The 53,318-nt window shown below is 64.7% G+C and carries 59 protein-coding genes and 1 tRNA gene; 22 read left to right on the plus strand and 38 right to left on the minus strand.

Features of this window, described 5'->3' with window-relative positions:
- Positions 1 to 314 precede the first annotated feature (314 nt).
- The 3 genes from msrQ to ACSR1C_RS11710 form a co-directional block, all read right to left on the minus strand.
- Entirely contained in the window at positions 315 to 920 is a 606-nt protein-coding gene (gene msrQ / locus ACSR1C_RS11700; protein WP_460259561.1) for a protein-methionine-sulfoxide reductase heme-binding subunit MsrQ, read from the minus strand.
- A complete protein-coding gene (msrP, locus tag ACSR1C_RS11705) occupies positions 920 to 1,843 on the minus strand; it encodes a protein-methionine-sulfoxide reductase catalytic subunit MsrP (RefSeq protein WP_460259562.1) in 924 nt (307 codons plus the stop codon). Before msrP ends, msrQ begins: the two co-directional genes overlap by 1 nt.
- Before the next feature lie 70 nt (positions 1,844 to 1,913).
- Complete coding sequence (locus ACSR1C_RS11710) at positions 1,914 to 3,410, minus strand: FMN-binding glutamate synthase family protein (RefSeq protein WP_460259563.1); 1,497 nt, start codon at positions 3,408 to 3,410, stop codon at positions 1,914 to 1,916.
- 125 nt (positions 3,411 to 3,535) lie between these two features.
- Here ACSR1C_RS11710 and ACSR1C_RS11715 point away from each other — a divergent pair, with 125 nt between their 5' ends.
- Positions 3,536 to 3,982, plus strand: coding sequence for a DUF302 domain-containing protein (locus ACSR1C_RS11715; protein WP_460259564.1), 447 nt, complete (start codon positions 3,536 to 3,538; stop codon positions 3,980 to 3,982).
- Between the two features lie 165 nt (positions 3,983 to 4,147).
- On the plus strand, positions 4,148 to 4,669 hold the full coding sequence (locus ACSR1C_RS11720; RefSeq protein ID WP_460259565.1) for an O-methyltransferase: 522 nt from the start codon (positions 4,148 to 4,150) through the stop codon (positions 4,667 to 4,669).
- Positions 4,670 to 4,724: 55 nt separating this feature from the next.
- Here the strand turns inward: ACSR1C_RS11720 and clpB are convergent, their stop codons facing one another.
- Positions 4,725 to 7,340 (minus strand): ATP-dependent chaperone ClpB, encoded by a 2,616-nt coding sequence (gene clpB / locus ACSR1C_RS11725; protein WP_460259566.1) that lies wholly within the window; start codon positions 7,338 to 7,340, stop codon positions 4,725 to 4,727.
- Positions 7,341 to 7,532: 192 nt separating this feature from the next.
- Between clpB and pyrF the strand changes: the two genes are divergently transcribed.
- Positions 7,533 to 8,258 carry an orotidine-5'-phosphate decarboxylase gene (gene pyrF, locus ACSR1C_RS11730; protein WP_460259567.1) on the plus strand — a complete coding sequence of 242 codons (726 nt, stop codon included), beginning with the start codon at positions 7,533 to 7,535 and terminating at the stop codon, positions 8,256 to 8,258.
- A 3-nt stretch (positions 8,259 to 8,261) separates the two neighbouring features.
- Here the strand turns inward: pyrF and ACSR1C_RS11735 are convergent, their stop codons facing one another.
- Entirely contained in the window at positions 8,262 to 8,888 is a 627-nt protein-coding gene (locus ACSR1C_RS11735) for an NAD(P)-dependent oxidoreductase (RefSeq protein ID WP_460259568.1), read from the minus strand.
- A 105-nt stretch (positions 8,889 to 8,993) separates the two neighbouring features.
- On the opposite strand from ACSR1C_RS11735, the gene ACSR1C_RS11740 reads away from it, so the two are divergent.
- Entirely contained in the window at positions 8,994 to 9,371 is a 378-nt protein-coding gene (locus ACSR1C_RS11740; protein ID WP_460259569.1) for a winged helix-turn-helix transcriptional regulator, read from the plus strand.
- A gap of 4 nt (positions 9,372 to 9,375) precedes the next feature.
- Here the strand turns inward: ACSR1C_RS11740 and ACSR1C_RS11745 are convergent, their stop codons facing one another.
- Positions 9,376 to 9,645: an NfeD family protein gene (locus ACSR1C_RS11745; RefSeq protein WP_460259738.1), complete on the minus strand. Its 270-nt coding sequence runs from the start codon at positions 9,643 to 9,645 to the stop codon at positions 9,376 to 9,378.
- Positions 9,642 to 10,535, minus strand: coding sequence for an SPFH domain-containing protein (locus ACSR1C_RS11750; RefSeq protein ID WP_460259570.1), 894 nt, complete (start codon positions 10,533 to 10,535; stop codon positions 9,642 to 9,644). The genes ACSR1C_RS11745 and ACSR1C_RS11750 overlap by 4 nt, the downstream gene beginning before the upstream one ends.
- A gap of 139 nt (positions 10,536 to 10,674) precedes the next feature.
- Here ACSR1C_RS11750 and ACSR1C_RS11755 point away from each other — a divergent pair, with 139 nt between their 5' ends.
- The gene (locus ACSR1C_RS11755; protein ID WP_460259571.1) at positions 10,675 to 11,928 is read left to right on the plus strand and encodes a DNA polymerase IV; all 1,254 of its coding nucleotides are present in this window, start codon (positions 10,675 to 10,677) and stop codon (positions 11,926 to 11,928) included.
- Positions 11,929 to 11,932: 4 nt separating this feature from the next.
- Here ACSR1C_RS11755 and ACSR1C_RS11760 read toward each other — a convergent pair whose 3' ends face one another.
- Positions 11,933 to 12,793 carry an N-formylglutamate amidohydrolase gene (locus tag ACSR1C_RS11760; RefSeq protein WP_460259572.1) on the minus strand — a complete coding sequence of 287 codons (861 nt, stop codon included), beginning with the start codon at positions 12,791 to 12,793 and terminating at the stop codon, positions 11,933 to 11,935.
- A 149-nt stretch (positions 12,794 to 12,942) separates the two neighbouring features.
- On the opposite strand from ACSR1C_RS11760, the gene ACSR1C_RS11765 reads away from it, so the two are divergent.
- Positions 12,943 to 13,017, plus strand: a tRNA-Val gene (locus tag ACSR1C_RS11765).
- Between the two features lie 69 nt (positions 13,018 to 13,086).
- Positions 13,087 to 13,212, plus strand: a complete 126-nt coding sequence (ykgO, locus tag ACSR1C_RS11770; protein ID WP_037210500.1) for a type B 50S ribosomal protein L36 — start codon at positions 13,087 to 13,089, stop codon at positions 13,210 to 13,212.
- Between the two features lie 171 nt (positions 13,213 to 13,383).
- On the opposite strand, the gene mscL is transcribed toward ykgO, so the two are convergent.
- Complete coding sequence (gene mscL / locus ACSR1C_RS11775; protein ID WP_460259573.1) at positions 13,384 to 13,815, minus strand: large conductance mechanosensitive channel protein MscL; 432 nt, start codon at positions 13,813 to 13,815, stop codon at positions 13,384 to 13,386.
- A 150-nt stretch (positions 13,816 to 13,965) separates the two neighbouring features.
- On the opposite strand from mscL, the gene ACSR1C_RS11780 reads away from it, so the two are divergent.
- The gene (locus ACSR1C_RS11780) at positions 13,966 to 14,667 is read left to right on the plus strand and encodes a glutathione S-transferase N-terminal domain-containing protein (RefSeq protein ID WP_460259739.1); all 702 of its coding nucleotides are present in this window, start codon (positions 13,966 to 13,968) and stop codon (positions 14,665 to 14,667) included.
- Here the strand turns inward: ACSR1C_RS11780 and ACSR1C_RS11785 are convergent.
- From ACSR1C_RS11785 to pyk, 9 genes are all read right to left on the minus strand, one after another.
- Positions 14,664 to 15,113: a YtoQ family protein gene (locus ACSR1C_RS11785; protein WP_460259574.1), complete on the minus strand. Its 450-nt coding sequence runs from the start codon at positions 15,111 to 15,113 to the stop codon at positions 14,664 to 14,666. The two genes, ACSR1C_RS11780 and ACSR1C_RS11785, sit on opposite strands and share 4 nt — an antisense overlap.
- Positions 15,114 to 15,137: 24 nt before the next feature.
- Complete coding sequence (locus ACSR1C_RS11790; protein ID WP_460259575.1) at positions 15,138 to 15,791, minus strand: phosphoribosyltransferase; 654 nt, start codon at positions 15,789 to 15,791, stop codon at positions 15,138 to 15,140.
- A gap of 78 nt (positions 15,792 to 15,869) precedes the next feature.
- Positions 15,870 to 18,269, minus strand: coding sequence for a phenylalanine--tRNA ligase subunit beta (gene pheT, locus ACSR1C_RS11795; RefSeq protein ID WP_460259576.1), 2,400 nt, complete (start codon positions 18,267 to 18,269; stop codon positions 15,870 to 15,872).
- Positions 18,266 to 18,652, minus strand: coding sequence for a DUF2513 domain-containing protein (locus ACSR1C_RS11800; protein ID WP_460259577.1), 387 nt, complete (start codon positions 18,650 to 18,652; stop codon positions 18,266 to 18,268). Before ACSR1C_RS11800 ends, pheT begins: the two co-directional genes overlap by 4 nt.
- Positions 18,649 to 19,722 carry a phenylalanine--tRNA ligase subunit alpha gene (gene pheS / locus ACSR1C_RS11805; RefSeq protein ID WP_460259578.1) on the minus strand — a complete coding sequence of 358 codons (1,074 nt, stop codon included), beginning with the start codon at positions 19,720 to 19,722 and terminating at the stop codon, positions 18,649 to 18,651. The genes ACSR1C_RS11800 and pheS overlap by 4 nt, the downstream gene beginning before the upstream one ends.
- A 176-nt stretch (positions 19,723 to 19,898) precedes the next feature.
- Positions 19,899 to 20,261: a 50S ribosomal protein L20 gene (gene rplT / locus ACSR1C_RS11810; RefSeq protein ID WP_460259579.1), complete on the minus strand. Its 363-nt coding sequence runs from the start codon at positions 20,259 to 20,261 to the stop codon at positions 19,899 to 19,901.
- 13 nt (positions 20,262 to 20,274) lie between these two features.
- Positions 20,275 to 20,475 (minus strand): 50S ribosomal protein L35, encoded by a 201-nt coding sequence (rpmI, locus tag ACSR1C_RS11815; RefSeq protein WP_037207844.1) that lies wholly within the window; start codon positions 20,473 to 20,475, stop codon positions 20,275 to 20,277.
- A 108-nt stretch (positions 20,476 to 20,583) separates the two neighbouring features.
- Positions 20,584 to 20,808, minus strand: coding sequence for a hypothetical protein (locus tag ACSR1C_RS11820; protein WP_460259580.1), 225 nt, complete (start codon positions 20,806 to 20,808; stop codon positions 20,584 to 20,586).
- Between the two features lie 28 nt (positions 20,809 to 20,836).
- Positions 20,837 to 22,282, minus strand: coding sequence for a pyruvate kinase (gene pyk / locus ACSR1C_RS11825; protein WP_460259581.1), 1,446 nt, complete (start codon positions 22,280 to 22,282; stop codon positions 20,837 to 20,839).
- Between the two features lie 149 nt (positions 22,283 to 22,431).
- On the opposite strand from pyk, the gene ACSR1C_RS11830 reads away from it, so the two are divergent.
- The 4 genes from ACSR1C_RS11830 to ACSR1C_RS11845 all read left to right on the plus strand — a co-directional run bounded on the left by ACSR1C_RS11830 (position 22,432) and on the right by ACSR1C_RS11845 (position 24,990).
- Positions 22,432 to 23,172, plus strand: coding sequence for an N-formylglutamate amidohydrolase (locus ACSR1C_RS11830; protein ID WP_460259582.1), 741 nt, complete (start codon positions 22,432 to 22,434; stop codon positions 23,170 to 23,172).
- Positions 23,173 to 23,191: 19 nt separating this feature from the next.
- A complete protein-coding gene (locus tag ACSR1C_RS11835; RefSeq protein WP_460259583.1) occupies positions 23,192 to 23,536 on the plus strand; it encodes a 5-carboxymethyl-2-hydroxymuconate Delta-isomerase in 345 nt (114 codons plus the stop codon).
- Positions 23,537 to 23,552: 16 nt separating this feature from the next.
- On the plus strand, positions 23,553 to 23,867 hold the full coding sequence (locus ACSR1C_RS11840) for a DUF1244 domain-containing protein (RefSeq protein ID WP_460259584.1): 315 nt from the start codon (positions 23,553 to 23,555) through the stop codon (positions 23,865 to 23,867).
- A 97-nt stretch (positions 23,868 to 23,964) separates the two neighbouring features.
- Positions 23,965 to 24,990, plus strand: coding sequence for an endonuclease/exonuclease/phosphatase family protein (locus tag ACSR1C_RS11845; RefSeq protein WP_460259585.1), 1,026 nt, complete (start codon positions 23,965 to 23,967; stop codon positions 24,988 to 24,990).
- 149 nt (positions 24,991 to 25,139) lie between these two features.
- Here ACSR1C_RS11845 and ACSR1C_RS11850 read toward each other — a convergent pair whose 3' ends face one another.
- The 3 genes from ACSR1C_RS11850 to dgcN form a co-directional block, all read right to left on the minus strand.
- Entirely contained in the window at positions 25,140 to 26,003 is an 864-nt protein-coding gene (locus tag ACSR1C_RS11850) for a D-amino-acid transaminase (protein WP_460259586.1), read from the minus strand.
- Positions 26,004 to 26,013: 10 nt separating this feature from the next.
- A complete protein-coding gene (gene dgcA / locus ACSR1C_RS11855) occupies positions 26,014 to 26,979 on the minus strand; it encodes an N-acetyl-D-Glu racemase DgcA (protein WP_460259587.1) in 966 nt (321 codons plus the stop codon).
- Between the two features lie 69 nt (positions 26,980 to 27,048).
- A complete protein-coding gene (dgcN, locus tag ACSR1C_RS11860) occupies positions 27,049 to 28,050 on the minus strand; it encodes an N-acetyltransferase DgcN (protein WP_460259588.1) in 1,002 nt (333 codons plus the stop codon).
- 271 nt (positions 28,051 to 28,321) lie between these two features.
- On the opposite strand from dgcN, the gene ACSR1C_RS11865 reads away from it, so the two are divergent.
- Positions 28,322 to 29,278, plus strand: coding sequence for an L-malyl-CoA/beta-methylmalyl-CoA lyase (locus ACSR1C_RS11865; RefSeq protein ID WP_460259589.1), 957 nt, complete (start codon positions 28,322 to 28,324; stop codon positions 29,276 to 29,278).
- 221 nt (positions 29,279 to 29,499) lie between these two features.
- Positions 29,500 to 30,459 carry an acetyl-CoA carboxylase carboxyltransferase subunit alpha gene (locus ACSR1C_RS11870; RefSeq protein WP_460259590.1) on the plus strand — a complete coding sequence of 320 codons (960 nt, stop codon included), beginning with the start codon at positions 29,500 to 29,502 and terminating at the stop codon, positions 30,457 to 30,459.
- 236 nt (positions 30,460 to 30,695) lie between these two features.
- Here the strand turns inward: ACSR1C_RS11870 and ACSR1C_RS11875 are convergent, their stop codons facing one another.
- Genes ACSR1C_RS11875 through ACSR1C_RS11890 form a run of 4 tightly spaced genes read right to left on the minus strand, consistent with a single transcriptional unit; the run spans position 30,696 to position 33,628 of the window.
- On the minus strand, positions 30,696 to 31,301 hold the full coding sequence (locus ACSR1C_RS11875; RefSeq protein WP_460259591.1) for a pyridoxamine 5'-phosphate oxidase family protein: 606 nt from the start codon (positions 31,299 to 31,301) through the stop codon (positions 30,696 to 30,698).
- 4 nt (positions 31,302 to 31,305) lie between these two features.
- Positions 31,306 to 32,049 (minus strand): lysophospholipid acyltransferase family protein, encoded by a 744-nt coding sequence (locus ACSR1C_RS11880; RefSeq protein ID WP_460259592.1) that lies wholly within the window; start codon positions 32,047 to 32,049, stop codon positions 31,306 to 31,308.
- On the minus strand, positions 32,049 to 32,954 hold the full coding sequence (locus ACSR1C_RS11885) for a cell division protein FtsX (protein ID WP_460259593.1): 906 nt from the start codon (positions 32,952 to 32,954) through the stop codon (positions 32,049 to 32,051). The genes ACSR1C_RS11880 and ACSR1C_RS11885 overlap by 1 nt, the downstream gene beginning before the upstream one ends.
- On the minus strand, positions 32,951 to 33,628 hold the full coding sequence (locus ACSR1C_RS11890; protein WP_460259594.1) for a cell division ATP-binding protein FtsE: 678 nt from the start codon (positions 33,626 to 33,628) through the stop codon (positions 32,951 to 32,953). The genes ACSR1C_RS11885 and ACSR1C_RS11890 overlap by 4 nt, the downstream gene beginning before the upstream one ends.
- Before the next feature lie 160 nt (positions 33,629 to 33,788).
- On the opposite strand from ACSR1C_RS11890, the gene ACSR1C_RS11895 reads away from it, so the two are divergent.
- On the plus strand, positions 33,789 to 34,598 hold the full coding sequence (locus tag ACSR1C_RS11895; protein WP_460259595.1) for a zinc-ribbon domain-containing protein: 810 nt from the start codon (positions 33,789 to 33,791) through the stop codon (positions 34,596 to 34,598).
- Between the two features lie 18 nt (positions 34,599 to 34,616).
- On the opposite strand, the gene ACSR1C_RS11900 is transcribed toward ACSR1C_RS11895, so the two are convergent.
- From ACSR1C_RS11900 to argH, 6 genes are all read right to left on the minus strand, one after another.
- Complete coding sequence (locus ACSR1C_RS11900) at positions 34,617 to 37,181, minus strand: TIGR02302 family protein (RefSeq protein ID WP_460259596.1); 2,565 nt, start codon at positions 37,179 to 37,181, stop codon at positions 34,617 to 34,619.
- Between the two features lie 114 nt (positions 37,182 to 37,295).
- On the minus strand, positions 37,296 to 38,561 hold the full coding sequence (lysA, locus tag ACSR1C_RS11905) for a diaminopimelate decarboxylase (protein WP_460259597.1): 1,266 nt from the start codon (positions 38,559 to 38,561) through the stop codon (positions 37,296 to 37,298).
- Positions 38,561 to 38,878, minus strand: coding sequence for a DUF2834 domain-containing protein (locus tag ACSR1C_RS11910; RefSeq protein WP_460259598.1), 318 nt, complete (start codon positions 38,876 to 38,878; stop codon positions 38,561 to 38,563). The genes lysA and ACSR1C_RS11910 overlap by 1 nt, the downstream gene beginning before the upstream one ends.
- Before the next feature lie 72 nt (positions 38,879 to 38,950).
- Positions 38,951 to 39,091, minus strand: coding sequence for a hypothetical protein (locus ACSR1C_RS11915; protein ID WP_460259599.1), 141 nt, complete (start codon positions 39,089 to 39,091; stop codon positions 38,951 to 38,953).
- Positions 39,088 to 39,261, minus strand: a complete 174-nt coding sequence (locus ACSR1C_RS11920) for a hypothetical protein (RefSeq protein WP_460259600.1) — start codon at positions 39,259 to 39,261, stop codon at positions 39,088 to 39,090. Before ACSR1C_RS11920 ends, ACSR1C_RS11915 begins: the two co-directional genes overlap by 4 nt.
- The gene (gene argH, locus ACSR1C_RS11925; protein WP_460259601.1) at positions 39,258 to 40,649 is read right to left on the minus strand and encodes an argininosuccinate lyase; all 1,392 of its coding nucleotides are present in this window, start codon (positions 40,647 to 40,649) and stop codon (positions 39,258 to 39,260) included. The genes ACSR1C_RS11920 and argH overlap by 4 nt, the downstream gene beginning before the upstream one ends.
- 21 nt (positions 40,650 to 40,670) lie before the next feature.
- Between argH and ACSR1C_RS11930 the strand changes: the two genes are divergently transcribed.
- The gene (locus ACSR1C_RS11930; protein WP_460259602.1) at positions 40,671 to 41,240 is read left to right on the plus strand and encodes a TlpA family protein disulfide reductase; all 570 of its coding nucleotides are present in this window, start codon (positions 40,671 to 40,673) and stop codon (positions 41,238 to 41,240) included.
- A gap of 64 nt (positions 41,241 to 41,304) precedes the next feature.
- On the opposite strand, the gene ACSR1C_RS11935 is transcribed toward ACSR1C_RS11930, so the two are convergent.
- A complete protein-coding gene (locus ACSR1C_RS11935) occupies positions 41,305 to 41,874 on the minus strand; it encodes a DNA-3-methyladenine glycosylase I (RefSeq protein WP_460259603.1) in 570 nt (189 codons plus the stop codon).
- Positions 41,875 to 42,003: 129 nt separating this feature from the next.
- On the opposite strand from ACSR1C_RS11935, the gene ACSR1C_RS11940 reads away from it, so the two are divergent.
- The 4 genes from ACSR1C_RS11940 (at position 42,004) to yddG (ending at position 45,958) form a co-directional block, all read left to right on the plus strand.
- Positions 42,004 to 42,846 carry an EAL domain-containing protein gene (locus tag ACSR1C_RS11940; RefSeq protein WP_460259604.1) on the plus strand — a complete coding sequence of 281 codons (843 nt, stop codon included), beginning with the start codon at positions 42,004 to 42,006 and terminating at the stop codon, positions 42,844 to 42,846.
- 153 nt (positions 42,847 to 42,999) lie between these two features.
- Positions 43,000 to 44,175 carry an acetyl-CoA C-acetyltransferase gene (locus ACSR1C_RS11945; protein ID WP_460259605.1) on the plus strand — a complete coding sequence of 392 codons (1,176 nt, stop codon included), beginning with the start codon at positions 43,000 to 43,002 and terminating at the stop codon, positions 44,173 to 44,175.
- 99 nt (positions 44,176 to 44,274) lie between these two features.
- Entirely contained in the window at positions 44,275 to 44,997 is a 723-nt protein-coding gene (phbB, locus tag ACSR1C_RS11950; protein WP_460259606.1) for an acetoacetyl-CoA reductase, read from the plus strand.
- 94 nt (positions 44,998 to 45,091) lie between these two features.
- A complete protein-coding gene (gene yddG / locus ACSR1C_RS11955) occupies positions 45,092 to 45,958 on the plus strand; it encodes an aromatic amino acid exporter YddG (protein WP_460259607.1) in 867 nt (288 codons plus the stop codon).
- Here yddG and ACSR1C_RS11960 read toward each other — a convergent pair.
- The 3 genes from ACSR1C_RS11960 to ACSR1C_RS11970 form a co-directional block, all read right to left on the minus strand.
- Entirely contained in the window at positions 45,955 to 46,122 is a 168-nt protein-coding gene (locus ACSR1C_RS11960) for a YdcH family protein (protein ID WP_460259608.1), read from the minus strand. The two genes, yddG and ACSR1C_RS11960, sit on opposite strands and share 4 nt — an antisense overlap.
- Before the next feature lie 122 nt (positions 46,123 to 46,244).
- Positions 46,245 to 47,012 (minus strand): tRNA1(Val) (adenine(37)-N6)-methyltransferase, encoded by a 768-nt coding sequence (locus tag ACSR1C_RS11965; protein WP_460259609.1) that lies wholly within the window; start codon positions 47,010 to 47,012, stop codon positions 46,245 to 46,247.
- Positions 47,013 to 47,234, minus strand: a complete 222-nt coding sequence (locus ACSR1C_RS11970; protein WP_460259610.1) for a putative signal transducing protein — start codon at positions 47,232 to 47,234, stop codon at positions 47,013 to 47,015.
- A 56-nt stretch (positions 47,235 to 47,290) separates the two neighbouring features.
- Between ACSR1C_RS11970 and ACSR1C_RS11975 the strand changes: the two genes are divergently transcribed.
- Positions 47,291 to 48,289 (plus strand): polyprenyl synthetase family protein, encoded by a 999-nt coding sequence (locus ACSR1C_RS11975; protein ID WP_460259611.1) that lies wholly within the window; start codon positions 47,291 to 47,293, stop codon positions 48,287 to 48,289.
- Here the strand turns inward: ACSR1C_RS11975 and ACSR1C_RS11980 are convergent.
- From ACSR1C_RS11980 to ACSR1C_RS11990, 3 genes are all read right to left on the minus strand, one after another.
- Positions 48,282 to 49,115 (minus strand): 4-(cytidine 5'-diphospho)-2-C-methyl-D-erythritol kinase, encoded by an 834-nt coding sequence (locus ACSR1C_RS11980; RefSeq protein WP_460259612.1) that lies wholly within the window; start codon positions 49,113 to 49,115, stop codon positions 48,282 to 48,284. The two genes, ACSR1C_RS11975 and ACSR1C_RS11980, sit on opposite strands and share 8 nt — an antisense overlap.
- On the minus strand, positions 49,105 to 50,829 hold the full coding sequence (locus tag ACSR1C_RS11985) for a tetratricopeptide repeat protein (protein WP_460259613.1): 1,725 nt from the start codon (positions 50,827 to 50,829) through the stop codon (positions 49,105 to 49,107). The genes ACSR1C_RS11980 and ACSR1C_RS11985 overlap by 11 nt, the downstream gene beginning before the upstream one ends.
- A gap of 96 nt (positions 50,830 to 50,925) precedes the next feature.
- On the minus strand, positions 50,926 to 52,578 hold the full coding sequence (locus ACSR1C_RS11990; RefSeq protein ID WP_460259614.1) for an electron transfer flavoprotein-ubiquinone oxidoreductase: 1,653 nt from the start codon (positions 52,576 to 52,578) through the stop codon (positions 50,926 to 50,928).
- Positions 52,579 to 52,824: 246 nt separating this feature from the next.
- On the opposite strand from ACSR1C_RS11990, the gene greA reads away from it, so the two are divergent.
- Positions 52,825 to 53,295: a transcription elongation factor GreA gene (gene greA, locus ACSR1C_RS11995; protein WP_460259615.1), complete on the plus strand. Its 471-nt coding sequence runs from the start codon at positions 52,825 to 52,827 to the stop codon at positions 53,293 to 53,295.
- The last annotated feature ends 23 nt before the right edge of the window (positions 53,296 to 53,318 follow it).

Genomic DNA, 53,318 nt, shown 5'->3' on the forward strand with positions numbered 1-53,318 from the left:
AGTCTCAACTTCCGGGCCACTCCGTCTCCGTCAGGCCCGTCCGCCGCCCCGCCGCCGCGTCTCTGCGCCGCCGGTGAAGGGGGTTCTACGGATACTCGAACAAACCCGCAAGAGCTTTTTTGAAGAAACATGACAGTTTTTTGGCAAAAAATGAAAAATGGTTGAAAAACAGATAATTAGATGGAAAACTCTTCTGCATCCAGGCCGAAACCCGGGCTTTGGACGGCGGCAGGCCGGTCAAAAAAGCGGCGCAGTTGAGTTATCCACAGACTCGCCCACAAACCTGCCCCAGCGGCACCCCGAAATTCACCCTGTCAGGCGGCGACTCGACGTCGTGCAGGCCGGAATCGCAGCGCCAGAAGTGCACCGATCGCCAGCAGATAGATCAGCGGCGCGATCTGCCAGCCTTTGACCAGCATCACGAAATGCAGCGCCCCCAGCACGGCCGCGGGATAGGTCAGCCGGTGTAACTGGCGCCATTTCAGCCCCAACCGGCGCACCGACCAGGTGTTCGAGGTCAGCGCCAGCGGCAGCATCAGCACGAACCCGGCCATGCCGATGGTGATATAGGGGCGTTTGACGATATCGGCCCAGATACGGCCCCAGTCCTGCACGTCCAGGAACAGCCACACAGCCAGGTGCAACAGGATATAGAAGAAGGCCAGAAGGCCCAGCGCCCGGCGGAACCGCAGCAGGCTGACGCCCGTGAACCGGCGCAGCGGTGTGACCGCCAGCACCGCCACCAACAGTTTCAGCCCGGTTTTGCCCAGCGCATGTTCCAGCCCGCGGATCGGTTCAACCCCCAGCCCGCCGGTCAGGCCCAACCACAGGAACCACGCAGCGGGCAGCATTCCGACGATATAAAGCGGCCAGGCCGGAAAACGGCGCAGCCGGGCATTCAGAAAATCGGCAAGGCGCATCAGAAGAATTTGCCCAGATCCATGCCGGCATAAAGCCCGGCAACCTCTTCGCCATAACCGTTGAACATCAGCGTGTCCTGACGCGCGTTGAACAGCCCGCCGCCGATCCGCCGTTCGCTGGCCTGGCTCCAGCGCGGATGGTTCACCTGCGGGTTCACGTTTGCATAGAACCCGTATTCGCGCTTGTTGGTCTGGTTCCAGGTGGCATAGGGCTCTTCTTCGGTCAGGGTAATGCGCACGATCGACTTGATCGACTTGAACCCGTATTTCCACGGCACCACCAACCGCAGCGGCGCGCCGCATTGATTGGGCAGCGGTTCGTCATAGACGCCGGTGGCCAGAATCGTCAGCGGGTGCATCGCCTCGTCCAGGCGCAGCCCTTCGCGGTAAGGCCAGTCCAGAAGGCGGGTGCGCTGGCCCGGCATTTCCTCTGGGCGCGTCAGGGTCTCGAACGCCACATATTTAGCCGATGGCTGAACGCCGACGCGGGCCAGCAGCGTGGCCAGTTCGAACCCGGCCCAGGGGATGACCATCGACCAGGCCTCGACACAGCGGAAGCGATAAATGCGCTCCTCGATCGTGACGCCCGACAGGATGTCGCCCAGATCATAGGCGCCGGGCCTGTCCACCAGCCCGTCGATCTGTACGCTCCAGGGATCGGTGGTCAACTGGCCGGCGTGGCGGGCCGGATCGTCCTTGCCGGTGCCGAATTCGTAGAAATTGTTGTAGTGGCTGATCTCGTCCAGCGTGTTGGCGGCCGCATCAGTGGAAAAGCGGCTTGGCGCCGCGTTCAGACCGGCCAGCGCCGGGCCGGCCAGCGCACCGGTCGCCAGCGCGCCCGCGATCAGTTGCCGGCGGCTCAGGAAGGCCGCTTTCGGCGTCACATCCGACCAGTTCAGGTTTGCCTTGAAACGCGGTGCCATTCTGTCCCTCCGTTATGGTCCCTGCCCGTGGGCCTAACCGACCGGCGGGCCGCCGCCAAAACAACTTACCTCACGAGTCCGTTGGGATCGGGTCAGAGCGCGGGTAAATCTCGTTCATCGGCCTGGACGAGCCATCGGGCTGCACGATCCGCACATGGCGCCGGCGCATCAGCCGCGGTTCTGCCACACCGACCGAATGGGCGATCATCTCGACCTCGTCGATCACCGAGCGGGCATAGCGCCCGACACGCTGATACTTTCGCTCGACCACCAGACCCTTTTGCAGGCGCGGATCATGGGTGGTGATCCCCGTGGGGCAGGTGTTCTTGTTGCATTTCAGCGCCTGGATACAGCCCAGCGCGAACATGAAACCGCGCGCAGAGGTCACGAAATCCGCCCCCGCCGCGATGGCCCAGGCCACATCGCCGGGGTTGACCAGCTTGCCGCTGGCGATCAGCCGGATGCGTTCGTGAAAGCCGTAAGTGTCGCGCAGGTCCGACACCATCAGCATTGCTTCGCGGATCGGCATCCCCACAAGGTCGATCAGCGGCATGGGCGAGGCGCCGGTCCCCCCCTCGCCGCCATCGATGGTGATGAAATCCGGCGCGCTGGCCGCGCCACGCTTGCGGATCAGGCGAAACAGGTCGTGAAACGGCTCGGGCGCGCCGACCACGGTCTTGAAACCGACCGGCTTGCCGGTGACCTCGCGGATGCGCCCGACAAGGTCCAGCAGATCCTCCCAGCTGTCGACATCGGTGTGGCGGTTCGGCGAATAGCTGTCCTTGCCGATGGGAATGCCGCGGATCTGCGCGATCTCGTCATTCACCTTGGCGCCCGGCAGGATGCCGCCCTTGCCGGGCTTGGCGCCCTGGGCCAGCTTCAGCTCGAACATCTTGACCTCGGGATGGGCCGCGATATCGCGCAGCCGCTCGTCCGAGATTTGGCCGAATTCGTCGCGCACCCCGTATTTGGCGGTGCCGATCTGATAGACGATGTCGCAACCACCGATCAGGTGATAGGGCGACAGCCCGCCTTCGCCGGTGTTCAGCCAGATCCCGGCCTGGCCCGCGCCCCGGCTCAACGCCTCGACCGCGGGTTTCGAAATCGCACCATAGCTCATGCCCGAGATGTTGAAAATCGAGGGGGCGTTATAAGGCACCCGCGCGTGCGGGCCGATCAGCATCGGCTCGGTCGAAGCGAACTGATTGTCCAGCGGCGGAAAAGCCGCGTTCACGAAAATCGGCGTGGTGGGGATGTTCAGGTTGCGGGTGGACCCGAAGGCCACCGTGTTGCCCGCCCCCTGCGAGGCACGATAGACCCAATCGCGCTGCGCCCGGTTGAACGGCATTTCCTCGCGGTCCATGGCAAAGAAATACTGCCGGAAAAATTCACCGAGTGAGGTGAACAAATGCCGGAACCGGCCAATTACCGGATAGTTGCGCCGGATCGCATCACCGGTCTGGGCGCGGTCGATGATGAACAGGACCAGCGCGATCAGCGCCATCACCCCGAGCACCAGAACAAATAACAGCGCCAGCCACTCCAATGCCCGTCCGGCCCAATCCATCGCGTCTCTCCCGCTGCTTCAATTTGACCCTGATCATGGCCCTGCGCCCGCTTGAGGCTACCTTGCGCATGGTGAGAGTATTGAGCAACCCTCTGTAACACCACAGAGACGCATGGGAGGAACAGATGAAAAAGACTTTTGCACTTGTCGCCGCGATCGCGCTGATCGCTGCACCAGCGCTGGCCGAGGATGCCGTGACCTATACCACGTCGGACAGTTTCGATGACGTTGTGTTCGCGCTGGAAAACGCGGTCACCGGCCAGGGGCTGGTGATCGACAGCGTCAGCCATACCGGCGACATGCTGGAACGCACCAAGGCCGATGTCGGCTCGGACGTGACGATCTTCACCAAGGCCGATATCTTCAGCTTCTGCTCGGCCGCGCTGTCGCGCAAGGTGATGGAGGCGGATTTCATGAATGTCCGCTTCTGCCCTTATGATGTCTTCGTCTATGTCCGTCCGGACATGCCGGACGAAACCGTTGTGGGCTACCGCACCTTCCCCGAAGGTCCGATGCAGGAGGTTCAGGCCCTGCTGGACACCATCGCGCGCGAAGCGGCCGGGCTCGATTAATAGGCGTTCCGCGTAAAACCGCCGGAAACCATCGCCAAAGACCTGCGCCGGGCTTCGCACCCGGCGCAAGATCCGCTACCGTGCCTTTATAAAAGTCAGAGCAGACCAAAAACATCCGGCCCAAAAGCCCCCGAAACGGGACGCAGCGGCCGCGAGGCAGGCCGAATGAAATCGAATGGGGCAGCGCAACCGCGCACCGATACCGCGTCCGTGCTGCGGCTCGGGCTTCCCGCCGATGCGGTGCAAACCAGCATGGCCGGGGTCGGATCGGCCTATCGCAACCTGTTCCAGATGTTCGCACTGATCCCCACCGACGAAGAGCCACAGGCCGGTCCCCCCGACGGCACCCCCGCGCAGGGCGCGATCCTGCAGCTTCTGGTCGAACGCGCGCGGCGGCTGCTGGCGCTTGCACCCGAAAAATCGGGTGAACTGACCGATATTCTGGACGAATTCATCTTCGGTCTCGAACGGATCGATCCTCAGCACGCACGGCGCGCGAAGGCCCATCTGACCCGGGCCGGGGTCCTGATCGCGCCGCATGGCGATGACTTCATCTTTGTCAACGCCGGCGATCAGACCGGCCCCTACCGCCTGAGCGCGGCACAGCGCGTCGATGTCGGTCCGCCGCGCAGGACCAAGGCGAAATCCAAACGCCCGTCGATCTGGGTGTCCCGGCGCCTCGGATAGCCAAAGGAAACGGGCGCGGAAAGCTCCGCGCCCGCCCGTCTTTACCAGTCCGGCGTCAATGTACGACCGCATTCCCCGGCGCGGCACGATGCGAGGTGCCGACCCGGTCGCCGATGATCAGCCCATCGGCCCCGGCGCTGACATGGATGGTATCACCATCCTTCACATCGCCCGCCAGGATCAGTTCGGCCAGACGATCCTGCAGGCTGCGCTGGATCACCCGCTTCAGCGGACGCGCACCGAATACCGGATCATAGCCTTCGTCGGCCAGCCAGGTCTTGGCACCTGCATCCAGATCCAGCGTGATCTTGCGCGCGACCAGACGTTTGGTCAGACGGCGCAGCTGGATTTCCACGATGCCGTCCATGTCGCTGCGCGACAGCCGGTCGAAGATGATCGTCTCGTCCAGACGGTTCAGGAATTCGGGGCGGAAATGGGCCCGCACTGCATCCATCACATCACGCTTGGCCTGCGCCGCATCGGCGCCGTCCGGCATCTGGCTCAGGGCCTGCGACCCGAGGTTCGAGGTCAGCACGATCAGCGTCTGCTTGAAATCGACCGTGCGGCCCTGACCGTCGGTCAGCACCCCGTCATCCAGAACCTGCAACAACACGTTGAACACGTCCGGGTGCGCCTTTTCGACCTCGTCGAACAGCACGACCTGATAGGGCCGGCGCCGCACCGCTTCGGTCAGCACACCACCTTCGTCATAGCCGACATAGCCCGGCGGTGCGCCGATCAGACGGCTGACGGCGTGTTTCTCCATGAATTCGCTCATGTCGATCCGCACCATCGCATTGTCGTCGTCGAACAGGTACTCGGCCACGGCCTTGGTCAGCTCGGTCTTGCCGACGCCGGTGGGGCCAAGGAACAGGAACGACCCAAGCGGCCGGTTCTCGTCGTTCAGCCCGGCGCGCGCCCGGCGCACCGCGTTGGCCACCGCCGTAACGGCCTGTTTCTGGCCGATCACACGCTTGCCAAGCTCCTCTTCCATCTTCAGCAGCTTCTCGCGCTCGCCCTCCAGCATCTTGGAGGTCGGGATGCCGGTCCAGCGTTCCACCACCTGGGCGATCTGCTCGGGGCGCACGGCCTCTTCGACCATCATGTCGTCCTCGGCGCTTTCGGCCTCGGCCAGCTTGCGTTCCAACTCGGGGATCACGCCATAGGACAGCTCGCCGGCCTTGGCCAGATTACCCTCGCGCTTGGCATGGTCCAATTCGGCACGGGCCTTGTCGAGCTTCTCTTTCAGATCGCGCGCGCCTTCCAGCTTGTCGCGTTCGGCCTGCCATTGCGCGGTCATCTCGCTCGAACGTTCCTGCAGGTTGGACAGCTCTTTCAACAGCGTTTCCAGCCGGTCTTTCGACGCCGCGTCATCCTCTTTCTTCAGCGCCTCCCCCTCGATCTGAAGCTGCAGGATCTGGCGATCCAGCGCGTCCAGCTCTTCGGGCTTGCTGTCCACTTCCATCCGCAGACGGCTGGCGGCCTCGTCCATCAGGTCGATGGCCTTGTCGGGCAGAAAACGGTCGGTGATATAGCGGTGCGACAGCGTCGCCGCCGCCACAAGGGCGCTGTCAGAAATCCGCACGCCGTGGTGCAGCTCATACTTTTCCTTGATGCCGCGCAGGATGCTGATCGTGTCTTCCACGGTCGGCTCGTCCACCATCACCGGCTGGAACCGGCGGGCAAGGGCCGCATCCTTTTCCACATGCTTGCGGTATTCATCCAGCGTGGTCGCCCCGACGCAGTGCAATTCGCCCCGCGCAAGCGCAGGCTTGATCAGGTTGGCCGCGTCCATCGCGCCGTCGGTCTTGCCCGCACCGACCAGCGTGTGCATCTCGTCGATGAACAGAATGATTTCACCGGCGGCGGCCTCGATTTCCTTGAGGATGGATTTCAGCCGCTCTTCGAACTCGCCCCGGTATTTCGCGCCGGCAATCAGCGCGCCCATGTCCAGCGCCATCAGGCGCTTGTTCTTCAGGCTTTCGGGCACGTCGCCATTGACGATGCGCAGGGCCAGCCCCTCGGCGATCGCGGTCTTGCCGACCCCAGGCTCGCCGATCAGAACCGGGTTGTTCTTGGTCCGGCGCGACAGCACCTGCATGGCGCGGCGGATTTCCTCGTCGCGGCCGATGATCGGGTCGATCTTGCCCTCTTCGGCGGCCTCAGTCAGGTCGCGCGCGTATTTCTTCAGCGCGTCATAGCCTTCCTCGGCGCTTGCCGTATCGGCGGTGCGGCCCTTGCGGATGTCGTTGATGGCACTGTTAAGGGCCATGGGCGTGACGCCCCCCCCGTCCAGCGCGTCCTTGGCCTTGGACTTCACCACGGCCAGCGCGGTCAGAATGCGTTCGACCGGCACGAAACTGTCACCGGCCTTGGTCGCCAGCTTTTCGGCCTCGTCCAGCACCTTGGCGGTGGACTGGTCCAGATAGACCTGCGCCGCGTCACCAGACACCTTGGGCAACTTCGCCATGGTCAGCGCCAGCGCCTCGTTCACCCGCTCGGGCGCGCCGCCCGACCGTTTGATGAGGTTGGAGGCCAGCCCCTGATCATCGTCCATCAATGCTTTCAAAAGGTGCTCGGGCAGCAGCCGCTGGTGGCTTTCCCGCATCGCAATGGTCTGGGCGGCCTGAATAAAGCCGCGCGACCGCTCCGTGAACTTTTCCAGGTTCATCGGTCATTCTCCTTTTCGCTAAGCCCCCGGCCCCTCGACCGCCCGCTTCGCGGCACGGCCCTGCCGGGTCTTCGTGATCCGAGGTGGCAATCGCGGCCGCCGTTTTCAAGCATTGCAAATTCGAAATCCCGCCGCTTGCCCCACAGCCCGCCCGCCGGTAAGAGATCGCAACCCCCAAAGGCAGGAGCCCCCATGACCCAAGCCGATGAGCGCCTGATCGTAGCCCTTGACGTGCCCAACGCCCATGCCGGGCTGGAACTGGCCTCGCGGATCGGCGACGCGGTTTCGTTCTACAAGATCGGGCTGGGGATGCTGACCGGCGGCGGACTGGCGCTGGCGCGCGAGTTGAAGGACGAGCACGGCAAGCGCATCTTTCTGGACATGAAGCTTTTTGACATCGGCGCCACGGTCGAGGCCGCGGTGCGCGGGCTGGCGCAGTTCGATCTGGATTTTCTGACCGTACACGGCGACCCGCATGTGGTGCGCGCGGCGGCAGAGGGCAAGGGCGGATCAGCCACCAAAATTCTGGCGGTGACGATCCTGACTTCGCTGGATCGGGCCGATCTGGACGCAAGCTGCATCAAGCCCGGCACGGTGCGCGACATCGTTCTGGAACGCGCCGCCACCGCGCTGGAGGCCGGGGCCGACGGGCTGATCGCCTCGCCGCACGAGGCCGGGCTGATCCGCGCCCTGCCCCAGGCCGCAGGCAAGCTGATCGTCACCCCCGGCGTACGCCCCGCCGGCGCCGAGCTGGGCGATCAGAAACGGGTGGCGACCCCGGCGCAGGCGATCCGCGACGGGGCCGATCATATCGTTGTGGGCCGCCCGGTCTGGCGCGCCGAAGACCCGCGCGCGGCCGCAGTGGCCATTCAGGCTGAACTTGCCTCGCCCCAGGCGGTGCGGCCCAATCGCGGCTGAACCTCAGTAGGCCACCGTGAAGACCTGACCGCTATGGGCCGGGCTTTCGACCTCGTCCATCAGGGCCACGGCGTAATCTTCAGCGCTGATTGCGCTGTTGCCCTTGGCATCCGACAGCAGAACCGTACCGCCCAGACGGAAGGTGCCGGTCTTTTCACCCGGCTGGATCATCGCGGCGGGCGCGAGAAAGGTCCAGTCCAGCCCGCTTTCGGCCAACATGTCGCGCACGCCGCGCATACCGGTGGCTTCCGGCACGATTTCGGGCGGCAGCACGTTCATCACCGGGCTGCCGTCGGGCAGGTTCAGCGTCCCCGCGCCGCCCACGACGACCACGCGCTTGCCCGCCTCGGTCGCCGCCGCGATCAGCGCCTTGCCCAATGCCGTGCCATCGGCCACCGCATCACCACTGAAACGCGGCGAGGTCGCCGATACGATCACGTCCGCCTCGGCCGCATAAGGGGCCAGCGTCGCGGCATCGGTGGCGTCCAGCTGGACCGGCGTGACACCGGGACCCGCCACAATCTTGTCGGGGCTGCGCGCACCGGCGATCACGTCATGGCCGCGCGACACCGCCTCTGTCAGAATGCGCGATCCGATCATCCCGCTGGCGCCGATCAGAAAAAGCTTCATTCTCGTGTCCTTCCACATTAAGTTACGATAAGTAACCAGATACGAATATAGAGAGACCGGCGGAATACGCATTCTTCGGTCATATAGTTACCCGAAAGGAACCCCATGCCCCCCGTGCGCCGAAGCGAAAACCTGGACTGTCCGATCCGCGATGTGCTGGACCGCATGGGCGACGCCTGGAGCCTGCTTGTCATGCTGGAATTGTCGCGCGGCCCCTGCCGGTTCAACGCGCTGCGCCGGGTGATCGGCAGTATTTCGCAGCGGATGCTGTCGGTCACGCTGCGCCATCTGGAACGTGACGGACTGGTACAGCGCGAGGTGCTGCCGCTGGCGCCGCCGCAGGTCGAATATACGCTGACCGATCTGGGGTTCAGCCTGATCGAACGGGTCGAAGTCATGCGCCGCTGGGCGGTGGAAAATCAGACCCGGGTGCGTGCGGCCCGCGCCGCGTATGATGCCCGCACAAATGCGGATGCGGCCTGATCGCTCATTCCTCGTTGATGTCGCGATCCCAGATTTTCACCTGCCCCTTACGTATGCCGAACACCGCCCGCATGGCGATCCACGCCCCCAGCGACACCAGTGCAAAGATCACCAGCAACAGCGGCAAACCCGGCACCCATCCCAGCGCCAGGATGATGCCGATCACCGCCGCCCCGGCGGCAAACCCCAGAAACACGAAACCGGGCGCGAAGACCTCCAGAATGCCCAGGGCCACCGCGCAGGCCAGCCAGACCCACCACAGCGCCCACATCAGCCGCGCCCCTTCAGCATTCCGAACGCGTCACCGAAGGCTTCCAGCGCACTGGCGGGCACAATGATCATCTGCTTGCCCGCGCCCTGCCCCACGGTGGTCAGCGCCTCGACCTGTTTCAGCGCCACCTGATACTGGGCCGCCTCGATCCCGTGTTCGGCGATCGCCGCGGCGACCACCTGTGTGGCATAGGCCTCGGCCTCGGCCGAAACGCGCCGCGCCTTGGCGGCCTGTTCGGCGGCGTAAAGTTCGGCATCGGCGTTCAGCTCGACCGCGCGCTTGCTGCCTTCGGCCTCGGTCACCTGGGCGCGGCGGGCGCGCTCGGCATTCAGCTGCTGCAGCATCGCGTCGCGGGTCGCCTGATCAAGGTTCACGTCCAGAATTTCGGCCCGGGTCACCTCGATCCCCCAATTGTCCACCGCATCCTCGACCGATTCCTTGATCGTCAAAATCAGTTGCGAGCGGTTCGACTGAACCTCGTCCAGATCCATCTTGCCGATCTCGGCGCGCACGATACCGGCCACGGTGGTGGAAATCGCCGCATCCACATCGCGAATGCGATAAACCGTCTTTTCCGGCTCGGTGATGCGATAAAATACGCTGGTATCGACCTGCACCAGCACGTTGTCCTTGGTGATCGCATCCTGACTGGCGGTCGGCAACTGGCGTTCCAGAATGGAAATCCGGTGCGCCACCCGGTCAAAAAACGGCACGATGAAATTGATGCCGGGGCCCAGAACCGCGCGCAGCCGGCCAAACCGCTCGACCACATGCTTTTCCGACTGGGGCACGATCCGAACCCCCAGAATAATGCAGATGACGATGAAAGCCGCCAGCAGCAACAGCACCAGATTGCCACCCAAAACCTCGCCCAGAACCGCGTTCGAATTCATGCCTGAAATCCTTTTGTCAGATGGCGGAACTATGCCCCCAACCCGGCCCGAATTCCACCCCAGACTGATCACGTGATGCGTGGAGTTCGTGGGCGGGATCGCTTATAAAGGCCGCCTCATCCCTTGGCCCGAGGCCCCGATGCCCGCCCTTTGCCGCGATTGCCTGACTGCATTCGACAGCGGCCCGCGCTGCCCGCGCTGCCGCTCGCCCCGCGTCGTCGCCCACCCGGAACTCTTTGGCCTGTCGATCGCGCATATGGATTGCGACGCGTTCTATGCCAGCGTGGAAAAACGCGACAATCCCGATCTGCGCGACAAGCCGGTGATTATCGGCGGCGGGCGGCGCGGGGTGGTGTCCACCGCCTGTTATATCGCGCGAATCCGGGGCGTTCGGTCGGCCATGCCGATGTTTCAGGCCCTGAAACTGTGCCCCGAGGCGGTGGTAATCGCGCCGCGCGGCGCCGCCTATGTCGAGGCGTCGAAACAGATCCGCGCGATGATGGAGGAAATGACCCCGGCGATCGAACCGCTGTCGCTGGACGAGGCGTTTCTGGATCTGACCGGCACCGAAAAGCTGCACGGCGTCCCGCCCGCCGCGATGCTGGCCCGGCTGATCAAGCGGATGCAGGACGAGTTGGGCCTGTCCGGCTCGATCGGGCTGAGCCATAACAAGTTTCTGGCGAAGCTCGCCTCGGACCTAGACAAGCCGCGCGGCTTTTCGGTGATCGGACGGGCCGAGACGCTGGGCTTCCTCGAACAAAAGCCGGTGCGGATGATCTGGGGCGTGGGCGCTGCGGGACAGGCCGCGCTGGAACGTGCCGGCATCCGCAGCTTCGCCGATCTGCGCCGCTGGGACCGGGCGGATCTGCATGCGCGGTTCGGCACGATGGGCGACCGGCTGTGGCATCTGGCGCGGGGCGAGGACCGGCGCCCGGTTTCGGCCAATGCGCCAATGAAAAGCATTTCGAACGAAACCACCTTTTACGAGGATACCGCCGACCCCGACATTCTGGACGGTCATCTGTGGCGCATGGCCGAAAAGGTGGCCGACCGCGCCAAGGCCAAGGGCCGCGCCGGGCGTGTCGTGGTACTGAAGCTGAAGCGCGCCAATCACACGCTGATCACCCGGCGCATTTCCCTGCGCGACGCCACCCAGATGGCCGACCGGCTGTACCGCACCGCGCGCGAGCTGTTCGATCAGGTCGACGATCCGGGCCCCTATCGCCTGTTGGGGGTGGGTCTGTCCGATCTGGTTCGGGCCGATGCGGCCGATCTGTCGGGCGATCTGCTGGACCCCGATGCAGGAAAACGCGCCGGGGCCGAACGTGCCACGGACGAGATCAGGCGCAAATTCGGAAAGGACGCGATCCGCAAGGGGCGCGCGCTGCGCTAGCCGGTTATTCGGCGGCCATGGGCATCTCGCCCCGACCGATATCCGCGATCTCCGCGATGATCTGGTCCAGCATGGCGCGGAACGACTGGAAATTGCCGTTCGGGCAAATCATCTGCTCGTCCATGTAAAGCGCGCGGTCGATTTCGACCTGAATCGCGTGCTGCCCCTTCGAGGGGCGACCGTAATGCTGGGTGATGTAGGCGCCCGCGAAAGGCGCGTTGCGCGCCACTTTCAGCCCGGCACCGGCAAAGGCCGCCTCGATCCGGTCCATGATATCACCGCGCGCGGAGACGCCGAACCGGTCGCCCAGCACCACCTCGGGGCGCGCATGGCCCGAGCGGGTCATGCTGTCGATCGCCTCATGCGGCATCGAATGACAGTCGACCAGGATCGCCTCATCGAACAGATCCAGACTTTCGTTCAGCAGGCTTTGCAGCCGGGCGTGATAGGGCTCCCAATAGTTGGCCAGCCGGTCCTGCGCTTCGTCCAGCCGAATCTTGCCGGGCCGAATCACCCGCCCGTTCGACACCACGCGCGGAATCACCCCCAGCCCCGAGCTGATACGCGGGTTGTGGCTGGTTCGGCGCACGCCTTCGATCAGCGCGGGGTCCAACTCGTCGGCGGCCCGGTTGAGATCGACAAAGGCGCGCGGCGCTGTGGCCGCCAGCAACGGCGCCCCCATGCCGGGCGCGCCGGAAAACAGAAGATCGACAAAGGCATCCTCGGAAGATCGTACCGCGCGCTCGTCCAGGGCCGAATTGCGCAGGAAAGACCCCGGATAGTCCCGTCCGCTATGCGGCGAGGAAAACACGACACTTGTCGTGCGCTGCTCTGGCAAAAGCAGGCGGAAGGGGGCCTTCGTCATGCGCGCTCCTTTGACAGGAGATGTTATAGCGGTATTTATTCTCCTGCCAAAAGCCCTTGAACCATTTTCCGACTCCTTTTATAGACCTGCGAACCGACGCGGGCCCGCCGCGTTCCTTTTGTTTGGGGCAGACGGGTTCGGACGGTCATGGGCGGTTAGCTCAGCGGTAGAGCACTACGTTGACATCGTAGTGGCCACTGGTTCGATCCCAGTACCGCCCACCATGAATTCTCTGCCACTCTGGCAGCAATGTAACCCAGGCGCCTGCCGCGCCGCGAATGAGGAGAAGACCCATGAAGGTCAGGAACTCGCTCCGCTCGCTGAAGCAGCGTCACCGCGACTGCCGCATCGTGCGCCGCAAAGGCCGTGTCTATGTGATCAACAAGACACAGCCCCGTTTCAAAGCCCGCCAGGGCTGAGCGACAAAAAGATCAGACGAAAAATGGCCGCTCCCGACACCGGGGCGGCCTTTTCTCATGTGCGGTTCCGTCATGCGGATAGCCCCGGTCCACCCCAAGCATGGGCGGCAATCCCAGCGCGCAGGATGACCCATCGCAAGGATGGGCCATCCATAACCGTTACCGGCGCGATTACTTCTTCAGAAGATCGCGGATCTCGGCCAGAAGCTCCTCTTGCGAGGGACCCTTGGGGGCCTCGGCGACGGGTGCCGCTTCTTCCTTCTTCATGGCCGCGTCCTTCACCTTGTTGACATAGCGCACCAGCATGAACACCACGAACGCGATGATCAGGAAGTTGATGATTGCCGTGATGAACGAGCCATAGGCAAAGACCGCCGCGCCCGCATCCCGTGCTTCGGTCAGCGAGGTATAAGTCCCCTCGCCCTTCAGCACCCAGAACATGTTGGTGAAATCGATACCGCCGATGATCAGCCCGATGATCGGATTGATCAGATCGGCCACCAGCGAACTGACGATTGCCGTGAAGGCCGCGCCGATGATGATACCGACCGCCATGTCCATGACATTGCCCTTGGCAATGAAATCCTTGAACTCTTTGAGCATAACTGCCCCCGTTTTATGTTGCGTCTGAGATGCGTCCGCGTTCTTTTGCGCGGTCGCGCACAGGCAATCTATCATGTAAAGGCATGGAAAATGCGGTCTTTTTAGCGAATTATTTCCCCGCACGACTCCTCCATGAAGACAGGAATCCCGATGACCGCGCTCAGCGACTTTCCGATTACCCGCCACTGGCCCCCGCGCAACCCGCACGCGATTCAGCTTTATTCCTTCCCGACGCCCAACGGCGTGAAGGTCTCGATCGCGCTGGAGGAGCTGGGCCTGCCCTATGACGCGCACAAGGTGTCGATCCTGCAGGACGATCAGTTCACCCAGGCGTTTATCTCGCTCAACCCGAACTCTAAAATTCCCGCGATCATTGATCCGGACGGGCCGGGTGGCGAACCGCTGCCGCTGTTCGAAAGCGGGGCGATCCTGATCTATCTGGCCGAAAAAACCGGCCAACTGATGCCCACCGATCCCGCCGGGCGCTATCAGGTTCTGCAATGGCTGATGTTCCAGATGGGGGGCGTCGGGCCAATGTTCGGGCAGATGGGCTTTTTCGTCAAAGGCGGGGGCAAGGACGTGGCCGACTCCACCGCGCGCACCCGTTATGTGAAAGAGGCCGCGCGCCTTCTGGCGGTGCTCGACACCGCGCTGGACGGGCAGGACTGGATCTGCGGCAGCTATTCCATTGCCGATATCGCGATCTGCCCCTGGCTGCGCACAGTGATCGGATTTTACGAGGCCGGGCCGCTGATCGGTTGGGACGATCTGAAGAACGTGCCGGCCTATCTGGACCGATTCCTGGCCCGCCCCGCCGTGCAGCGCGGCCTAGTGCAGCCGCCGCGCGACTAACCGGGCAACGCGCCGGTCAGAACATAGCGCAGAATATCCACCACCTGCCGCGGCTCTTCGGCCACCGCCAGCGCCGCGGCATCGACCTCTTTCAACGCGTGCTGATGATCCGGCCCGTGCAGCACGATCAGCGATTTGCCCAGCGCGGCGGCATAGCCCGCATCGAACGCCGCGTTCCATTGCTTGTATTGATCGCCAAAGCGCACAACCACCACATCCGCCCCCGCGATGCCCTTGCGGGTGCGGATCGCATTCAGCCTGGCGCCCTTGTGATCGTGCCAGACCTTGTCGGGCTCCGCCCCCAGAATGGCCACGCCGCAATCGTCGCTGGCGGCGTGATCGGTCACCGGGCTGTGGAAACTTACATCCAGCCCCTTCGCACCGTCGATGATCTGGTCGCGCCAGTCGGTATGGATTTCCCCTGACAGATACACGTTCAGCGTCATCTTTGGCCCCCTTTGGGTCTGGAACTACGTTTCGCTCTCTTGGTCCCACGCCGCGCGCAGGGTCGCAACAACCTGATCGTCGTCAACCTGTTCAAACCGTCGGTAATGTGCGCCGACCGCATAAAACGGGCGCGGAGTGTCCAGGCAGATGACCCGATCGACCAGTTCTTCGATCTCGGCCAGCGTGTTGGCGGGCGCCACCGGAACCGCCAGCCAGATCGCCGCCGGGCCGCGCTTGCGCAATGCCGTCAATGCCGCCTTGACCGTGGCCCCGGTGGCGACGCCGTCATCGACAACAATCGCCGTGCGCCCCGCCACCGGCTGCGCCGGTCGGTCGCCTAGATAGCGGCGGTGGCGCGCTTCGATCTCCGTCAGCTTTTGCTGTATGGTATCGGCAAAGTCATCCTCGGTCAGGCGCAGATTCCGCAGCAGGCTGTGGTTGAACACAACCTCATAGCCCGCGCCATCGACCACCGCACCGGCGGCCAGTTCGGACTGGCCCGGCACACCGATCTTGCGCACCAAAAGCAGATCAAGCGGCGCGCCCAGCCGCTGCGCCACCGGCAGCGCCACCGGAACGCCGCCGCGCGGCAGGGCCAGCACGACCGGGTCTTTCGGCGCCGCCGCCGCGACCGCATCGGCAAGAAGCCCGGCGGCCTGCTCTCTGTCTTGAAACATGGCGCATCCTGTTGCTGACCCGAAAAAAAGCGGGCGGCACAACTATGCCGCCCGCAGCAGGATTCGCAAAGCGGACGCTTAGCCGCGCAGGGTGCCGCCGGTGGCCTTGCCGACCTTTTCGACGATCTTCGCGGCCACGGCCTCGATATCCTTTTCGGTCAGCGTGGCGCTGGTGGGCTGCATCCGCACGGTGATCGCCAGCGATTTCTTGCCCTCGCCCAGCGCGCCGCCGATGAATTCATCGAATACGCGCACCTCTTCGATCAGCGTCTTGTCGGCGCCGGCAGCGGCATTGACCAGGGTCAGCGCCTCGATCCCCGCATCGACCACGAAGGCAAAGTCGCGCTCGACCGCCTGCAGATCGCTGGCCACCAGCGCGGGCCTTGTGGTGGCCTTGCTGCGCGGAAAGGGCGGCTCTTCGACAAACACGCTGAAGCCCACGGCGGGGCCCTTGACGTCCATCGCGGCCAGAACCCTGGGGTGCAATTCGCCGAACACGGCCAGCACCTTTTTCGGCCCAAGACAGATCTTGCCCGACCGGCCCGGATGCCACCAATCCTGCACCCCGCGCAGAATCTGCGCCTTTGCAGGCGCGCCGATGGCCGACAGAACCGCCTCGGCATCGGCCTTGGCGTCATAGACATCGACCGCACGGCGCGCGCCATGCACATCCTTCGGGCCGGTGTGACCGATCAGAAGGCCGGTCGCCAGCAGATGCTGTTCCTCGGGCTCGGCGCCATGAAAGGCCGGGCCCACCTCAAAGAGGGCCAGATCGGCGAAACCGCGTGCCTGATTGCGCGCCGCGGCCTGCAGCAGACCGGGCAGCAGCGCCGGGCGCATATGGCTCATCTCCGACGAAATCGGATTTTCCAGCATCGTCGCGTCATCACCGCCATCGAACAACGCCGCGCTGGCCTGATCGATGAAGGAATAGGTCACGCATTCATTATAGCCCAGCGCCGCGATGGTGCGTCGCGCGATCTGTTCGCGCTTTTGCATCGGGGTCAGGATCGCGCGCGGCACGCCGACCTGGGCACGGGCCATCGGGCGACCGACCAGCTTGGTCAGCGACGCGATGCGCGCCACCTCCTCGACCAGATCGGCGGCACCCTGAACGTCGGGCCGCCAGCTGGGCGGGGTCGCCATGTCGCCGTCCAGCGCGAAGCCCAGCGCCGTCAGCGTCGCACGCTGTTCGGCGGCGGGGATGTCCATGCCGACCAGCGATTGCACCCGGTCGGTATCCAGCTTGTAGGCGCGCGCGGTGTCGGGGATCGCACCGGCCACGACCAGATCGGACGCTTCGCCGCCACACAGATCAAGGATCATGCGCGTGGCCTGCTCGATGCCCATCGGCGTCCAGTCCGGGTCGATCCCGCGTTCGAACCGATAGCGCGCGTCCGAGTTGATCTTCAGCGCGCGGCCGGTGATCGCTGTGCGGATCGGGTCGAAATAGGCGGCCTCCAGGAACACGTTCACCGTGTCTTCGGTACAGCCGGTCGCGGCCCCGCCCATCACACCGCCCAGGGATTCCACACCGCTGTCGTCGGAAATGACGGTCATCCCCGGTTCCAGCGTGTATTCCTTGTCATCCAGCGCCGCGAAGCTTTCGCCGCCCTGTGCCGCATGTACCCGCAGCCCGCCCTGCACCTTGTCGGCGTCGAACACATGCAGCGGGCGGTTCATGTCATAGGTGAAGAAGTTGGTCACATCGACCAGTGCGGAAATCGGGCGCAACCCGATGGCGCGCAGCATGTCCTGCAACCACGCGGGGCTGGGGCCGTTTTTCACGCCCCGGATCACGCGGCCATAGAAGACCGGGCAGGCCCCGGCCTGCACATCCGCGTCAATCGCCACCGGAATCGGGCACGGGAATGTGCCGGGCACCGGAACCGCGTCGGGGGATTTCAGCGTACCAAGACCCCGCGCCGCCAGATCGCGCGCGATACCGTGTACGCCCAGCGCATCGGGGCGGTTGGGGGTGATCGCGATCTCGATCACCGGGTCTACCTTGGCGGGGTCGTTTTGCGCCAGCCAGTCGGCAAAGCTTTGACCGACCTCGCCCGAGGGCAGCTCGATAATGCCGTCATGTTCGTCGCTAAGTTCCAGCTCGCGCTCGGACGCCATCATGCCGTGGCTTTCGACGCCGCGGATATTGCCCACCGACAGGGTCACGTCGATGCCGGGCACGTAATCGCCGGGCTTGGCCAGCACCACGGTGATGCCCGCCCGCGCGTTGGGCGCGCCGCAGACGATCTGACGCTCGCCCTCGTCGGTTTCCACCACGCAGACGCGCAGCCGGTCGGCATCGGGGTGTTGTTCGGCCGATTTCACCTTGGCGAGGGTGAACTTCGCCAGCTTCGCGCCGGGGTTTTCCACGCCTTCGACCTCCAGCCCGAGGTCGGTCAGGGCATAGAGGATGTCATCAAGGCTTGCCTCGGTCTCGAGGTGCTGTTTCAGCCAGGAGAGGGTGAATTTCATGCCAGTGGCACTCCGCTTTCTTGCAACTTCGCTCGAATGAAACTTTTCGCAACTTCACCCAAAAATTGGAGGGTCACCCCGCCGACTGCCGTCGCTTTCTGTTTCGTTTGCGCCCAGATATCCTCGTTTCGAACCGCTTCCAGAAAATCGCATCCTTTTGCGGTTACCCGTACATAGCTTTCAGCACCGGGAACCGGCCCAAGGAAACCATCATCGATCATCCAGCGGATATGTTCTGCACGCACATGGTTTATCTGGCCGCGATCAGTTTCTATCCCCTTTTCGAGAAGACCACTCACCGCCAACCGTTCCTTAAAATGATTGAGCGGACTATTTTCGTATTCAATGAGAATATCTCTCACCAACTGGGGATCTCGCTTCACCTACTCAACCCCCCATGCAGCGTCGGCATGTCCAGCGCGCTGAACCCGTAATGCCGCAGCCAGCGCAGGTCTGAATCGAAGAACGCCCGCAGATCGGGAATGCCGTATTTCAGCATCGCGATCCGGTCGATGCCCAGGCCAAAGGCAAAGCCCTGCCATGCGTCGGGGTCCACGCCCGCCGCGGCCAGCACCTTGGGGTGCACCATGCCGGAGCCAAGGATTTCCATCCAGTCGTCGCCCTCGCCCAGTTTCAGGCTGCCACCTTCCCACGAACAGCGGATATCGACCTCGGCCGAGGGTTCGGTGAACGGGAAATGCGAGGCGCGGAAGCGCAGCTCGACCTCGTCCACCTCGAAAAACGCGCGGCAGAATTCCTCCAGCACCCATTTCAGGTTGGCCATGGAAATGTCGCGGTCGATGGCCAATCCCTCGACCTGATGGAACATCGGCGTGTGGGTCTGGTCGTAATCGGCGCGGTATACCCGGCCCGGCGCGATCACCCGAATGGGCGCGCCGTGCTTTTGCAGCGCGCGGATCTGTACCGGGCTGGTATGGGTGCGCAGCACATGCGGCGGGCGGGTATCGCCCGCCGCCCGGTTCAGATAGAACGTGTCCATCTCGGTCCGCGTCGGATGCTCGGGCGGGATGTTCAGCGCGTCGAAATTGTGCCAGTCGGATTCGATCTGCGGCCCCTCGGCCACGGCGAAGCCCATATCGGCGAAGATCGCGGAAACCTCTTCGGTGACCTGGCTGATGGGGTGGATGGTGCCGGCGCGGCGGCCCCGGCCCGGCAGGGTGACATCCAGCCATTCACTGCGCAGGCGGGCGTCCAGCGCGGCATCGCCCAGCGCGGATTTCTTGGCGGCCAGCGCGCTGTTGATCTCGTCCTTCAGGGCGTTCAGCGCGGGGCCGGCGATCTGGCGCTCCTCGGGGCTCATGCGGCCCAGTTCGCGCATTTTCAGGCTGACCTCGCCTTTTTTGCCGACGGCCTGAACCCGCAGATCCTCCAGGCTGGCCTCGTCAGCGGCGCCTGCGATGGCATCCAGATATTTCTGTCTCAGATCGTCCATGCGGACCCCCCTGAATTTGTCCGGGTTCCTGCTATCACAGGCCCCCCTGAATGCAAGCCGCTCATCCGCCCTGACGGGCGTCTTCGCCGCCCCGCGCGAGATGCGCCGCTGAAACGAAAAAGCCGCGAGACCCGTCTCCGGGCTCGCGGCTTTCAAACTGACCCTCTGGAAGAGGTTTACGCGAGCGCGGCCTTCGCCTTATCGACGATGGCCCCGAATGCGTCGGGTTCGTTCACGGCCAGATCGGCCAGCACCTTGCGGTCAACCTCGACACCGGCCAGCGACAGACCGTTGATGAAACGCGAATAGGTCAGCGCCTCGTCATGGTTGCGCACGGCGGCGTTGATCCGCTGAATCCACAGGGCGCGGAAGTTGCGCTTGCGGTTCTTGCGGTCGCGCGTGGCGTACTGGTTAGCCTTGTCGACGGCCTGGGTGGCGGTCTTGAAGGCCGTGCTGCGGCGGCCATAGTAACCTTTGGCGGCCTTGATGACCTTCTTGTGACGGGCGTGGGTGGTGGTTCCGCCTTTGACTCGGGACATGGATCAGACCTCCTTAGCGTGCGTACGGCATCATCGACTTGACGATTTTCTCGTCAGGGGCCGACAGCGTGGTGGTGCCGCGCGCATTGCGCAGGAACTTGTTGGTGCGTTTGATCATGCCATGGCGCTTGCCGGCCTGGGCGGCCACAACGCGGCCCTTGGCCGTCACCTTGAACCGCTTCTTGCAGCTCGATTTTGTCTTCATCTTAGGCATTTCCGTCTCCTTGACTGAGCGGTGGAAGCGCGACTCGGCATGCCATACCGGCCGGTCGCGCCGGTTGGAGCGCGTCCTATAAGCGCCGCGCGCCTTGCTGGCAAGGGATTAATGCAGCCAGCCGCCAATGACCCGGGTGAAAACATCGGGCACATCCTGAAAGCTATAGCCGCCGGGATTGTTGGTGACCGCCAGAACGATCAGGATCAGCGCCGCGATGATCATGACGGACGCCGCCCGTGGCGGGCTGCCTTCGGAATAGGCGCTCAGCAGTGCGGGCAGGGCGAGCCCCCCGAGGATGACCCCGATAACGAGAAACAGATCAGGGTCCATGCCCCCTCCGGACAATTGCGATGCGCCATTATTCGGGATCGGTGCGGAAAATCAATCTTTCTTCGCAGGGCGCGACGCGCAGGATGTTGGTGGAACCGGGCACATTGAACGGCAGCCCGGCAATCACCACGATCTGGTCCTCTTCGGTGGCGAAGCCGCCCTGCCGGGCCGCGCGCGCGGCGCTGACCACCGCCATCTTGAAGCGCTCGACCTCGCCCGAGAAGAAACAGTTGATGCCCCAGGTCAGGCACATCCGCCGCGCGATCGAGGCGAACGGCGTCAGGGCGATGATCGGCACCCGCGGCCGTTCGCGTGCGGTCAGGGCCGCGGTGGTGCCGGAATGGGTGAAACAGCAGATCGCCTTGATGTCGGCGGTTTCCGCGATTTCGCGCGCGGCGGCGACGATGCCGCCCGCCACCCCACGGCGCGAGGCGCCCCGGCTGGCCTCGATCACATCGCGGTAGGTCGGGTCGCTCTCGATCTCTTCGGCGACGTTGTTCATCGTCGTCACCGCCTCGACCGGATAGTCCCCGGCCGCGGATTCCGCCGACAACATCACCGCATCGGCGCCTTCATAGATCGCGGTGGCCACATCGGACACCTCGGCGCGGGTGGGCACCGGGCTTTCGATCATGCTTTCCAACATCTGGGTGGCCACGATCACCGGCTTAGCCGCCGCGCGGCAGCCGCGCACCAGGCGTTTCTGGATCGGCGGCACGTTCTGCACCGGCAGTTCGACCCCCAGATCGCCGCGCGCCACCATGATACCGTCGGACACGTCAAGAATTTCGGCGAAGGCGGTCACCGCCGCGGGCTTTTCGATCTTCGACAGGATCGCGGCGCGGCCCTTGACCAGCGCGCGGGCCTCCTGCACGTCTTCGGGGCGCTGCACGAAGGACAGCGCGATCCAGTCCACGCCCAGTTCGCAGACGAATTCCAGATCGCGGTGATCTTTTTCGGACAGCGCCGCCAGCGGCAAAACCACATCGGGCACGTTCACGCCCTTGCGGTTGGAAATCACGCCGCCGGTCACCACGACGCAATCGGCGAAATCGTCGCCGCAGCTTTCGACCTTCAGGCGAATCTTGCCGTCATTGACCAGCAGGGCCGAGCCCGGCGTCAACGCCTGAAAGATTTCCCTGTGCGGCAGACAGACGCGGTTGGCGTCCCCCTCGGCCCCGTCGAGGTCGAACCGGAATTTCTGGCCCTCGATCAGTTCCTCGCTGTCACCGGCGAAAACGCCGCAGCGCAGTTTCGGCCCCTGCAAATCGGCCAGAATGGCGATCGGGCGTTCCACATCCTCCTCGATCTGGCGGATGATGGCATGACGCTCGCGGATTTCATCATGCGAGCCATGGCTCATGTTCAGGCGAAACACATCCGCCCCCGCCTCGAACAGGGCGCGGATCATCTTGTAATCGTTGGAAGCAGGGCCCAACGTGGCCACGATTTTCACATTACGAAGGCGTCTCATGCGGTCGCATCTCTTCTTGGGGCGGCGGGGGACAGTTGTGCGGGGTGTGCAGGTTACACCATTGATAGGCGCTTCGCCTGCACGTGACAACTGGCGCTTTGCCCGCGCGTGGAATAGACCCATCTGTGATCCGAAAAGATGACAGGCACATGACCTACCACCCCTATCACATCATCGGGGAAGACCGCCCCGCCCGCTGGCTGCTGACCTGCGATCACGCAGCCAACACGATCCCGCCCCAGGTGGCGGGCGGCAGCCTAGGCGTTCACCCCGAAGACATGGCGCGCCACATCGCGTTCGATCCCGGCGCGGCGGGGGTGACAGAACGGCTGGCCGAACTGCTGAACTGCCCGGCGATCCTGTCGAACTTTTCGCGGCTGGTGATCGACCCCAACCGGGGCGAGGATGACCCGACCCTGCTGATGAAACTGTATGACGGCACCATCATCCCCGGCAACGCCCGCGCCGATGAGGCCGAGCTGGAGCGCCGCAAGGCGCTGTGCTACCGCCCCTATCACGACGCGCTGGCCCGGCTGGCGGCCCGGCGTGACGATGTGGTGATCCTGTCGATCCACAGCTACACCGCACAGTTGGCCGGCCGGCCACTGCGGCCCTGGCATATCGGCGTGCTGCACGCCGCCGATCAGCGTCTGGCCCGCCCCCTGATCTGGCGTTTGCGTCAGGAGCCCGATCTGTGCATCGGCGAGAACGAACCCTATGGTGGCCACCTGCCCGGCGACGCGATCGACCGGCACGCCGAAACCAAAGGCCGCCCCAGCGCGCTGATCGAGCTGCGCAACGACCTGATCGACACCGAGGCCCGGCAGAATGCCTGGGCCGAACGTCTGGCCCCGATCCTGCAAGAGGTGCTGGCGCAAACCGGCCTGTAACGGACGCAAAGGAAACCCCATGCCCCATATCGTGATCGAATATTCCGCAGCCCTGGACGACAGCCACGACATGCACGCGGTCTGCGCCCATGTCTTCGACGCCGCCGCGGCCACCGGCACCTTCCCCGACACCACGGCGATCAAGGTGCGCGCCCTGCCCTGCGCCTATTCGGTAATCGGAACCGAACCGCAAAGCTTTGCCCATGCCACCGTGCGCCTGCTGGCGGGCCGCGATCTGACCACAAAGGCCGCCGTGACCCAGGCCATTCTGGCCGCATTGGCCGAAAAACTGCCAAAGGTCGGCAGCCTGTCGGTGGACATCAAGGATATCGAGGCGGCAACCTACGCCAAGCGCACCCTGTAACCCAAGGACCGGACCCATGGACGACCAGACCCGCATCGAACTGGAGGCCGCCGCCTTTCGCCGACTGCGCACGCACCTGATGGAGGATCGCGCCGATGTGCAGAATATCGACCTGATGAACTTGGCCGGGTTCTGCCGCAACTGCCTGAGCCGCTGGTATCAGGAAGCCGCCAACGCGCGTGGCATCGCGATGACCAAGGACGAAGGCCGCGAAGCATTCTACGGCATGCCCTATGACGACTGGAAACAGGGCTTTCAAACCGAGGCCGACGCCGACAAACAGGCCGCGTTCGAGACCGCGTTCAAGGAAAACGTGACCGACAGGGGCTGACCCTGCCGCTTTGTCGACCGCCCCCCGCATGATAGATTGTCCCCGCGCCCATTTTGGCGCGGGTTTTGTTTGCGGTGTTTGCACAGGGGCTTTTCAGATGAAGATCGTCAATTGGAATATCGAATGGATGAACCGCTGGTTTTCCGGCAATGCCATGCCGATCTGGAGCAGCACCTCGCTGTCGTCCGATCAGGCGCAGACCGTGGCGCGCAAGGTCGCCAACGTGATCCGGGCGCTGGACCCCGATATCCTGAGCCTGCAGGAAGGCCCCAGCGCCCTGGCCGAGATGCAGCTTTTTCTGGCCGGGTTCCTGTCGGATGCGACGGGCGGACCATTATACGAGCCGCTGATCAGCGCCGATGGCGGCGCGCAGAAACTTTATGTGATGCGCAAGATCGGCGGCCAGGCCGCGGCGATGGATTACGCCACCGACCCGCTGACCCAGGCGCTGCGCGACGGCTGGCAGGCCGATGTGAATGGCGACCTGCTGCTGGAAACCTATGAGTTCACCCGCCTGCCGCTGATCGTGGATATCGACCCGGTGGGCGGCCAGCCGCTCAGGCTGGTGGTGCTGCATACCAAGTCGAAATACGTTCATAACGGCGAGGCGATGTTCACCGACCCCGACACCCGCCAGACCTTCATCGCCGAAGCGATGCAGGCGCGGCGCCGGATCTCGGCCGAAGCGTTCCGCCTGCGGACCTATCTGGACGCGGTGCTGGCGGATGATCTGGACGCCCGCGTGATCGTCACCGGCGATTTCAACGACGGGCCGGGACGCGACTTTTTCGAGCGCTCCTATCTGACCCATAACGTGACCGACATCCTGCTGGGCAGCACGTTTTACCCCGAGCTGATCTTCGGGCATCCCCTGATCGGCCGCGTCGACACCCCCGCCCTGTTCACCGCGCGGTTCGACGATTTCGTGGATAACGTGCAGGACCGGCCGTTGCTGCTGGATCATTTCGTGGTGTCACCGGCGCTGGCCGATTACGTGCGCGACGCCGGAATCGCGCATGATGCGTTCGAAGCGGAACTGGACCGCGCCAATGGCCACCGGGTCGAGCGGCCCAGCGACCACCGCCCGATCTGGGTCGAGATCGGCGCGCCGCTGGCCGGTTGATCCAAAGGCCGCGCCTGCGGCGCGACACCCTTTGATGCGGTGCGCCAGGCGCACCGCGATGCCTCCGGCGGGAGTATTTGTGCCGAGAAGAAGCCGGGATTTCTTTTTCGCTCAAATATCCCCGCCGGAGGCCACCGCGCAAAGCGCGGTCAGATCGCCGATTTCAGGCTTTCTTCGAGATAGATTTCGCGCAGCCGCGCCGCGACCGGGCCGGGCGTTCCGGTGCCGACGGTCGCGCCGTCGATTTCCACCACCGGCATCACGAAGGTCGAGGCCGAGGTGACAAATGCCTCATCCGCCGCTTTCGCCTCGTCGATGGTGAAGGGGCGTTCCTCCACCACCATCTGCGCCTCGCGGGCGAAGCGCAGCACGGCGGCACGGGTGATGCCGTGCAGGATGTCATGGGTCAGATCGCGCGTGATGATCTTGCCGCCCTTGACGATATAGGCATTGTTGCTGGTGCCTTCGGTCACGAACCCGTCCTCGACCAGCCAGGCGTCGTCGGCGCCGGCGGCCTTGGCCATCATTTTGCCCATCGACGGATACAAAAGCTGTACTGTCTTGATGTCGCGCCGGCCCCAGCGGATATCCTCGATCGAGATCACCTTGATCCCGGTTCTGGCCACCGGGCTGTTGGCGAGGCCCGGCTTGGACTGGGTGAACAGCACAAGGGTGGGGGGGCAGGTTTCGGGATCGGGGAAGGCGAAATCGCGGTCCCCCGGTGCGCCGCGGGTGATTTGCAGGTAAACGCCGCCGTCCTCGACACCGTTCAGGCGCACCAGTTCGCGGTGGATTTCCAGCAGATCGTCGAAGGCGGCGGGTTTTTGGATATCCAGTTCGGTCAGCGAGCGTTCCAGCCGGGCCAGATGCCCATCGAAATCGAGCAGCTTGCCACCCAGCACCGAGGTCACCTCGTACACACCATCGGCCATCAGGAAGCCGCGATCGAAGATCGAGACCTTGGCCTCTTCCTCGGGCAGGTAATCCCCGTTCAGATACACGATCCGGCTCATCTTCGTCTCCTTAGCCCCAAAGCGCCGCAAGGGGTGGATGCACCCCGGCCGCGTCAAATTTCAGCGGATGTTCGCGGTCTTCGGCCAGAAGAAGCGGCCCGTCAAGATCCGTTACGCGCGCGCCCTGCGCCAGCAGCGTGGCCGGGGCCATCGCCAGCGACGTGCCGACCATGCAGCCGATCATGATGCCGTAGCCCTGTTCCTGCGCCGCCGCTTTCAGCGCCAGCGCCTCGGTCAGGCCGCCGGTCTTGTCGAGCTTGATGTTGACCAGATCGTATTTGCCCTTCAATCCCGGCAACGATGCGCGATCATGGCAGGCCTCGTCGGCGCAGACCGGCAGCGGGCGTTCGATTTCGGCCAGCATGTCGTCGTCGCCCGCCGGCAGCGGCTGTTCCACCAGTTCGACCCCCAGCCGCACCAGATGCGGCGCCAGGCCGGCATAGACATCGGCGTTCCAACCTTCGTTGGCATCGACGATGATGCGGGCCTTCGGCGCACCGGCGCGCACCGCTTCCAGCCGGGGCATGTCGGCCTCGGTGCCCAGTTTGATCTTCAGCAGCGGGCGGTGGGCATGTGCAGCCGCCGCCGCGCGCATGTTTTCGGGCGTGTCGAGCGAGAGGGTATAGGCGGTGATCTCTGGCCCCGGCACGGGCAGCCCGGCCAGTTCCCACACCCGTTTTCCGGCGCGCTTTGCCGCCAGATCCCACAATGCGCAATCGACAGCATTACGCGCCGCACCTGCAGGAAGGGCATGCTGCAGGGCGGCGCGATCAAGGGGCAGGGACAGCCCCTCGATCTCTTTGGTGACGCTCTCGGGCGTCTCACCATAGCGGGCATAGGGCACACATTCGCCCCAGCCCTGATATCCGCCATCGGCGATGCGCACGGTCAGCACCTGCGCTTCGGTCCGCGACCCGCGCGATATGGTGAAAACCTGCGCCAGGCGGAACGTGTCAGGCGTGACGGTCAGTTTCATGTCATTTCCCCATCGGCGCATCGTGCCCCATAGCGATGAATGCCCCTACGGGCGTGAAGAGCGCCCGGTTTACAGGTTTTCCAGCGCATCGACCAGCCGCGCCGCACCCTGGCGGAACGGATCGACCGCCGGCAAGCCCAGGCGCGCCTCGAGCCCGGCCAGATAGGCCAGCGCGTCATCCTCGCTCATGTGCTGGGTGTTCACCGAGATGCCCACCACCTGAGAGTCGGGATTGGCCACGCGCGCCAGCGGCAGCGCCATGTCGCGCAGCGCCTCGAGGCTGGGCAGCGCATAGCCCGGCAGGCCGCGCATGTGATCGCGGGTGGGTTCGTGGCACAGGACCAGCGCGTCGGGCTGGCCGCCATGGATCAGCGCCATCGTCACCCCCGAATAGGACACATGGAACAGGCTGCCCTGCCCCTCGATCATGTCCCAGTGATCGTCGTCATTGTCGGGCGTCAGCCATTCCACCGCACCGGCCATGAAATCGGCCACCACCGCATCCAGCGGAACACCTTCGCCGGTGATCAGGATCCCGGTCTGCCCGGTGGCGCGGAAGCTGGATTTCAGCCCGCGCGCCTTCATGTCCTTGTCCATCGCCAGCGCGGTATACATCTTACCGACCGAACAGTCGGTGCCCACCGCCAGGCAGCGCTTTCCGCGGCGCTTGACGCCATTGGCGATCGGATAGTCCACCTCGGGCACCCGCACGTCATGCAGGGCGCGACCGCAGGCTTCGGCCACGGCCACCAGATCGGGTTCGTCACGCAACAGGTTGTGCAGACCGGAGGCCAGATCGAAACCTTCCTCCAGCGCCGCCACCAGAACCTTTTTCCAGGCCTGGCTGATCACCCCGCCGCGGTTCGCCACACCGATGACAAGCGTCCGCGCGCCGGCGGCCTTCGCCTCGGCCAGGGTCAGGTCGGGCAGGCGCAGATCGGCCTTGCAGCCTTCCATGCGGAACTGGCCCACGGCGTTGTCCGGGCGCCAGTCGCGGATGCCCTGGGCGACCTTCGCGGCAAGCTGGTCCGGCGCATCGCCAAGGAACAGCAGATAAGGGGTTTCGATCATCTGTGCATCTCCGGGAAAACTTTGAAGAAAAGCTAGCAGAGCGGTGCAAAATGTCCTCTCAAACTTGCCACCCGCACCCCGGCCCGGCACAAGAAACTTCGATTCTGGGGCGTCTGTGTCGAAGAAACATGCATGTGGCCCAAGCGGCGCGCGCAAAACACGCTGCGGGGCGGCGTCGGCGGGCGCGTCCAAAAGACGGCTTGATGCATGTTGTGCAATATCCTATCGAAAGCCCAAACCAGAACATAACTTCAGTATCAAAGGGTTTCTCATGAGCTTCCGCATTCAGCCCAGCCCCCCGGCCCGCCCGAACCGTTGCCAGTTGTTCGGCCCCGGCTCGCGCCCCGCGATCTTCGAGAAAATGGCCGGCAGCGCCGCCGACGTGATCAACCTCGATCTGGAAGACAGCGTGGCGCCCGACGACAAGCCGCAGGCGCGCAAGAACATCATTCAGGCGGTCGGCGATATCGACTGGGGCGGCAAATATCTGTCGGTCCGCATCAACGGGCTGGATACGCCCTATTGGTACCGCGACGTGGTTGACCTGCTGGAACAGGCCGGCGACCGGCTGGATCAGATCATGATCCCCAAGGTGGGTTGCGCGGCGGATGTTTATGCGGTGGATGCGCTGGTCACGGCGATCGAAACCGCCAAGGGCCGCACCAGGCCGATCAGCTTCGAGGTGATCATCGAAAGCGCGGCGGGCATCGCCCATGCCGAGGAAATCGCCGCCGCGTCGCCGCGCCTGCAGGCAATGTCGCTTGGGGCCGCCGATTTCGCGGCCTCGATGGGGATGCAGACCACCGGGATCGGCGGCACGCAGGAAAATTACTACATGCTGCACGAGGGCGCGAAACACTGGTCGGATCCGTGGCACTGGGCCCAGACCGCCATCGTCGCCGCCTGCCGCACCCATGGCGTGCTGCCGGTCGACGGCCCGTTCGGCGATTTCAGCGACGACGAAGGCTTTCGCGCCCAGGCCCGCCGCTCGGCCACGCTGGGCATGGTCGGGAAATGGGCGATTCACCCCAAGCAGATCGCCATCGCCAACGAGGTGTTCACCCCCTCCGAAGAGCAGGTGCGCGAAGCGCGCGAGATCCTGGCCGCGATGGAACAGGCCAAGGCCAACGGCGAAGGCGCCACAGTCTACAAGGGTCGTCTGGTGGATATCGCCAGCATCAAGCAGGCCGAGGTGATCGTGCGCCAGTCCGAAATGATCGCGGGCTAAATCGCCGCAGCCGACACCTGCGCATCGGCTTTGTCCGGCCCGATGCGCAGGTGTTGCTTCAGCCGCGCGCATGTTATCCACCCGCCGGATTCGAACCTGATCGCCGGTCTCCCTTCCCCATCGCACCTCTGATCGCACCGGCGCGCTTTGCATGTCTTGCTCAGTTGCAAATTCCGCCCCCGCCCGTCATATATCCTGCAGTAAATGGCGGGAGTCCCCTGATGAACTATCTCGAATTCGAAAAGCCGCTGGCCGAGATCGAAGGCAAGGCCGAAGAGCTGCGCGCAATGGCGGTGGCGAATGAAGAGATGGACGTGAAACAGGAAGCGGCGGCGCTGGACAAGAAAGCCGCCGATCTGCTGCGCGACATCTACAAGGATCTGTCGCCGTGGCGCAAATGCCTGGTGGCGCGCCATCCCGACCGGCCGCATTGCAAGGATTACATCGAGACCCTGTTCACCGAATACACCCCGCTGGCCGGCGACCGCAATTTCGCCGACGATCACGCGGTGATGGGCGGGCTGGCCCGGTTCAACGATCAGCCGGTGATGGTGATCGGCCAGGAAAAGGGCTTCGACACCAAGACCCGGATCGAACGCAATTTCGGCATGGCCCGGCCCGAAGGGTATCGCAAGGCGATTCGCCTGATGGAAATGGCCGACAAGTTCAACCTGCCGGTGATCACGCTGGTGGACACCCCCGGCGCCTACCCCGGCAAAGGCGCCGAAGAGCGCGGCCAATCCGAAGCGATCGCGCGCAGCACCCAGAAATGCCTGGAAATCGGCGTGCCGCTGGTCTCGGTCATCATCGGCGAGGGCGGCTCGGGCGGGGCGGTGGCCTTTGCCACCGCGAACCGGCTGGCGATGCTGGAGCATTCGGTCTATTCGGTGATCTCGCCCGAGGGCTGCGCAAGCATCCTGTGGAAGGACGCAGAAAAGATGCGCGAGGCCGCCGAGGCGCTGCGCCTGACTGCGCAGGATCTGAAAAAGCTGGGCGTGATCGACCGGATCATTAGTGAACCCGTGGGCGGTGCCCAGCGCGACCGCGAGGCGGCGATCCAATCGGTCGGACGCACCATCGCCGCGATGCTGGAAGAACTGAACGGCAAGGACCGCAAGGCGCTCGTCGCCGACCGCCGCAAGAAGTTTCTCGGCATGGGATCAAAAGGGCTGGCGGCCTAGCGTCAGCGGCGACCGAAGCGCATCAAATTGCGCGCCTTCGGCGCAAGACTTTTTAGGGCCCTGCGGGCCGCTATGCCTCCGGCGGGGATATTTCGCCCAAAGCAACATACGACGGGATCCCCTCCCAATTGCTTTGGTGCAAATATCCCGGGGTTTGGGGCAGCGCCCCAATCAAACGCATGTCGTGCGCCGCAGGCGCGCCGGTTGAACACACCGGCCTGACAACCGGCGGCCTTTTACCACATCGTCTGTGCGGCCCGGCCCGGCCATTCGCGGTCATAGGCCAGTCCATCGATCTCGCCTTGCGTCATCTCGGTCAGGATATCGCCGGGGCTGGGCAGGCCCGCGCTTTGATCGCCCGAGGTCCACAGCCCCGCCCGCATCACCGCGCGGGCGCATTGGGTGTAGATCTCGGCGATGGCAATCACGATCACGCTGCGCGGCTGTTTGCCGGCGCGCTCGAACCGGGCGCGCAGCCCGTCGTCCAGCGTGATCCGCGCGGTACCGTTCACCCGCACAACCGTGGCGGATCCCGGCACCATGAACATCAGCGACACCCGGCCGTCGGTCACGATGTTGCGCAAGCTGTCGATCCGGTTGTTGCCGCGCCAGTCGGGCAGGGCCAAGGTGCCCGGGTCCAGTTCCAGCACCACTGGGCCGTCGTCGCCGCGCGGGCTGCCATCGGTGCCGCCCTCCCCCACCGTGGACAGAACGCAAAATCGCGCCGCCATGATCCAGCGCCGGTACTGCGGAGTCATCTGGCGGGCCACCTTGCGCAGCGCGGGCTGTCCGGGTGGGCCATACAGCGCCTCGAGCGTGGCGACCGAGGTTACGAACTCCATTATCTCAGCCCTCCTTGCGAAAGCCCGCCTCGGCCATCAGCGCGTCCGAGGCGGTCTCGACCGTGCGTTCCAGCCCGGTCATGAATTCCTCGATTGGGCGGCCCGCCGGAATGCGCGGCAGGAACTCGACCACCGCCAGGCCCGGCTTGCGGTAAATACCGGTGCGCGGCCAGAACACGCCGACATTGGTGGCGGCGGGCACGCAATCCTGTTCGAGCTGCTCGTACAGGATGCCGGTGCCTATCTTGTAGGGCTTATGCACCCCCGGCGCCACGCGGGTGCCCTGTGGATAGATGATCATCTGCCCCGGTTCCGTCCGGCCCTTGTGCACGTCATCGACCATCTTCCTGATCGCCTGCCCGCGCTTGCCCCGGTCCACCGCCACACAGCCGATGCGACCGGCATAATAACCCAGAACCGGCGCCCAGCGCAGCGATTTCTTCATGATGAACTTGGGGCGCGGGGTCACCGACACGATCATGATGATGTCGAAGAACGACTGGTGCTTGGCTGCGATCAGCACCTCGTCGCCGGGCGGCGTGCCACGAATTTCAGAGCGCAGGCCGATCATCCAGCGCGCGGTCCAGCGCACCCAGTTGCAATAGGCATGGATGGCATGAAATGCCCATGGGCGCGAAACCAGCGCGAAGGGCGTGAAGAACAGCGCCAGTACCCCCATCATCAGATACATCTGCCCCACGAACAGAAGCGAGCGCAGCCAGCGCCAGCCATGGCCAAGCCTGTGCATCAGGTGATCCCCCTCAAAACCCGCAACGCGGCGGTGCGCGTCGCCCAGAACGCCACAAGTGCCGCCAGCGGCGGAATCAACAGCGGCAGCAGCCAGCCCACGCCCTGAAATCCCAGCCCGGTCAGGAACCCGCCCGCCGGATCGGCGCCCGGCAGCAGCGCGATCCCGATCATGCCCAGCACGGTGCCCGCAGTCGCGCCCTGCAGCGCGCGCCCGGTAAAGCGACGCACGAAGGCGCGGGCGATATACACATCGCGCGCACCGACCAGCCGCAGCACCTTGATGACACCGGCATTGGCGGCCAGCGCGGCATTTGCCGACAGGGTGATCATCGCCGCCGTGGTCAGCCCGATCAGCAGGATCGACACCAGCCCCAGCATCCGCAGCCGGTCGGCGGCGCGCACCAGCGGGCGGCGCCAGCGGGTGTGGTCGTCCAGCACCGCGCCCGGCGCTTCGGCCGTCAGCCGCAGGCGCATCCCGTCGGCGTCGTAACCGTCGCCCTCCTCGGTCAGCTCGATGAGACGCGGCAGCGGCAGGCTGTCCACCGGCAGGTCGGGGCCGAACCAGGGTTCCAGCAGGGCGCGCTGTTCCTCGTCGCTCAGGACGCGCGGCTCGGCCACGCCCGGTGTGGTCCACAAGATCGCCATCACCGCGTCGGTCTGGGCCTGCATCTGCCCCTCGGGCGCGGAAATACGGATCGTCGCGGTGCGCGCCAGCGCCTCGGACCAGCGGTCGGCCAGCCGTCCGGTGGCCAGCGACAGGGCCAGCGCGAACACCGCCAGAAAGGCCATCGCCGCGGCGCTGAACACCGTCAGCCCCACGGTAAAGCCGCTGGGCGGCACTACCCGGTCGGCCTGCCGGTCGCCCGCCAGAAGCGCGCCAAGACGGATCAGCCCGCCGCTCACAGATCGGCCCCGGCAAGCTGGATGCGCCGGTCCTTGATCCGCAGCACCCGCGCCGCGACCTGCGCCTTGGCGGCGCGGATCAGGTTCAGGTCATGGGTCGCGATCAGGATTGTCTTGCCCATCTTGTTCAACTCGACCAGCAACTGCAACAGGCGCAGCGACATGTCCCAGTCCACATTGCCGGTGGGCTCGTCGGCCAGGATCACATCGGGCGACATGATCACCGCACGGGCCAGGGCCGCGCGCTGCCGCTCGCCGCCCGACAGGTGCGGCGGCAGGGAGCCCGCCTGATCGGCAAGCCCCACCCAGGTCAGCAACTCGCCCAGGTTTTCGGCCTCGCCCCCGACATCGCGGCCGGTCGCGGTCAGCGGCAGGGCCACGTTTTCCGACAGCGGCAAATGATCGAGAAACTGACAGTCCTGATGCACGACCCCGATCCGCTGGCGGCTGCGCGCCACATCGTCGCGGCTCATGGTGTGCACATCCTGTCCAAACAGATGCACTTGTCCAGCGGTCGGCAGCAACTCACCATAACACAGCTTCAGCAGCGTGGACTTGCCAGCCCCCGAGGGCCCGGTCAGAAAATGGAACGATCCCTGCGCCAGCCGCAGGGTGACCTCTTCCAGAAGCGCGCCGCCGCCATAGCTATGGGCCACCTTGTCCAGTTCGATCACAGCGCTCTCCGCTTCGGGTTGCGGCTGTTTTGCCCCACCCTGCGCGATGTTTCAATTGCGCAGCGCCGCAAATGCTTTGAATTTCGCACGCGCGTGATACAACATAGGCCAAACACAGGCAGAAACGCGGTTCACAAAACAAACTGCGAACGGGGGCGATATGCGGCTGATTTGCCCGAATTGCGACGCTCAGTATGAAGTTGACAGCACGGTTATCCCTTCGGGGGGGCGCGATGTTCAATGCTCCAATTGCGGCCACACCTGGTTTCAGCCGGGGGCCGACGACCTGCAAGCGGCAGATATGACCGATGCGCCCGCCATGGCGACCGAACCCGACCCCGCACCGCCCCCCGACATCACGCCCGAGATCGAAGAGCCGGAACCGGCCCCCGAAACACCGGCCCCGCGCCGCAAGGCGCTGGATGACAGCGTTCTGGACGTTCTGCGCGAAGAGGCCGAGCGCGAGGCCAAGGCCCGACGCAGTGAAGCCCGCGCCGAGCCGTTGGAAAGCCAGCCGGATCTGGGTCTCGAAGGCATGGCCGCCACCGCGCAGCCCGAATTGCAGGAGCGCATGGCCCGGCTGCGCGGGGTGGCACCGGATGCCCCCGAAACCGGATCGGGCGCGCGGCGCGATCTGCTGCCCGATATCGAAGAGATCAACTCGACCCTGCGGGCCACCTCCGACCGGCAGGCCGCACAGGGACATACCGGCGCCGAGGTGCTGGAAAACACCCCCCTGCCGCGCAGGCGCAACGGGTTCGGGCTTGGCTTCGGCGCGGTGGTCCTGATCGGGGCGCTGGCGGCGGCGATTTATATTCTGGCGCCCAAGATCGTGATGATGGTGCCCGCCACGCAACCGTTTCTGACCAGCTATGTCGCCGCAGTGAACGCGGCGCGTGATGTGCTGAATGGCAATCTGATCGCCCTGACCGAAAAAATGACCGAATTCGTGATCAGCCTGACAAAATAAGGCCGCGCCGCCGGCCTGTCAGAACCTGTCGAGCAACCGCTTGAGATAGTCCAGCTCGGCCTCGGGGCGCGCCTGATCCGCAGAGCGGCGGCGAATTTCATCCTGCAACTCGCGCGCGCGGCCATAGATATCATCGCCCTGAAGCAGGCTTTCCTCGGTCCCGACCCGGCCTTGCGCGCCGCGTTCACGGCCCAGCGGGTCGCGCTGCTGGTCGGGGTTGGCGCGGCCCATCGCCTCGCCCTGCTGGCCCTGGCTGTTTTGCTGTTGCTGCTGGGCCAATGCCTCGCCCAGATTGCGCATCCCCTCGCGCAGCGCATCCATCGCTTCGGCCTGATTGTCCAGCGCCCCGGCCAGATCGTCGCGGCGCAACCCATCTTCGGCGCGTTCCATCGCGCGGCCGGCGCGGTCCAGCGCATCGCGCGCGGCTTCGCCCTCGGCGCCGCCCAGCCCCGGCAGCCCCTGTTGCTGGCGGCGTAATTCATCGCGCAGCGCCTGCTGACGCTCGGCCAGACTTTGCTGTTGGCCGGGCTGCTGACCCTCACCCTGATCGCCACCCTGCGCTTCGCCTTCGCCCTGCTGGCCGTCATGGCTCTGACCCTGGCCCTGGCCACCATTCCGGCCCTCGTTCTCGGGGTTTTCGCCGGCCTGGGCACCGGGGTTGAACTGTTCCTGCAAATCGCGGAACGCCTGATCGGACAGGCCCTGTTGATCGCGCAGGGTTTCGGCCAGACCTTCCATCGCCTGCGCGCCGGGGCTTTGCTGGTCGCCGCCCTGTGTGACCTGCATGTTCTGCATCATCTCGCTGAGTTGCTGCAGCAACTGCTGCGCCTCGGCCATGCGGCCCTGCTCCATCAGTTCCTGAATCCGGTCCAGCATTTGTTGCAGCTGGTCGCCGGTGATTTCCTGCGCGTTCTGATTGTCGGCCTGCTGGGTACCCTGTTCCTGCTGCTGCTGGGCCAGTTGGCGGATGTAATCCTGCATCGCCTCCTGCAATTCCTGCATCAGCGCGGCGATCTCGTCCTCGTTGGCACCGTTGCGCATCGCCTCCGACAGGCGGTCCTGCGCGCGTTGCAGCCGCTCCATCGCGTCCGACAGATCGCCCAGTTCGACCTGAAGCGCGATATCCCACAGCACCTGTGCGACCTCATCGCGCGCTTCAACCGTCAGGCCCGCGTCAATCCCGGCCTCAAGCTGGCGCAGAACGGTACGGAATTTCAGATAGACCGCACTGTCGCGGAACACCGTTTCCGGCTGATAGCTGACCGCGCGCAGCACCTGGCTGACCCGGCGGCCATTTTCCCGCGTCCACAGCAGATCGCGCCGCTGCTCGATGATCGCGCGCGCCAGCGGGTCGAAAAAACGCCGCCCCGGCAACAGCATCGCGGTGGGCCCGGACTGCCCCGTCTGGCCGCGGGCATCCTCGACCCCCAACACCATCCGCACCGGCAGGCCGGACCAGGGATGCTGCGACAGGTTTTCGATGATGGTTTCGGTGAATTCGGTCCGGTCGCCGGTGATCGTCATCGGCAGGTCCAGCACCAGCGCGGCGCGCGGCTCTGGGTCCAGGATCAGCCCGTACCGGCGATCCACCGCGCCCATATCAAGGGTCACCGTGGCCCGCCCGCCGGTCACGCCGTAATCGTCGCGCGCGGTAAAGGGTTGCTCCATCTGGCCATCCGCCGCCCATTCGGCCGGTCCGGCAAAGGCCACCACCGGGGGCTGGTCCGGGGCGATCGCAACCGCCCATTCCCGCCCGCCGGGCCCGTCGATGCTGATCGTGCCTTCCTGCACCACCTCGAAGCTTTGACCCGCGCCGTCGGACAGCGCGGCCTCGGGCAGGGCCTGCCCCGAGACGGACTCGGACACCGACAGCGCGCCCGCTTCGCCATAGAGGCGCAGGGTGACGCGGCTGCCCTCGGACACGGCCACATTACCGGGTGCGAGATCGTTCAGATACAGGCTGGGCTTGGCGGTATAGGCGGGCGGCTCGATCCAGCCTTCCCAGGCAGGGCCGGCGGCCAGCGCGCTGCCGGTTCCAAGCTGCGCCACATCGGCCACACGCCAGAGCGAGCCGAACAGCAGCGCGGCCGCGAAGGCGGTCACCGCCACATAGCGCAGCCCGTAGGGATCGCGCGCCGATACGCGCAGATCGGGCGCAACCGCGCGGGCAAGTTTGACCCGTTCGGCCATGCGGGCCAGATGGGCGCGCCACACGGCCTCGGACGCGGCATCGCCGGCGCCGATCGCCTGACTGTCGCGCAGCGCGGCGATGGGGCGGCCCGGCAGGGTCTGATCCAGCCGGGCCAATGCGGCCTCGCGGCTGGGCCAGCGAAACCCGCGCAGCCCGGCGATCAGCGTCCATAGACCCGCCAGCGCCGCCACACCAAGCCCGGCCCAGACCGCCCATTGCGGCGCGTGGTCCTGAACCCCGAAGGCCAGCGCCGCCAGCACCAGAAGCAACACGGTCCAAAGCGGCCAGAACGCGCGCGTCACGCGCTCGGCCAGCATCCCCCAGCGCGTCAGGCGCAGGGGCCGGGCCAGCGTTTCCATCGCCGGAAATGTGGTGTGGTCGATTTCGGTCATCTACCCGTCCGGTGCCGGCATCGGCCGGCTGTCCCGAAGGATGGTATCCCGGAAAACCGGCAGGTCAAAGCCTTCTGCCCGCATATGACGGGGGTTTGATCGGCGCGCCGCCGGTTACAGCCAGTCGGGCACCGTGTCGCGCGCGATGATCTGTGCATAGCTGGGCCGGGCCCGGATCACCGCAAAGCGGTCGCCCTGCACCAGAACCTCGGGGATCAGCGGGCGGGTGTTGTATTCCGACGCCATCACCGCGCCATAGGCCCCGGCCGAACGGAACGCGATCAGATCGCCCGCCGCGACCGGCGCCATCTGCCGCTGCTTGGCAAATGTGTCGCCGGATTCGCAGACCGGGCCGACAATGTCGTATGGTCCCTGTTCGGTCCCCGGCGCGGGTTCCACCACCGGCACGATATCGTGATAGGCACCATACATGGCCGGGCGGATCAGATCGTTCATCGCCGCGTCGACGATCAGGAAATCACGCCCTTCGCCCGATTTCACATAGATCACCCCGGTGACCAGAATGCCCGCATTGCCGGCGATCAGGCGGCCCGGCTCGATCTCGATCTCGCAGCCCAGATCGGCTAGTTCTTCCTTGATCATCGCGCCATATTCGACGGGCAGCGGCGGCGCGGTGTTGGACCGCTCATAGGGAATGCCCAGGCCCCCGCCCAGATCCAGCCGGCGGATGTCGTGCCCGTCGGCGCGCAGTGCGCGGGTCAGTTCGGCCACCTTGCGATACGCCAGGCGGAACGGTTCCAGATCGGTCAGCTGGCTGCCGATATGCACGTCGATGCCCACGACCCGAAGCCCCGGCAGCGCGGCGGCCTCGGCATAGACTTCGCGCGCGCGGGCGATTGGGATACCGAACTTGTTTTCCGATTTTCCGGTGGCGATCTTTTCATGGGTCTTGGCATCCACATCCGGGTTCACCCGGACGGTAACCGGCGCGACCACGCCCAGCGCCAGCGCCACCTCGTTCAGCGCCAGCATTTCGGGTTCGGATTCCAGATTGAACTGGCGAATGCCGCCCACCAGCGCGTCGTGCATTTCCGCGCGGGTTTTGCCGACACCCGAAAACACGATCTTGTCGCCCGCGAACCCGGCGGCCAGCGCGCGGGCGTATTCCCCGCCCGAGACCACATCGACCCCGGCGCCCAGCCCCGCCATCAGTTTCAGAACCGCCTGGTTGGAATTGGCCTTCATCGCATAGCAGACCAGATGATCCATCCCCGCCAGCGCCTCGTCGAACAGGGTGAAATGCCGGGTCAGAGTGGCGGCGGAATAGCAATAGAACGGCGTACCGACCGCCTGCGCGATTTCGGACACGGCCACGTCTTCGGCGTGCAGAACGCCATTGCGGTAAAGAAAATGATCCATCAGTCGATCGGCCTTGAACGGAGGAAAAGATAGAGCGGCAGCCCGCAGGAAACGCCGATCAGCAAGGTGGCGGGAATCGCCAGAAGCGCGCCCCAGTTCCGGCGCACCGCCGTTTCGGCGATGATCCAGACCGTCAGCGCGACGGCAGCGATCAGCAGGTCCCAGAACAGGCCGGTGCTGGCGGCATTGACCTGCCAGGCACTGATCATCGCACCCGGGCCAAAGCCATTGGCGCGGGTCCACCCGATGAAATGGACCATCGGATGCACAGCCCCCCACAGGGCAAGGGCAAGATAGATCAGACGCAGTGCGGACATCGGCGGCTCACTCGGCGGCGGGTTTCGCCGCGATGTAGCGGACCTGCGCCGCCTTGGCAAAGTGTTATGCGCTCAGCCGCCGCCGGTAACGCCCACCTCGACCGTACCCGAGATCGTGATCCCCGGCGCGGGCGTCTCATCCTCGGACGGAATGTGATCGCCACAGGCGGCCAGCGTCAGCGTGCACAAAAGGACGCAAAACGCAGCCCTCACAGCCCCACCGCCACGGCGACGTTGCCGGCGCGCACCCCGACCGAACTGTTGGTGCTGATCCCGTTCGACCCGACGCTGATGCCGGTATTCAATGTCGGTTTCACCGGCGGGCCATCCGCCCCGCAGGCCGAAAGCGCCGTCAGCGCAACAAACAGGGCTGCAATCCTCATCCGAGCCTCTCTTTCCAGCGGGCGATCTGCGCACGCACCTGCACCGGTGCGGTTCCACCATAGCTGACGCGGCTGGCAACGGAATTGCCGACCCCCAGCACATCGAACACATCGGCGGTGATCTGCGCATGAACGCCCTGCATATCCGCCAGCGTCAGGTCGGGCAGATCGCAGCCCCGGCCCTCGGCCAGCGCGACCAGCGTGCCGGTCACATGATGGGCATCGCGGAACGGCATGTCCAGCGCCCGCACCAGCCAATCGGCCAGATCGGTCGCAGTGGAAAACCCGCTGGCGGCGGCGGTTTCAAGGGCCCCGACATTGGCGGCCATGTCCTTGACCATTCCCTCCATCGCGGCCAGTGCCAGCATCAGGCTGTCGGCGGCATCGAACACCTGTTCCTTGTCTTCCTGCATGTCCTTGGAATAGGCCAGCGGCAGCCCCTTCATCACCATCATCAACGCGACATTGGCCCCGAAGATGCGCCCGATCTTGGCGCGGATCAGTTCCGCCGCATCCGGGTTTTTCTTTTGCGGCATGATCGAACTGCCGGTGGAAAAGCGGTCGGACAGCGTCACGAACCGGAACTGCGCCGAGGACCAGATCACCAGTTCTTCGGCGAAGCGCGACAGGTGCATCGCGCAGATCGACGCCGCCGACAGGAATTCCAGCGCGAAGTCGCGGTCGCTGACCGCATCCAGACTGTTGGCGGCCGGGCGGTCAAAACCCAGCGCCCGCGCCGTCATATCCCGGTCGATCGGGAACGACGTGCCCGCCAGCGCGGCGGCCCCCAGGGGCGATTCATTCATCCGCGCGCGGGCATCGCGAAACCGCGACAGATCCCGGCCCAGCATTTCCACATAGGCCATCATGTGGTGGCCCCAGGTCACCGGCTGTGCGGTCTGCAGATGGGTGAAACCGGGCATGACCCAATCGGCCCCGGCCTCGGCCTGGGTCAGCAGCGCGCGGATCAGCGTCTCGATCCCGCCCATGGCGGCGTCGATCTGATCGCGCACCCACAGCTTGAAGTCGGTCGCCACCTGATCGTTGCGCGACCGCGCGGTGTGCAGCCGCCCGGCGGGTTCGCCGATCAGAGCCTTCAGCCGGGCCTCCACATTCATGTGGATATCCTCCAGCGCGGTGGAAAAGGCGAATTCGCCGCGCTCGATCTCTGACAAGACCGTGAGCAGCCCTTCCCGGATCGCGTCGGCATCGCTATCGGTAAGGATGCCCGTTGCCGCCAACATGGCGGCATGGGCGCGAGAGCCTTGAATGTCCTGCGCGGCCATCCGCTTGTCGAACCTGATCGAGGCATTGATCGCCTCCATGATCGCGTCCGGTCCGGCGGCGAAACGGCCGCCCCACATGGCGTTCGAGCTGTCTTTGGTCATGAGATCGCCCCTGGAGGGAAAATGAGAATATCGCGCGTGTTTCGTTTCGTCGTCCTCTACACGGCCCTTGCGCTGGGTGCAAATACGGCCCTTGCCGATACGGCCGCGCTGATGGCGCTGCGCGACGGCACGCTGAAGAAGCTGTCGTTCCATCGCAGCCCGGTCGAGGTGCCCGATATCGTCCTGGTGGACATGGCGGACACGCCGCGCAGCCTGGCCGAATATCGCGGTAAATATGTGCTGCTGAACTTCTGGGCCACCTGGTGCCCGCCCTGCCGCAAGGAAATGCCGGGACTGGCGGCGCTGCAGGCCGACATGGGCGGCGATGACTTCGCGGTGGTGACCGTGGCGGTGGGGCGCAATTCGGTGCGCGGCATCACCAAGTTCTTCGATGAGATCGAGGTCGACAACCTGCCGCTTCTGCGCGACCCGCAACAGGCGCTGGCCCGTGAAATGGCGGTGCTGGGGTTGCCGATCACCGTAATCCTGTCACCCGACGGGCAGGAAATCGCCCGCCTGCAGGGCGATGCCGAATGGGACAGCGACAGCGCCAGGGCGATCATCGCCGGGCTGATCGCGGGCGACAGCTAGGCGAAAAATCTTCCCGAAGATTTTTCCGGTCGAAGAAAATTCGTGAATTTTCTTCAGTGCGACCTCAGCCCAGCGCCGCCACCCGGTCATGCGCGGGGCAGGTCACGATATGGTCGTTCACCATGCCCGTGGCCTGCATGAAGGCATAGACGATGGTCGGGCCACAGAACTTGAACCCGGCCTTTTTCAGGTCCTTCGAGATCTGGCGCGACAACGGCGTGTCAGCGGGCACCTCGGCCATGCTGAAAAAGCGGTTCTGAATGGGCCGACCGTCCACATAATCCCACAGCAAGCTGTCAAAGCCCTGCCGCGCCTCGATTTCGGCCCAGACCCGGGCATTGGTGATCGCGGCCTCGATCTTGCCGCGGTGGCGCACAATACCCGGATCGGCCAGCAGGCGCTGCACCTCATCCGCGCCCCAGCCGGCGATCACATCGGGATCGAACCCGGCAAAGGCCGCGCGGAAATTATCGCGCTTTTTCAGAATGGTGATCCAGCTCAACCCGGCCTGAAACCCATCCAGAATCAGCTTTTCCCACAAGGCGCGGCTGTCACGCTCGGGTACGCCCCATTCGGTATCGTGATAGGCAATATAAATCGGCTCCTGGCCGCACCATCCACACCGCTCCCCCATGAAAAACCCTTTCAATCAATGGCTTGGCACACTAATTCGCATTTTAGCACAATTAGAACAAAATGCGAATATTAAGAGCTTGTTAGCGGTTCGGACGGCAATGTGATCTCAGCCGCAGCGGAGGGCAGAATGCAGACAGGCATGCAGATCACGGAACTGGCCAGCCTGGGTGTGGATGACAGCCCGCTTTCGGCAGCGACGGACGCGCGCGACCGCGACACGCTGTCCATGGTGCGCCGCGCGCTGGATCAACGCGATGTGATGCTGGCCTATCAGCCCGTCATGGCGGCGGGGGGCCACCCGCAACCGGCGTTCTACGAAGGGTTGATCCGCATCCTCGACGGCACCGGGCGGATCATACCCGCACGCGATTTCATCGACACGGTCGAAACCACCGAACTGGGCCGGATCATCGACTGCACCGCGCTGGAACTGGGCCTGAGCGCGCTGGCCCGGGCCCCGGCCCTGCGCCTGTCGGTCAACATGTCGGCCCGCTCGATCGGCTATCCGCGCTGGATACAGACCCTGAACGCGGGGCTGGCGCAGGATCACACGATGGCCGAGCGGCTGATCCTGGAAATCACCGAAAGCTCGGCCATGGTCATGCCCGATCTGGTCACCGTCTTCATGCGCGATCTGCAACGGCGCGGCATCGCCTTCGCGCTTGACGATTTCGGGGCCGGCTATACCTCGTTCCGGTATTTGCGCGACTTCTATTTCGACATCCTCAAGATCGACGGCCAGTTCATCCGCGGCATCCACCAAACACCCGACAATCAGGTGCTGACCGGCGCGCTGATCTCGATCGCACAGCATTTCGACATGTTCACCGTGGCCGAAAGCGTCGAAACCGCCGACGACGCCCGGTTTCTGCAACAGGCGGGTATCGACTGCATGCAGGGATATTTCTTTGGGGCGCCCAGCATCGCGCCCCCGTGGAAGGCCCGCGCGCCGCGACAAAAGACCGCCTGAGCGCCAGTAATTTCGCAAGTGCGGCATTCGATTGTTGCCCCAGCGCCGCCGACAGCTTACCTGTTTGGTCGACTGCGGGGGCATTTTGGGCGCCGCACCCGATACTGGCCGTGCCCGACCCCGTTCGCAACCCGAGGGGAGAGGATTTTACCCATGACCAATGTAGTGATCGTTTCGGCCGCGCGCACAGCCGTCGGCAGCTTCAACGGCGCCTTTGCCAACACACCCGCCCACGCGCTTGGCGCGTCGGTGCTGGAGGCCATCGTCGCCCGCGCCGGAATCGACAAATCCGAAGTATCGGAAACGATCCTCGGTCAGGTCCTCACCGCCGGTCAGGGCCAGAATCCGGCCCGCCAGGCCCATATCGCCGCCGGTCTGCCCATCTCCTCTGCCGCCTGGGGCATCAATCAGGTTTGCGGCTCGGGCCTGCGCGCCGTCGCGCTGGCGGCCCAGCATATCCAGCTTGGTGATGCCGCGATCGTGGCTGCCGGTGGTCAGGAAAACATGAGCCTGTCGCCCCATGTCGCGCATCTGCGCGCAGGTCAGAAGATGGGCGACATGAAAATGATCGATTCCATGATCAAGGACGGGCTGTGGGATGCGTTCAACGATTATCACATGGGCCAGACCGCCGAAAATGTCGCCGAGCAGTGGCAGATCAGCCGCGACACCCAGGACGAATTCGCGCTGGCCTCGCAAAACAAGGCCGAGGCCGCGCAGAAGGCCGGCAAGTTCAAGGATGAAATCGTCCCCTTCACCGTCAAGACCCGCAAGGCCGAAATCGTGGTGGATGCCGATGAATATATCCGCCACGGCGTGACGATCGAAACCATGCAAAAGCTGCGCCCGGCCTTTACCAAGGACGGCTCGGTCACCGCCGGCAACGCCTCTGGCATCAATGACGGCGCCGCCGCCGTGCTGCTGATGAGCGCGGAAGAGGCCGAAAAGCGCGGGCTGGAACCGCTGGCGCGCATCGCCTCCTACGCCACGGCCGGGCTGGACCCGTCGGTCATGGGCGTGGGGCCGATCTATGCCTCGCGCAAGGCGCTGGACAAGGCGGGCTGGAACCCCGGCGATCTGGATCTGGTCGAGGCGAACGAAGCCTTCGCCGCCCAGGCCTGCGCGGTGAACAAGGACATGGGCTGGAACCCCGAGATCGTGAATGTGAACGGCGGTGCCATTGCCATCGGCCACCCGATCGGTGCGTCCGGTTGTCGCATTCTGAACACCCTGCTGTTCGAGATGCAGCGCCGCGATGCCAAGAAGGGCCTTGCCACGCTGTGTATTGGCGGTGGTATGGGCGTTGCCATGTGCCTTGAGCGCCCGTAACAAATTTATTAAACCTTCGAAAGCGGGGCGCAATAATGTTGCGCCCCGCTTATTGTTTTCGTAGGAAGATTTCCGAAACAACCAGCGATCGGAGGAATCATGGCTAAAGTCGCACTCGTCACCGGCGGCACCCGCGGTATCGGAGCAGCGATCAGTGTCGCGCTGAAAAATGCGGGATATTCCGTTGCCGCGAACTTTGCAGGCAACGAAGAGGCCGCCGCGAAATTCACCGAAGAGACCGGCATCCCGACCTATAAGTGGTCGGTCGCAGAGTATGACGCCTGCGCCGCCGGTATCGCCAAGGTCGAGGAGGAGCTTGGCCCGGTCGAGGTTCTGGTGAACAATGCCGGCATCACCCGCGACGCCATGTTTCATCGGATGACGCCGCAGCAGTGGAAAGAGGTGATCGACACCAATCTTTCGGGCGTATTCAACATGACCCATCCGATCTGGCCCGGTATGCGCGAGCGTAAATTCGGCCGCGTGATCACCATCAGTTCGATCAACGGCCAGAAGGGTCAGGCCGGTCAGGCGAACTATTCGGCCTCCAAGGCGGGCGATCTTGGCCTCACCAAGGCGCTGGCCCAGGAAGGCGCGCGCGCCGGCATCACCGTGAACGCGATTTGCCCCGGCTATATCGGCACCGACATGGTCATGGCCGTGCCGGAAAAGGTGCGCGACGCAATCATCGCGCAAATTCCGATCGGTCGTCTGGGCGAACCCGAGGAAATCGCGCGCTGCGTGGTGTTCCTGGCCTCGGACGATGCCGGGTTCATCACCGGCTCGACCCTCACTGCCAATGGCGGTCAGTTCTTCGTCTGACACCGCGTCGGCAAACGACCAAAGGCCGGGCTGCAATGCCCGGCCTTTTTCGTTTGCACTGGCGCGGGGCGATGCGGGCGGCTATCGCTTTCGCATGACCCGCAAACGCGCCACATCCATTGGTTTCATCGCTGTCCTGCTTTGGGCGCTTCTGGCCCTGTTCACCGTGGGATCGGCCCCGGTGCCGCCATTGCAGCTGAACGCGATCTGCTTTGCCATCGGCGGGGGGATCGGCCTGATCTGGGCGTTGAAAACCGGCGGGTTGGCGCGGTTGCGCGGGATCGGCTGGAAGGTCTATGCCTTCGGCACCGCCGGGCTGTTCGGCTATCACGCGCTGTATTTCTCGGCGCTGCGGCTGGCCCCTGCGGCCGAGGCCGGGCTGATCGCCTATTTGTGGCCGCTGCTGATCGTGCTGTTTTCGGGCCTTCTGCCCGGCGAGACCCTGCGCCCCGGGCATATCCTGGGTGGATTGATCGGCTTTGCCGGCGCGGCGCTGATCGTGGCGCGCGGCGCGTGCGGGTTCCAAGGCGATGCGCTGCCCGGTTATGGCCTGGCGCTTTTGTGTGCGCTGACATGGGCCGGATATTCCGTGCTGTCACGGCGACTGGGCCGCGTGCCGACCGAAAGCGTCGCGGTGTTCTGTCTGGCCACGGCGGCGCTGTCGCTGCCGCTGCACCTGACGTTGGAACAAACCGTCTGGCCCGCCACGGCGCTTGGCTGGGCGTCGTGTCTGGCACTGGGGATCGGGCCGGTCGGGCTGGCCTTTTACGTGTGGGATATCGGCGTGAAACGCGGTGATATCCAGCTTCTGGGCGTGGCCAGCTATGCGGCGCCGCTGTTGTCGACGCTGGTTCTGGTCATCGCCGGGATCGCCCCGCCATCGGCAACATTGTTCGCTGCCGCGGTTCTGATCACGGCGGGGGCGGCGCTGGCGGCCCGCGCCAGCGCCAAACTGTCCTAACCCTGCGACAGGCGTTGGATCTGTTCTTTCAGGCGAAGTTTCTGCTTTTTCAAAGCAGCGATATGGAGGTCATCAAAGCCGGGGCTGCGTTGCGCTTTCTCAACGCGCTCCGAGAGGGTCTCGTGTTTTTTGCGGAGTTCCTGAAGATGCGAACTCATTGTCATGGCCGTCCTCCTCTCATTTGACACATCGTTGTTACAGTCCACCACAGAATCCGAGTCGTGTCACGCGATCTGAGAACTCGTCTTTGAAACAATCTTACCAATGCCGGCATATGACCGACATTTTAGCCAACCGACCAGGGCAGCGGCGCGCCATTGCGCAAGACTGCGCCGATGGTTGGGGTATAGCTGTCGCGGTCCCCGTCATGCGCCGCCCCGTCGTGCAGAACGATTGGCGGGCACAGCCGGAACGCGCCGCGCCCGCCCTTGACCACCCGCAACAGCACCAGCTTGGCTGCCCGCCCGGCGCGCGGGGCCAGTGGCAACAATTCAGCGCTGCCCGCCCGCGCATCCAGCGCGGCCAGCAATTCCGGCACACGTTCGGCCCGCTGGATCATGGTCAGCCGCCCCTTCGGTGCCAAGCGGCGGAGCGCGGCATCGACCCAGGCGGCCAGCGGGGTTTCGCCACCCAGCGCGGTTTCGCGCCCGCTGTCGCTGGCCGGGGTGCCCCGGTCGCGCAGGTAATAGGGCGGGTTGGCGATGACATGGTCAAAACTGCGCTGGCGCAGCGTATCGGGCATCGCGGCGATGTCGCCCTCGACCACCTCCAGCGCGATGCCGTTGTCCGCGGCATTGCGACGCGCCAGCGCGGCATAGTCCGGTTGCAGTTCGATCCCCGCCAGCGTGATCCCCGGCACCCGCGCGCCCAGACACAGGCTGGCCACCCCCGCGCCGCAGCCCAGTTCCAGCACCCGCTCAGCGGGCCTTGCCGGCACCGAAGCGGCCAGGAATACCGGATCGACCCCGGCCCGGTAGCCGGCGCGCGGCTGGCGGATATGCAGCCGCCCGCCCAGGAACCGATCCTGCGTCAAATCCGCGTCGGCGAAGGGCACTCAGCGTGCCTCCGGCAGGGGAATATCGTTATCTGTCAGGATGTCGCGGGCGCGGGTCAAATCGCCGTCCCGCACCATCACCCGGCGCGGCAATATGCCGATGGAGCCTTCCAGGACGCTCATGTGGACATCCATCTGAAAGCAGTCTATCCCCTCTCCCTGAAGGAGCGTGGTGGCGAAGGCCACAAGGGTCGGGTCGTTGGTGCGCAGGAGCTCTTTCATATCCATGGACTTAAGGGCAGACGCCCGCGTTTGTCGAGAGAAGTGACGAGAGCGTGATGGGGCTGGACGAAACTGTTAGCAAGCCGCATGAACGGCTAAGCGCGCATCTGGCGCCGGAACTCGATGCGGTAAACGCACTGATCCGCGCAAGGATGGCCTCGAAACACGCGCCGCGCATCCCGCAGGTGACCAATCATCTGATCGAGGCCGGCGGCAAGCGCCTGCGCCCGATGCTGACCCTGGCCGCCGCACAGATCTGCGGCTACGAAGGCCCCTATCACATCCACCTCGCCGCCACGGTCGAATTCATCCACACCGCAACGCTGCTGCATGACGATGTGGTGGATGAAAGCGGCCAGCGGCGCGGGCGCCCCACCGCGAACCTGCTGTGGGATAACAAATCTTCGGTTCTGGTGGGCGATTACCTGTTGGCGCGGGCGTTTCAGTTGATGACCGAAACCGGGTCGCTGCGGGTGCTGGACATCCTGTCGAACGCTTCTGCGACCATCGCCGAGGGCGAGGTTCTGCAACTGACCGCGGCGCAGGATCTGGCCACCGATGAAGACATCTATCTTCAGGTGGTGCGCGGCAAGACGGCGGCGCTGTTTTCGGCGGCGACCGAGGTCGGCGGCGTGATCGCCGGCGCACCCGAGGATCAGGTCCAGGCGTTGTTCACCTATGGCGACGCACTGGGGGTCAGTTTCCAGATCGTCGACGATCTGCTGGATTACTGGGGCTCGGGCACCACCGGCAAGAATATCGGCGACGATTTTCGCGAGCGCAAGCTGACCCTGCCAGTGATCAAGGCGGTGGCCAAGGCCGATGCCAAAGAGCGCGCCTTCTGGTCGCGCGTGATCGAGAAGGGCCAGCAGAACGACGGCGATCTGGAACAGGCGCTGACGCTGCTGGACAAGCACGGCGCGCTGGAACAGACCCGGACCGACGCCCTCGCCTGGGCCGACACGGCCAAAGCCGCATTGGGTGCCCTGCCCGCAGGCCCGATCCGCGACATGCTGCACGATATCGCCGATTACGTGGTTGCGCGGATCAACTAAGCGCCGCCGCCCGCACCCACCAACCCGGATGTGCCCCGGCCAGGGTTTCGGCCCCGGCCCGCGCCTGATCCCCGTTTTCGAACAGGGCGAAACAGGTCGCCCCCGATCCCGACATGCGCGACAGCAAGGCGCCCGGCAGGTCCGCCAACGCGGCCAGCACCGGCGCGATGACCGGGGCCAGCGCCACGGCCGGGGCCTGCAGGTCGTTGCGCTGCGTGGCCAACCAGACAGCCAGATCGCGCGCGCAGGCAAAGGCAGGAATGTCGGTGGGCATGGCCGGGTTGTCGCGGCGATGCAACGCCCTGAATACTGCTGGTGTCGCGACACCCACCCCCGGATTGGCCAGAACGCACCAGACCGGCGGCAGCGCCGGCACCGGCGTTAGAACCTCGCCAATCCCGCCCATCCGCATCGCGTGCGCGGCAAGGCACACGGGCACATCCGCGCCCAGCGCCAGTCCCCGATCGGCAGGCAGCGGCCGCCCGGTCAGCGCCGACAGCGCCCGCAACGCCGCCGCCGCATCGGACGACCCGCCGCCGATCCCGGCCGCGGCGGGCAGCTGCTTGTCCAGCGTGATCGCGGCATCGGTGACGCCCAAGAACCGCGCCGCCTTCAGCACAAGGTTGCTGTCATCGACGGGAACGCCCCCGGCCTGCGGCCCCACCACCACCAGCGACAGCCGGTCGGCGGCGGCGGACACGGTGACCCGATCCCCCACATCGGCAAAGGCCACCAGACTGTCCAGCAGGTGATAGCCGTCAGACCGCTGGCCGGTGACATGCAGGGTCAGATTTACCTTCGCGGGCGCGAAAGCCTCAGTCGCCATTGGCCACCGACAGGGGCGGCTTGCCCTCTTCGGCCAGAACCTTGTCCAGCCCGACCTCCAGCTTGCGGCGCATCCGGTCCGGTTCGACATCCGGGGCCGGGTTGTCCATGTCCACGAAAGACAAGGCACGGCGCCACTGGAACTCGGCCTCGGTATGACGGCCCACCGCCCACAGCACATCGCCCAGATGATCGTTCACCACGGGATCGACCGGCATCAGTTCGGTCGCGCGCTCCATATGCGGCACGGCCTCTTTGTAGCGGCCCAGCCGGTACAGAACCCAGCCCAGACTATCGGTGATATAGCCGCTGTCGGGCCGCGCGGCGACGGCGCGTTCGATCATGTCCAGCGCCTCGTCCAAATTTGTCTGCATCTCGACATAGGAATAGCCCAGGTAATTCAGAACCTGCGGCTGATCGGGTTCCAGTTCCAGCGCCTTGCGGAAATCGGCCTCGGCTTCGGGCCAGCGATCTTCGCGCTCCAGCGCGACGGCGCGGGCGAAATAGACCACCCATTGCTGACGCTCGGGCGCGTCGAACAGCGCGACCGCCTTGTCATAGGCGTTGATCGCCTCGGCATGGCGATCCAGACGGCTGAGCATGTCGCCCAGCGTCGCATGGACGATGGCCACCTCCGCATGGCTTTTTGAAAGCTGGGTCAGCACCTCGATCGCGGCCTCGGTCTTGCCGGATTTTTCCAGCGTTTCGGCCCGGCCCAGTTCCGCGACATAAAAGGCGGGATCGCTGGCGGGGACGCGCAGATAGGCCTCGGTCGCCAGATCGTACCGCTCCTGCGCCTCCAAAAGGCCGGCGGTCATCAGCATCGCGTCCACATGATCGGGGCGCAGATATTCGGCGATCCGGGTATACAACAGGGTGTAGGTCTCGTTCGCCTCGCCATTCAGGGCGCTGGCGACGGTAAAGAACACTTCGGCCGCGCCATCGCGCGCGTCGCGGATCGTGTTGAACGGCAATGCCTCGCCCGCTTCCAGACGGGCCCGCAGATCGGCCAGGCCGGGGTCCAGATCCAGGCCGAACACATCGTCGATCAGCGCGACGGCATCGGCATTGCGCTCCAGTTGGCTGAGGGTCTGCGCCTCGGCCAGAACCCCGCGCCGGGTCATCCGCAGCGCGCGGCCGCTGTCACCGGCAAAGATCGCCTCAGCACCTTCAAAATCGCCCACGGCGGCCAGCGCCAGCGCCTTGTGATACAGGCCGAACACCGCCAGCCCGGACTCTTTGGCGGCGGTGTCGAAGGCGGCCAGCGCCTCGGACATGCGACCGGCGCCAAAATGGTTCCAGGCGGTCAGCAGGCCGTCGACCAGCGGGCCGATCCGGCGCCCGGCCTCCATGTCGCTCAGGGCACCTTCGTAATTCCCGCGCGCCAGCTGTTCGGCCAGCAGCAGCATATGCGCGGCCTGGCTGTCCATCCCGCCCTGATCCATGCGCCGCGCGATCGGCAGCGCCTTGTCGATCTGCCCCAGCCCGGTAAAGGCCAGAAGCGCGTTTTCCAACAGTTCAGGATTGGACGGATCGCGCGCCAGCGCTTGGGTATAATACTGGGCCGCCGCCGTGTAATCGCTGAAATAGCTGGCATGCCGCGCCGCAAGATAGGCCCCGGCCAGCCCGTTCTGGGCCCCGGCGGGGGTGGCGGCGGACAGGCTGAGCACGGCAAGGGCGGCCAGGCCGAGGGAGCGAACGCGAAACGCGGGCAAGGGCATTCTCCGGTTGATCTGCCAGCCGAAGGTAATCGTGCCGCGCGGACATGGCAATGCGGGGCGGCGATTTGGCCGCCCCGCATGACGCAAGCGTTACATATTCGGGTAATTCGGTCCGTCGCCGCCCTGCGGGGTGACCCAGTTGATGTTCTGGCTGGGGTCCTTGATGTCGCAGGTCTTGCAATGCACGCAGTTCTGAAAGTTGATTACGAAGCGGGGATCCTTGCCCGCCTCTTCGACCACCTCGTACACGCCGGCCGGGCAATAGCGCTGCGCCGGTTCGGCGTATTTCGGCAGGTTCACCGAAATCGGCACCGACGGATCCTTCAGCTGCAGGTGGCAGGGCTGGCTTTCCTCGTGATTGGTCATCGCGAAGCTGACGTTGGTCAGTCGGTCGAAACTGATCTTGCCATCGGGTTTGGGATAGTCGATCGGCTTGAACTTCGCCGCCTCGCCGGTGGCCGCCGCGTCGGATTTGCCGTGCTTCAGCGTGCCCAGCAGCGACAGGCCGAACAGGTTGTTCGTCCACATGTCGAACCCGCCCACGGCCAGCGATGTGCTTAGCCCGAACTTCGACCACAGCGGTTTGACATTGCGGACCTTTTTCAGATCCTTCGCAATCGGCCCGCTGCGCAGGTCGGCCTCATAGGCGGTCAGCTCGTCGCCCGCGCGGCCCGCTTTCAGCGCCTCATGCGCGGCCTCGGCCGCCGCCTTGCCCGACAGCATGGCGTTGTGGTTGCCCTTGATCCGCGGCACGTTGACCAGACCGGCCGAACAGCCCAGCAGGGCCCCGCCGGGGAAGACCACCTTCGGCACCGACTGCCAGCCACCTTCGGAAATCGCGCGTGCGCCGTAGGCCACGCGCTTGCCGCCCTTCAGCAGCTCGGCCACCATCGGGTGATGCTTGAACCGCTGGAATTCCATATAGGGGTACAGATACGGGTTCTTGTAGTTCAGGTGAACCACGAAGCCGACATAAACCTGATTGTTCTCAAGGTGATAGATGAACGACCCGCCGCCCGCGTTGCTGCCCAGCGGCCAGCCCATCGTGTGGGTCACGGTGCCCTCGCGGTGCTTTTCGGGGTCGATCTCCCAGATCTCTTTCATGCCCAGGCCGAATTTCTGCGGGCAGTGCCCCTTGGACAGGTCGTATTTCGCCATCACTTCCTTGGACAGGCTGCCGCGCACGCCTTCGGACAGGAACACATATTTGCCGTACAGAACCATCCCCGGCTCATAGGCGTCGCCCGGCGTCCCGTCCGGATTCTTGCCGAACTCGCCCGCGACCACACCTTTGACTTCGCCCGCGTCGCCGTAAACCAACTCAGAACAGGCCATGCCGGGGAAAATCTCGACCCCCAGTTCCTCGGCCTGCTCGGCCATCCAGCGGCAGACATTGCCCATCGAGACGATGTAGTTGCCGTGGTTGTTCATCAGCGGCGGCATCGGCCAGTTCGGCACCCGCATCTGGCCGCCCGCGCCCAGGACATAGAAGTTGTCTTTCCTGACGGGCACGTTCAAAGGCGCGCCTTTTTCCTTCCAGTCGGGGATCAGGGCATTCAGGCCGCAGGGATCGAGCACCGCGCCCGACAGAATATGTGCACCAACCTCAGAGCCCTTTTCCAGCACGACCACATCCAGGTCGGCGTCCAGTTGCTTCAGCCGGATCGCCGCCGACAGACCCGCAGGCCCCGCGCCCACGATCACAACATCATATTCCATCGACTCGCGCGTCATCTCAGCCATTTCCTCACCCTTTCGCGCGCCCGGCGCGCCCTCATCCCTTCAAAACATTCCGCAAAGCGTTATCTCACACCACCATGAAGCGTCAATTGCAACGCCGCATCATTCCCGTTGTGGCGCAGCAATTCCACGGAACCGGCCCGCGCATCCCTCTTGCATTTCGACCGCCGCTGGGGTCAGGTGGGAAGATTCATTCACCAACGGCGCCCCGCACGGGCCGCGCCGCCCTTAACATATCCGATGAGAACTATGGAAAAAATACCGATGACCCGCGCGGGCCACACCGCGCTTGAGGCAGAATTGAAAACCCTGAAATCGGTGGAACGCCCCGCCGTGATCAAGGCCATTGCCGAAGCCCGCGAACATGGCGATCTGTCCGAGAATGCCGAATACCACGCCGCCCGCGAAAAACAGAGCTTCATCGAAGGCCGGATCAAGGAGCTGGAGGCAACGCTGTCGCTGGCCGAGGTGATCGACCCCACCAAACTGTCCGGCGCGATCAAGTTCGGCGCCACCGTCAGGCTGGTGGACGAAGACACCGACGAGGAGAAGACCTATCAGATCGTCGGCGCGCCCGAGGCCGATATCGAGAAGGGTCTGCTCAACATAAAATCCCCCCTCGCCCGTGCCTTGATCGGCAAAGAGGAAGGTGACAGTGTCGAGGTCAAGACGCCGGGTGGTGGGAAAAGTTACGAGGTTCTCAGCATTCAGTACGTCTGAGGCGCAGGGCTGAGACCGTTTCA

The sequence above is a fragment of the Actibacterium sp. D185-2 genome, from assembly GCF_054954595.1.

What these genes read in the sequence shown, in the direction of transcription:
- msrQ (WP_460259561.1), bottom strand. Translation starts at nt 920, where the DNA reads ATGCGCCTTGCCGATTTTCTGAATGCCCGGCTGCGCCGTTTTCCGGCC.
- msrP (WP_460259562.1), bottom strand. Translation starts at nt 1,843, where the DNA reads ATGGCACCGCGTTTCAAGGCAAACCTGAACTGGTCGGATGTGACGCCG.
- ACSR1C_RS11710 (WP_460259563.1), bottom strand. Translation starts at nt 3,410, where the DNA reads ATGGATTGGGCCGGACGGGCATTGGAGTGGCTGGCGCTGTTATTTGTT.
- ACSR1C_RS11715 (WP_460259564.1), top strand. Translation starts at nt 3,536, where the DNA reads ATGAAAAAGACTTTTGCACTTGTCGCCGCGATCGCGCTGATCGCTGCA.
- ACSR1C_RS11720 (WP_460259565.1), top strand. Translation starts at nt 4,148, where the DNA reads ATGAAATCGAATGGGGCAGCGCAACCGCGCACCGATACCGCGTCCGTG.
- clpB (WP_460259566.1), bottom strand. Translation starts at nt 7,340, where the DNA reads ATGAACCTGGAAAAGTTCACGGAGCGGTCGCGCGGCTTTATTCAGGCC.
- pyrF (WP_460259567.1), top strand. Translation starts at nt 7,533, where the DNA reads ATGACCCAAGCCGATGAGCGCCTGATCGTAGCCCTTGACGTGCCCAAC.
- ACSR1C_RS11735 (WP_460259568.1), bottom strand. Translation starts at nt 8,888, where the DNA reads ATGAAGCTTTTTCTGATCGGCGCCAGCGGGATGATCGGATCGCGCATT.
- ACSR1C_RS11740 (WP_460259569.1), top strand. Translation starts at nt 8,994, where the DNA reads ATGCCCCCCGTGCGCCGAAGCGAAAACCTGGACTGTCCGATCCGCGAT.
- ACSR1C_RS11750 (WP_460259570.1), bottom strand. Translation starts at nt 10,535, where the DNA reads ATGAATTCGAACGCGGTTCTGGGCGAGGTTTTGGGTGGCAATCTGGTG.
- ACSR1C_RS11755 (WP_460259571.1), top strand. Translation starts at nt 10,675, where the DNA reads ATGCCCGCCCTTTGCCGCGATTGCCTGACTGCATTCGACAGCGGCCCG.
- ACSR1C_RS11760 (WP_460259572.1), bottom strand. Translation starts at nt 12,793, where the DNA reads ATGACGAAGGCCCCCTTCCGCCTGCTTTTGCCAGAGCAGCGCACGACA.
- ykgO (WP_037210500.1), top strand. Translation starts at nt 13,087, where the DNA reads ATGAAGGTCAGGAACTCGCTCCGCTCGCTGAAGCAGCGTCACCGCGAC.
- mscL (WP_460259573.1), bottom strand. Translation starts at nt 13,815, where the DNA reads ATGCTCAAAGAGTTCAAGGATTTCATTGCCAAGGGCAATGTCATGGAC.
- ACSR1C_RS11780 (WP_460259739.1), top strand. Translation starts at nt 13,966, where the DNA reads ATGACCGCGCTCAGCGACTTTCCGATTACCCGCCACTGGCCCCCGCGC.
- ACSR1C_RS11785 (WP_460259574.1), bottom strand. Translation starts at nt 15,113, where the DNA reads ATGACGCTGAACGTGTATCTGTCAGGGGAAATCCATACCGACTGGCGC.
- ACSR1C_RS11790 (WP_460259575.1), bottom strand. Translation starts at nt 15,791, where the DNA reads ATGTTTCAAGACAGAGAGCAGGCCGCCGGGCTTCTTGCCGATGCGGTC.
- pheT (WP_460259576.1), bottom strand. Translation starts at nt 18,269, where the DNA reads ATGAAATTCACCCTCTCCTGGCTGAAACAGCACCTCGAGACCGAGGCA.
- pheS (WP_460259578.1), bottom strand. Translation starts at nt 19,722, where the DNA reads ATGGACGATCTGAGACAGAAATATCTGGATGCCATCGCAGGCGCCGCT.
- rplT (WP_460259579.1), bottom strand. Translation starts at nt 20,261, where the DNA reads ATGTCCCGAGTCAAAGGCGGAACCACCACCCACGCCCGTCACAAGAAG.
- rpmI (WP_037207844.1), bottom strand. Translation starts at nt 20,475, where the DNA reads ATGCCTAAGATGAAGACAAAATCGAGCTGCAAGAAGCGGTTCAAGGTG.
- ACSR1C_RS11820 (WP_460259580.1), bottom strand. Translation starts at nt 20,808, where the DNA reads ATGGACCCTGATCTGTTTCTCGTTATCGGGGTCATCCTCGGGGGGCTC.
- pyk (WP_460259581.1), bottom strand. Translation starts at nt 22,282, where the DNA reads ATGAGACGCCTTCGTAATGTGAAAATCGTGGCCACGTTGGGCCCTGCT.
- ACSR1C_RS11830 (WP_460259582.1), top strand. Translation starts at nt 22,432, where the DNA reads ATGACCTACCACCCCTATCACATCATCGGGGAAGACCGCCCCGCCCGC.
- ACSR1C_RS11835 (WP_460259583.1), top strand. Translation starts at nt 23,192, where the DNA reads ATGCCCCATATCGTGATCGAATATTCCGCAGCCCTGGACGACAGCCAC.
- ACSR1C_RS11840 (WP_460259584.1), top strand. Translation starts at nt 23,553, where the DNA reads ATGGACGACCAGACCCGCATCGAACTGGAGGCCGCCGCCTTTCGCCGA.
- ACSR1C_RS11845 (WP_460259585.1), top strand. Translation starts at nt 23,965, where the DNA reads ATGAAGATCGTCAATTGGAATATCGAATGGATGAACCGCTGGTTTTCC.
- ACSR1C_RS11850 (WP_460259586.1), bottom strand. Translation starts at nt 26,003, where the DNA reads ATGAGCCGGATCGTGTATCTGAACGGGGATTACCTGCCCGAGGAAGAG.
- dgcA (WP_460259587.1), bottom strand. Translation starts at nt 26,979, where the DNA reads ATGAAACTGACCGTCACGCCTGACACGTTCCGCCTGGCGCAGGTTTTC.
- dgcN (WP_460259588.1), bottom strand. Translation starts at nt 28,050, where the DNA reads ATGATCGAAACCCCTTATCTGCTGTTCCTTGGCGATGCGCCGGACCAG.
- ACSR1C_RS11865 (WP_460259589.1), top strand. Translation starts at nt 28,322, where the DNA reads ATGAGCTTCCGCATTCAGCCCAGCCCCCCGGCCCGCCCGAACCGTTGC.
- ACSR1C_RS11870 (WP_460259590.1), top strand. Translation starts at nt 29,500, where the DNA reads ATGAACTATCTCGAATTCGAAAAGCCGCTGGCCGAGATCGAAGGCAAG.
- ACSR1C_RS11875 (WP_460259591.1), bottom strand. Translation starts at nt 31,301, where the DNA reads ATGGAGTTCGTAACCTCGGTCGCCACGCTCGAGGCGCTGTATGGCCCA.
- ACSR1C_RS11880 (WP_460259592.1), bottom strand. Translation starts at nt 32,049, where the DNA reads ATGCACAGGCTTGGCCATGGCTGGCGCTGGCTGCGCTCGCTTCTGTTC.
- ACSR1C_RS11895 (WP_460259595.1), top strand. Translation starts at nt 33,789, where the DNA reads ATGCGGCTGATTTGCCCGAATTGCGACGCTCAGTATGAAGTTGACAGC.
- ACSR1C_RS11900 (WP_460259596.1), bottom strand. Translation starts at nt 37,181, where the DNA reads ATGACCGAAATCGACCACACCACATTTCCGGCGATGGAAACGCTGGCC.
- lysA (WP_460259597.1), bottom strand. Translation starts at nt 38,561, where the DNA reads ATGGATCATTTTCTTTACCGCAATGGCGTTCTGCACGCCGAAGACGTG.
- ACSR1C_RS11910 (WP_460259598.1), bottom strand. Translation starts at nt 38,878, where the DNA reads ATGTCCGCACTGCGTCTGATCTATCTTGCCCTTGCCCTGTGGGGGGCT.
- ACSR1C_RS11920 (WP_460259600.1), bottom strand. Translation starts at nt 39,261, where the DNA reads ATGAGGATTGCAGCCCTGTTTGTTGCGCTGACGGCGCTTTCGGCCTGC.
- argH (WP_460259601.1), bottom strand. Translation starts at nt 40,649, where the DNA reads ATGACCAAAGACAGCTCGAACGCCATGTGGGGCGGCCGTTTCGCCGCC.
- ACSR1C_RS11930 (WP_460259602.1), top strand. Translation starts at nt 40,671, where the DNA reads ATGAGAATATCGCGCGTGTTTCGTTTCGTCGTCCTCTACACGGCCCTT.
- ACSR1C_RS11935 (WP_460259603.1), bottom strand. Translation starts at nt 41,874, where the DNA reads ATGGGGGAGCGGTGTGGATGGTGCGGCCAGGAGCCGATTTATATTGCC.
- ACSR1C_RS11940 (WP_460259604.1), top strand. Translation starts at nt 42,004, where the DNA reads ATGCAGACAGGCATGCAGATCACGGAACTGGCCAGCCTGGGTGTGGAT.
- ACSR1C_RS11945 (WP_460259605.1), top strand. Translation starts at nt 43,000, where the DNA reads ATGACCAATGTAGTGATCGTTTCGGCCGCGCGCACAGCCGTCGGCAGC.
- phbB (WP_460259606.1), top strand. Translation starts at nt 44,275, where the DNA reads ATGGCTAAAGTCGCACTCGTCACCGGCGGCACCCGCGGTATCGGAGCA.
- yddG (WP_460259607.1), top strand. Translation starts at nt 45,092, where the DNA reads ATGACCCGCAAACGCGCCACATCCATTGGTTTCATCGCTGTCCTGCTT.
- ACSR1C_RS11960 (WP_460259608.1), bottom strand. Translation starts at nt 46,122, where the DNA reads ATGACAATGAGTTCGCATCTTCAGGAACTCCGCAAAAAACACGAGACC.
- ACSR1C_RS11970 (WP_460259610.1), bottom strand. Translation starts at nt 47,234, where the DNA reads ATGAAAGAGCTCCTGCGCACCAACGACCCGACCCTTGTGGCCTTCGCC.
- ACSR1C_RS11975 (WP_460259611.1), top strand. Translation starts at nt 47,291, where the DNA reads ATGGGGCTGGACGAAACTGTTAGCAAGCCGCATGAACGGCTAAGCGCG.
- ACSR1C_RS11980 (WP_460259612.1), bottom strand. Translation starts at nt 49,115, where the DNA reads ATGGCGACTGAGGCTTTCGCGCCCGCGAAGGTAAATCTGACCCTGCAT.
- ACSR1C_RS11990 (WP_460259614.1), bottom strand. Translation starts at nt 52,578, where the DNA reads ATGGCTGAGATGACGCGCGAGTCGATGGAATATGATGTTGTGATCGTG.
- greA (WP_460259615.1), top strand. Translation starts at nt 52,825, where the DNA reads ATGGAAAAAATACCGATGACCCGCGCGGGCCACACCGCGCTTGAGGCA.